The following is a 54,414-nucleotide window of genomic DNA, read 5'->3' on the forward strand; positions in this document are numbered from 1 at the left end:
CGGCCGGCAATTCAGCGCGGCCGGTGGCGAAGTTGATCTGCACCGTGGCGAGGCCGTCCTTGCGGATGCTCTCAGCCAGGGCCGAGGCCGTGACGCTCTGCACCAGGGCGGCTGGCTGGATGATCGTCAGCGAGTACCACTGCGGGCTGTTGATGTAGAGCAGCACGGTGGCGCCGCCTTGGGCCGCCGGTTGCTGGAACACGTGAAAGCCGCCCCGCACATCATTGCCAGACGTGCCATAGCCGCTGTTCAGCTGCACGGCACCAATTTTTTTCAATGCCGTTTGATAGTTCCGGAAGACCGCGAGTTCGCTCGTGGCCTGAGATTCATCGACATATTTCAATACTGAAATATGTCCCTCATATGACACCGAACCCTTTTGGCCTGATATTTTTCCAGCCAGTTCGAAATCGTCAATCTGAACTCGATCAAATGGTTTGTCTTCGCGCTCGGCCAATACAAACCCAGGCATACCCGTGAGCATCGGATGCGGTTTGAGCTCGGCACCTGTTACCAATTGTGAATACACCAATGGCAAAGCCAGCAAAAATGCCTGCAGGCAACGACGCGTCAAACCATTCATGGGTACTTCCTCAGACGGTATTGGCGGCACCCGGTTCAGGGCGCCGCCAATCGATTTCAATTTACTTGGTGCCGGTGCTGTCAGCGAAATTGCTCAGGCCACGGGCGTTGCTGGCATCGGCCTTGGCATCTTGCTCAGCCTTCTTGGAAGCAGCGATGGCCTTCTTGGCATCGCCGTCTTGCCCGGCCAGACCTGCAGCCATGGCGGCGGTCTGGTTGCGGACGGTCTTGCCGAACAGGTTGTAGACGCCGATGGCAGCGATCGAGATCAGCGCCACGATGATGATGTATTCGGTCATGCCTTGGCCACGAGCCGACTGCTTGGATTGCTGGGTCTTGTTCACAATTACACTCCTGTTTGAAACCAATTGTTTCTGCGTTGACTAACTGCACTACACGGCCAGAGCTGGCGCTTGCCGCCTTTGCCGAGCCGGCACCTTATCGACCCATCAAACTATTCCAAGCCCCCAATTTGGGGGGGATCCAGGGTGGTTTCATAGGTAAAACAAGGGCACTTCGCAGTTAGGGGGTTCGTGTTGCTGACGCAAGTCCATAAACTCGCGCCGTCCAAAACCTCCCTAGAGAATTCACGCGCATCCGGCCCGCAGGCTGGGTGGCTCGTGCGTCGACCCCTCCGATGGCAACGCCCAGCCAGATCACGCCCGAAGCGCTTGCTGACGGCACCACCAGTTCATTACTTTTGAACACATTTCGTGCCGTGCGGCTGCCCTTGCTGGGCGCACTGGCAGGCGGGGTGGTGGGGGCATGCACCGGCGGCGGGCTGGGGTGGTCGTGGCTGATGGCGCCTGCAGCCCTGGTGGTGTGGTGCGCGGCGGTGCAGCGCTCAGCCAGCCTGACTGCACGCCATGGCTTGCCCACCCTGACGCTGCTGGCCGGTGTGCTGTGCTGGAGCTGTGCCGCCATGGGCTGGGCCGACGCGGCCATTGCGCCGGAAACCGAGGCGGCCAGCCTCTGGAGCGCCGTGGCCCTGACGCTGGTGGCGCTGCACCACGCGGCCTGCTGTCTGCCGGTGTGGTGGCTCGGCCGCCGGCTCGACCGCGCGGGCCGGGCCACGCCGCTGGTATTTGCGCTGGCCCTGGCCGCTGCCGAAGGGCTGCGCCAATGGGGCTGGGCCGGCCATGGGTATGGCAGCCTGGCGCTGGCGTTTGTGGATGCCCCTGGCGCCGCCGCGTTGCTGAGCCTTGTCGGCCCGAACGGGCTGGTGGCGGCGGTGCTGCTGGCATGCTGCAGCCCTTGGCTGACCACCCCGCGACGCTGGTGGCTGGCGGCCAGCGGACCGCTGGTGCTGGCGCTGGTGTTGTTGCTGACCACGGCCCTGCCCGACGCTGGCGGCGCCCCCATCGACGCGCGCCCGCTGGAGGTGGTGGCGCTGCAATCGAACTTCGACAAGCGCGCCAACTGGGGCCGCCCCCAGCGCGACGAGGCGCTGGCCGCGCTGCAACAGGCGCTGCAAGCCGCGCCGCCCGGCGCGCTGGTGGTGACGGCCGAAACCGTGCTGGCCGAAGCCGCCCCCCGACACGTCATCGGCGTCTGGGAAGACCTGCTGGCCATGCTCGGCCAGCACGGCGTGCGCCTGATGGTCGGACTGCCGCTGGTGCTGGTGCTGGACACCGACGACGGCCCGCAGCTCACCAACGCCGTGCTGCACCTGGGCAGCGGCACACGGGGCGTGTATGCGAAAGAGCGCCTGGTGCCCGTGGGCGAAAACCTGCCACTGGCCGACTGGCTCGGGCCTTTGCAGGTGGCGCTGTTCGGCACCCAGCCCCACCAGCAGGTTCCGGGTGGTGAGGCCTACACCGAGCCGCTGCTGGATGACGGCGTGCCGGTGGGCGTGGCGATCTGCCATGAGCTGTCGCTGACGCTGACCGTGGCCCACCGGGCCGCCCGGGCCGGCTGGCTGCTGAGCCCGGCCGAAGACATGTGGGTGCCGCACGCCGCCTACCGCACCCAGATGCGTGCCATCGCCCGTCTGCGGGCCATGGAAACCGGTCTGCCCGTGGTGCGCGTGGCCAACGCCGGCGACACCTTGCTGGCCCTCCCCTCGGGGCAGGTGCAAGCAGCCAGCGGCGGCAGCGGCCCGCATGTGTTCAAGGTCTGGCCTGCCCTGCAGGCCAGCTTCTACAGCCGCCATGCCGAATGGCTGAGTGCGCTGTCCATGGCCTGGCTGCTGGCGGGCTTCATGTGGGCCATGAAGGCGACCCGCACGGCCGAACCAAGGAAACGCCCATGACCCCCACACTGCCCCGGGCTGCCCGGCCGCCGCGCCAGCGTGGCGTGTCGCTGATCGAATTCACCATCGTGTTTCCGGTGGCGGTGCTGTTCGTGCTGGCCTTGATCCAGACCGGCTTCGTGTTCATGGCGAAGTCGACGCTGAGCCATGCCACCTTCATGGCGGCCCGCGCTGGCGCCATCAACAACGCCCGGGACAGCGTGATCAAGGAGGCCATGATCCGCGGCCTCAGCCCGTTCTACCAGAACGCCACCCACACCGATGACAGCACGCGCCTGGCCCTGGCCTACGCCGAGGCCAAGCTCGATGCGGTGCTGTTCCTGAAGATCCAGAAACTGTCGCCGTCGGCCGCCGCGTTCAAGGACTTCGGCGTGAAGGACCCCGCGACCAAGGTGGTGGCCATCCCGAACGACAACCTCGAATGGCGCAGCAACGTGCTGGGGTCGACCTCGAAGGTCAACATCCGCGACGCCAACCTGCTGCGTATCCGCACGGTGTACGCCTACGAGCTGAAGGTGCCGCTGATGGCCTGGGTGGTGTCGCGCGTGATGTGCGGCGGCAGTGCGGGCGTTGAGGCCTGGGGCAATGTCTCTCTCATCGACTCGGTCTACGGCCTCAAGAAGCCCGTCGACTGCGCGCTGTACTACCAGCAGGGGCGCATGCCCATCGAAAGCGTGGCCACGATCGAAATGCAATCGGCCGCCATCCAGAACTGAAATTCCCGAAACCCAACCTGACCCGCCTTGACCATGACGTCTGTTCACGCCCGATCCCTTCTGCTGCCCGCGCTGTGCGGCGCCTTGTTCACGCTGGCTGGTTGCGGCGGCGGTGGCAATGAGCTCGGCCCGGCCGACAGCCTGCAGGCCTCGCCCGAAGCCTTCACCGTGAACGGCGGCCCCTCGTGCTTCCGCGGCACCGGCCCGACGGTGCATGTTTACGGCGGCCTGCCCCCGTACACCCTGAAGAACTCGCTGCCGTCGGGCATGTCGCTCAACAAGACCACGCTGAACGCGGCGGGCGAAGGCTTCACCGTCACGCTGAGTGGCACCTGCATCCAGTCGCTGCCCATCACCATCGAAGACGACATGGGCCGGGTGATGCAGGTGCTGGTGACCAACGAGCACGATTGATCGCGCCATGCGTTGGTCGCCAATCACCGGCGCCTGGTTGATGGCGCTGTCGGGCAGTGCGCTGGCCGCCCCGACCATCGAGGTGGCCGGACTGGCCAGCCCGCCCCACAGCTGCCGCCAAGGGCAGGTCGAGATTCTGTTTGGCGGCGGCGCAGTCAGCACAACGGCCTGCGCGCAAACGGCCGGCATGCGCACGCCCATGCCCACGCCGGTTGCCCCCAGCGCCACACCACGCGGGGGCGGCAGTGGTGCCATTACCCGCGGGCCCGACACCACCATTTCTCCCCAGGCCCAGGCCCAACGCGATACCGACCGTCAGGGCATTCTTCAGGCCGAACTGCGGCGTGAGCAACTGGCCCTGGCCGCCATCGACCGCCAACCAGCCAGCCTCAACGCAGGCCCCCGCGACGATGCGGCGCGCGCGCGGGTGGTGGCGAACATCGCGGCACTTCAGCGAGAAATGCAGCGCGACCTGCCACGCTGAACGCAGGCATCAAGCCCTGCCGCCAGCGTCACACCTGGTCACGCGCCGTCACACTTTTTTGCCCCTCCAGGCTCAAGCATGGAGATCCAGCGGCACGCCCGGCCGCAAACCGAGGCGCGAGGCCAGGCCGCGGCGCAGCGTGAGGGCCGAGCTGGCCTTGCGGCAGATCACCACTTCCCAGGGCCGCACCTTGGCGCACACCTTGATGACCGTGCCGTCTTCACCGAGGAAGGCGATGTCGACGCTGCGGTGCAGGTTGACCACCGAGTGACAGCGCCTCAGCCAGGTACCGCAGGCGCCGGGTTGGGCGTCCTTGCCCTGGAATGCCAGCGCATGGCCGAGCCAGCCTCGGCGATGCGCGACCTCACGGCGGGTGGGTTGTCCATCGATGCGCAAGGGGATCAGGGAGTGGCGGTGGCGGGTCATGCGGTCACTGTAGGGAAGGATCCTTGTCTGCTTGCAGCGGCTTGGTGAACGGATGTAAATCTGCCGGGTGACAATTCCGCCATGTCGACCTTGTCTGCCCCTCGCCAACGCCTCGCGCTGTACCTTGACCTGATCCGCTGGAACCGCCCGGCCGGCTGGCTGTTGCTGCTGTGGCCGTCACTGACGGCCTTGTGGATCGCGGCCGATGGCTTTCCGGGCTGGCATCTGGTGAGCGTGTTCACGCTGGGCACCATCCTCATGCGCTCGGCCGGCTGCTGCGTGAATGACGTGGCCGACCGCGAGTTCGACCGCCACGTGAAGCGGACCGCCCAGCGCCCGGTCACCAGCGGTGCACTGGGCGTGAAAGAAGCGCTGACGGTAGGCGCCGTGCTGGCCGTGCTGGCCTTTGGCCTGGTGCTCACCACCAACCCGCCCACCATCCTGCTGTCGTTCGCCGCGCTGGCGGTGGCGGTGGTGTACCCGTATGCCAAGCGGCTGGTGTCGATGCCGCAGGCGGTGCTGGGGGTGGCGTTCAGCTTCGGCATTCCGATGGCCTTCAGTGCCGTGCAGGGCGGGCGTGAAGCCAGCCTCGCCGCCGTGGGCGCCGCGGTGCCGCTGACCGCCTGGGCGCTGCTGGTGGCCAACCTGTTCTGGGTGCTGGCCTACGACACCGAATACGCGATGGTCGACCGCGACGACGACCTGAAGATCGGCATCAAGACCTCGGCCATCACGCTGGGCCGCTTTGATGTGGCCGCCATCATGGCCTTCTACGCCACCTACCTGGCGGCCTGGGGCTGGCTGAGCAGCCGCCTGGGCACGCCGCACGGCTGGCTGCTGGCCGGGCTGGCGGGCGCAGGTGCGCAGGCCGCCTGGCACTACACGCTGATCCGCCAGCGCAGCCGCGACGGCTGCTTCAAGGCCTTCCGGCTGAACCACTGGGTGGGTTTTGCCGTGTTCGCAGGCACGGTGCTGGCGTACCTGCGCTGAAGGCCGTCGGGGCCTCAAGGGCTTCAGGCGCCGCCGAACTCCCGGCCCAGCTCCTGCGCCCGCGTGGCCGCGGCGTGCAGCGCCTTCACGAACGCCGGCTTCACGCCTTCAGCCTCCATCGTGGTGATGGCGGCGTGCGTGGTGCCGCCCTTCGAGGTGACGCGCTGGCGCAGCACCTCGGGCGATTCATCCGACTGGCCGCACAGCGCGGCCGCGCCTGAGAACGTGCCCACCGCCAGGCGGCGCGCCTGCTCGGCGCTCAGACCCAGCGCGGTGCCGGCTTCGATCATCGCCTCGACGAAGTAGAAGACATACGCCGGGCCTGAGCCCGACAGCGCCGTCACCGCGTCAAGGTGCGCTTCTTCATTCACCCACAGCGTGGTGCCGGTGGGCGCGAGCAAGGCTTCCACGCGCTGGCGCTCGTCCGCCGACACCGCCGCCGAGGCGAACAGGCCCGTCATGCCCTGCCCGATGAGCGCGGGCGTGTTGGGCATGGTGCGCACGATGCGCTGGCTGCCCGTGGCCGCCGCAATGGCCGCACTTGGAATGCCGGCCATGACTGACAGCTGCAAGGCCTGGCCCACGAACTGCCGGCACGGCAGGGCCGCTTCCTGGAACATCTGCGGCTTGACGGCCCACACCACCACGCCGGCACTCAACAGTTCCGGACCGGCGGCCGCCAGCACCGTGATGCCGAAGCGCTCGCGCAGACGCTGCGCCTGCTCGGCGAAGGGCTCGACCACGGTGATCGACGTTGCCGGCTGGCCGGCCGACAGCAAGCCGCCGATGACAGCGCTGGCCATGTTGCCGCCACCGATGAAGGCCACGCCAGACGCGCGGTCAGGGGAAGGATTTGCAGTGTTCATGCCCGGAGTTTAGGGGGTCATGCAAAGAGGCAATGACGGCATTGGACTGGGGTTATGCAAATCTTGCATGTGCCTCCGTGACAAATTCGGCCTGCCCGGATCTAGAGTCCGCACCCATGCAGACAACGCCGGCTCACGAGGCTTGGCCGGGGCTGCTTGAACCCTTAGGAGACACACATGAACGCACCTTTGTCCTTTGTCCACCCCACCGCTGACAGCCCCTGGGGCACCTACCTGATGCAGGTGGACCGCGTGGCCCCGTACCTCGGCCACCTCGCCCGCTGGATCGACACCCTCAAGCGCCCGAAGCGCGCGCTGATCGTCGACATCCCCATCGAGCTGGACGACGGCACCGTGGCCCACTTCGAGGGCTACCGCGTGCAGCACAACATGTCGCGCGGCCCGGGCAAGGGTGGCGTGCGTTACCACCCCGACGTGACGCTGGAAGAAGTGATGGCCCTGTCGGCCTGGATGAGCGTGAAGAACGCCGCGGTGAACCTGCCGTACGGCGGCGCCAAGGGCGGTATCCGGGTTGATCCGAAGAAGCTGTCGCACAAGGAGCTGGAGCGCATGACGCGCCGCTACACCAGCGAGATCGGCATCATCATCGGCCCGCAGCAAGACATTCCGGCACCGGACGTGAACACCAACCCGCAGATCATGGCGTGGATGATGGACACGTACTCGATGAACACCGGCACCACCGCCACCGGCGTGGTCACCGGCAAGCCGATCCACCTCGGTGGCTCGCTGGGCCGCGTCAAGGCCACCGGCCGCGGCGTGTTCGTCACCGGCCGTGAAGCCGCCCGCCGCATCAACCTGGAACTGAACGGCGCCCGCGTCGCGGTGCAGGGTTTTGGCAACGTGGGCTCGGCTGCGGCAGAGCTGTTCGTGCAGGCCGGCTCGAAGATCGTGGCAGCGCAAGACCACACCGGCACCATCTACAACGACAAGGGCCTGGACCTGGCTGAACTCATCCCGCACGTGAAGGCCACGGGCGGTGTGGGCGGCTTCAAGGGCGCCGACGTGATGAAGTCGGAAGAGTTCTGGGACGTCAACTGCGACATCCTGATCCCGGCTGCCCTGGAAGGCCAGATCACCGCTGACCGCGCGAACCGCGTGAAGGCCAAGCTGGTGCTGGAAGGCGCCAACGGCCCGACCGTGCCGAGCGCCGACGACATACTCGCCGAGCGTGGCGTTCTGGTGGTGCCCGACGTGATCTGCAACGCCGGTGGCGTGACGGTCTCGTACTTCGAATGGGTGCAGGACTTCTCCAGCTTCTTCTGGACCGAAGACGAGATCAATGTCCGCCTGGACAAGATCATGGTCGGCGCCCTGAAGCGCATCTGGGAAGTGGCAGACCAGCACCGCATCACCCTGCGCACCGCCACCTTCGCCGTGGCCTGCGAGCGCATCCTGACGGCGCGTGAAGAGCGCGGTCTGTACCCTTGAGGTGACACCACCTCGTTGCTTGAAGCCGTGATGCAGTGATGCACTGCGGCGTCATCGACAGCAGCCACCCCGCGGGGTGGCTTTTTTCATGCGTCAGCGCAACACGCGATCAAGGTGGGCGCTGAAGTCAGCGGCATTGACGAAGCCCACCACCTGGTGCTGCCGCAGCTCTTGTCCGGCTCCGTCGAAGAAGGCGATGCCGGGCGGGCCGAACAAACCGAGCCGGCGCAGCAGGGCGCGGTCGGCCTCGCTGTGCGCGGTGACGTCGGCCTGCAGCAACTCGAAGCGGGCCATGCGCCGCTGCACCTCGGGCTCGCTGAAGGTGAAGCGCTGCATTTCCTCGCAGGCGGTGCACCAGTCAGCCGACACATCCAGCAGCACCGGCTTGCCGGCCTGGCGCATGCGCTGCTCCAGCTCGGCCAGGGAGGCCACACGCTCGAAGCGCGGATGACCACCGGCAGGCAACGCGCGGGCATCGAGGGCGCCGTTCGCCGTGGCTGCGTTGGCCGCCGAATGCGCCGCCACCAGGTGCGACAAGGGCTGCCACGGATCACGTCCACCGGAGAGCACGCCGAACAGCTGCGCACCGCCCAGCAGCGCCAGCATCACCCCGGCCAGCTTGCCCAGCAGGCGGGGCGCCGCCACGGGGCGCGGCAGGCTCTCGAACGTACCGAGCGCCGTGGCACCGCCCAAGGCCAGTGCCGCCCAACCCACCACCACCACCGGGGGCGGCAGCGCGGGCGACACCATCCACCAGGCCACCGCCAGCAGCAGCATGCCGAATGCATGCTTCACGCCCGTCATCCAGGCGCCGGCACGCGGCAGCAAGGCTCCGGCCGACAGGCCCACCAGCAGCAGCGGCACGCTCATGCCCATGGCCAGGCTGAACAGCGCCACCGAGCCCAGCAGCACATCGCGCGTCTGGCCGATGTAGAGCAGCGCACCGGCCAAAGGCGCTGCCACACACGGCCCCACCATCAGCGCCGACAAGCCGCCCATCACGAACACGCCCGCCCATTGCCCACCGGGCAATCGGTTCGACGCGCCCATCAGTCCGGATTGCCAGCTGGCCGGCAGTTGCAGCTCGTAAAAGCCGAACATCGACAGCGACAGGCCCGCCAGCAACAAGCCGAAGGCGCCCAGCACCCACGGGTTCTGCAGGTAGGCCGCCAGGCCTTCGCCCATCAGCCCGGCCACCACGCCCAAGGCGGTGTAGACCAGCGCCATGCCGAGCGCGTAGGCCATCGACATCGCCAGGCCGCGGCGCCGCGACGGCGTGCCGCCCTGGCCCACGATGATCGACGACAGGATGGGCACCATCGGCAACACGCAGGGCGTGAACGACAGCAGCAAACCCGCCAGCAGGAACAGGCCCGCCACCGTGGGCAGGTGCCCGCCCCGCAAGGCGCCATCGATGCGCGCGGCGGCACCACCGGGGCCGGCGTCGTCAGCCGGTGGCTGGCTCACCGTGGGTGTGGACGTGGACGTGGCGGTGGCTGGCCCGCGGTGCGGGGGCGGTTGCGGCATGTCTTCCGGCTCAGGCACCAGGCTGATGCGCCAGGCGCTGCCGGCTGCATCCGGTGCCTGCAGGCGCCAGCGCTGGGTTTGCGGCGGGTAGCACAGGCCCGCATCGGCACAGCCCTGGCTGGTGACACTGAGCTGCCACACCGGCGCCGTTTGCAGCACCGGCACGCGCATCGCCACCCGGCCCTCCAGCACCTCCACATCGCGCTGCAGGTTGTCGTCGTGCACCCGCTTTCCCTTCGGGGCCACCCAGGTGCCCAGGCGCACGCCAGCATCCACCGTGTCCACGGCGATCTTCTCGCGGTAAAGGTGATAACCGGGCGCCACCTGCCACTGCAGGTCCACCGCACCGTCAGGCCGGGCCAACGCGGTGGCGGCGAAGGCCTGCTCGGGGGGCAGGAAGGTGTCGGTGGCCGCGATGGCCGCGGTGTTGGCTGCCATGGCAACAACCGCAAACGCCAGCCCACCGAACCACTGCCTCAAACCCCGGCTCAAACGTACCGGGCCCAACATCAACACGCCGCACGCAGATCGCATCGTGTGTCCTCCGAAGTAAAGAGGTGGCCGTGCGCATCGCAAGCCACAAAATCAACGCCCTGCTCCCGCAGGAAGTCCGGGGCAGCGGGGCCGCTCAGCATGGCCACGGTGCACAGCGCACCCGCGGCCAGGCAGGCCGGCGCATGCACGCTGATGGACTGCCAGTCAGACACCGGCCAGCCGGTGCGCGGGTCAAGGATGTGGGCATAGCGGCGGCCCGCCACGTCAATGCAGCGCTCGTAGTCACCGCTGGTGGCCAGCGCGCCCTCCAGCAGCGGCCAGCTCACCAGGTTTTCACCGGGCTGGCGCGGATGCGCCACCGCCATCTGCCAGGCTTGCCCGTCGGGGCGCGGGCCCAGCACGCGCAGGTCGCCGCCCAGGTTCACCACGCCGCTGCACTGGCCGGCCTCGATCAGCAAGGTGGCCACACGGTCCACCGCGTACTCCTTGCCCAGACCGCCAAAGTCGATCTCCATGCCCGTGCGCGGCAGGCTGATGAACTCGCCATTCCAGGCGACGTCGGCCCAGCCGATCAGGCCGCAAACCTGCGCCAGACGCGCCGCATCGGGCACGCTGGCCTGCCTGAAATTCCAGGCCCGGCGCAGCACGCCGGAGGTGATGTCGAAACGGCCTTCACTGGCCCGCCAGAGCTGATCGGCAAAGTCGAGCAGGTGCGCGGTTTCCGCGTCCACCGCCACCACCTTGCCGGTGCCGGCCGCGCGGTTGATGCGGCTGACCACGCTGTCGTCCAGGTAGCGCGACCAGGCCTGCTCGATGCGCTGCACTTCCGCCAGCGCCAGCTCGGCCAATGCCTGTGCGCGGGGCAGCGCCACGCCCGCCAGGTGCAGCCGGCAGGGCGAGCCCATGGCCATGAACTCGATCACCCACACCGGACCACCGGGGCCGGGCCGCAGGGTCAGAACTTGTGCGAGAGTCCGATTTGCCATTGCAGTGCCTTCAGCAGGTCAACCCCGGGTGAACCTTGCCCGCCCAGGCGCCAGTCGGCGCGCTGCTCGTAGCGTTCCAGCTTCATGTCGGCGCCCCAGGCGGGGCTCCATTGCCAGGCCAGCTTCAGCCCCAAGCCAAATGCACCAAACGCCGACAGGCGCTGGTCGGTGCTGACATAGGTGGGTGTGCCATTCGGGCCGGGGTAAACGTTGACGTCGTCCACCGGGTCCACATAAAAATCGGCCGCACGCTGCGTGTGATATCTCAGCGACGGCGTCAACGTCCACTGCGCATTCAGCGGCTTTTCAACGTTCAGCTCCACCGTGTGCGCCTGCACGCCAAAGCTGTCGTGGTACAGCCGGTAGCTGCTGCGCACGGCAGCGGCCAGCGCGGGTGACCAGTGGTTCCAGCGCAGCAGCAGCACGCCGCTGTTGCGTTCACGCGGGCGCTCATCAAACAGCTTGTAAGGATCGCTGAAATAGCCCTTGCCCACCGACCAGGTCAGCGTGCCCTGCACCAGGTCGAGCGGGCTCAGCGCATGGGTCACGCCGACCTGCCATTCCACGGTGCGCTTGCGCTCATCCACCACCAGCTCATTCACCGGGTTGATGCGGTCACGCGACAAGCCGATGCCGGCGTTCCAGGTGGTGTTGTTGTCTTCGCTGGCGTGGGTGCCGGTGATCGACAGCGCGTTCGACACATAGTCGTGTTCGCCCGAATGCGAGAGGCCGATGCTCAGGCTCTGGCGCTCGAAGTAGCGGGTCAGTCGCACGTCACCGGCCACCCGGTCGTCGTGCATGCGGCTGGCGCCCGAGACGTCGGTGTAGTAACGCGGCGAAGCGCCCGACACATCGTCATACGTGAGCGAGCCTTCCACCGCCCATTGCCGCCCCAGCGGTGTCAGCAGGTAGAACGACGGCGACTTGACGCTGAGGCGGTCCAGGCCCGGTTGCTTGTCCTGGTAGCCCGACATCTTCACCGCCACCAGGCTGTGCTCGGGGGCTTCCTCGGCCAGGGCCGCGGCCGGCATCACGCCGGGCAGCGCACAGGCGGCCAGCGTGAGTGCGCCAAAGGTGCGGCGGGTGTGGTCAGTTGCAGCCACAGCCGCCTCCCCCCACGCCGGCGCCACCGGCAGCGGCTTCCTTGCTGGCGAAGATGTGCTGGCTGAAACGGCCCTCCAGCGGGTCGCCGTCCATGCGCATCGCCGAGCGGGCCAGGTCGCCCTTTTCCCAGGCTTGCGGCGGCGCAAGCTGGGCGCAGCCGGGCAGCACCAGCAGCGCGGCCAGCGCGGCGGCGGCGGTGGCCGGTCGGGTGAAGGTGGTGATCAATCTCATGGGCACTCCTGCAGATTCACGTGGCGCTGCGGCCGCCGGTGGCGGCCATGCGGTTCAGGGCATCGGTGATGCGGGCTTCGAGCTCGGCCTTGTCGTCCGGGCGGAAGCCGCTGTGGGTCAGCAGCACGCGGCCGTCGGGCCCGATCAGCACCGAGGTCGGCATGCCCTTCACGCCGTAGCGCTTGGGGGTGTCACCTTTGGGGTCGAACGCGACCTGGAAGCGGGCCGGGGTTTCGGCCAGGAACTTGTCTGCATCCGCGCTGCGGGCGTCCAGGTTCACACCCAGCACCTGCAGGCCGCGCGGGCCCAGGCGCGCCTGCACATCGTTCATCCAGGGAAACGATTGGCGGCAGGGGCCGCACCACGAGGCCCAGAAGTCGAGGTAGACCAGCTTGCCTTGCAGCTTCGAGAGCTGCACCCGGCCGGCGGGGCCATCGAGTTCGAAATCAGGGGCAGTTGCGCCAGGCTCGGGCGCTGCCAGCGCAGGGGCTTGGGCAGCCAGATTGGCCACCACGCCGGCCAGGCCGGCACGCATGGTCGAGACGGCCATCGGGGCCAGCAAGGTGGTGCGCAGCCAGGCGCGTCGGGGATGAGGGCGTTGCATTGTGTTCGCTTGTGGGGTGGTGGTGGGGTGGCAGGGTGAAGGCGGTGATCAGGCCGGCCGCTTGCGGCGGGCCCACAGCACGCCAACCGCTGCGGCGAGCATCAGCGCCCAGACCGGATCTAGGAGGGTGTGCGCGCTGCCCAGGGTGCAGCCGCCGCCACCGGTGTTGCTGTTGGCATCCGTGGTGTTGCCGGTGTTGCCGCCCGTGCTGCCACCGGTCGAGCCGCCGGTGGACGCCGCACTGGCCACGCCACTGACGCTGATGACCGCCGGGTTGGTGGCGTTGGACGCCGCCACGGTGACGCTGGCGGTGCGCGTGCCGGCCACCGTGGGCGTGAAGCTGACGATGACGGTGCAGCTGCTGCTGGCCGCCACCTGGCTGCCGGCTGTGCAGGTGCCGCCCAGGCTGTAGTCGGTGGCGTGGCTGCCGCCCAGGGTGACGCTGGTCAGGCTGGCCGCGGCCGTGCCGGTGTTGGCCAGCGTCAGGGTTTGGGCGGCGGCGGTGGTGCCCACGGTGGTGTCGGCAAAGCTCAGGCTGCTGACGTTGCCGCCCCAGCCCAGCAGGGCGGTGGCCGCGGTGGCGCCCGTGCCGGTCAGGGTGATCTTGCCCGGGCTGGTGCTGGCATTGCTGGTGATCGTGACGGTGCCCGTGGCGGCCCCTGCAGCGGCTGGCGCAAAGCCGGCGGTCAGGGTGCAGGCGGAGCCGACGGCGAGGCTGGCCGGGCAGTCGTGGCTCAGGCTGAAGCCCGTGCCCGACACCGTGATGGCACTGAGGGTGAGCGCTGCCGTGCCGCTGTTGGTGAGCGTGGCGGTGCGGCTGGCCGACAGGCCCACCGTGACGCTGCCAAACGCGAGGCTGGTGACGGAGAGCGTGGCCGCCGGCGCCGTGGCCACGGTGATGTAGGTGGCGGCGCGGCCGGTCTGCTGCGAGATGTAGGCCGCGAGGTCATTGAGTTCGCTGTCGCTGAGCTTGCCGCTCAGGAAGGTCATGTCGCCGACGCTCTGGATGCCGAGCTTGATGGTGGGGGCGCTGGCACCCGTGGCGATCTTGTTGCGATTGGCCGAAGGCGCGCTGCCGTGGCAGGCGGCGGCGGCGCAGGTCTGCTTGCCGGTGACGATGACCTTGCCGTAGAGCGTAGCGCCGTTGGTGGCATCTTGGGCCTGCGCGGCGGCCCACGGGGCCATCAGTGCGACCAGCGAGACCAGCGCCGCCAGCAGGCCCGACGGCCGCCCGCGCCGGGGTGGATTCAAGGAGTGAGGCGAAGCGTGCATGGGATCTCCAGGTCAGGCAGGGTGTGCGTGGGGGTGTGCATGAGGGTGTGCGTGTGGGTGGCGGTACCGGCGGTTTGCTGCGTCAAACGCGCCTCAGTGCCAACGGCGCCAGCCACCAGATCAGGTTGAACACGGCGTGCAGCGCGGCGCACGGGGCCACTCGCCGGGTCTTCAGATACAGGCCGCCCAGCACCAGCGCAGGCAGCGCCGTGGCCAGCCCGAACCAGTCGGCCCGCAGCAGCGCATGGGCCAGGCCAAACACCAGCGCGGTGGCCAGCACGGTGGGCCAGGGGCGCCAGCCGCGGTCCAGCAGGCATTGCTGCACGCCCAGGCGAAAGACCACCTCCTCCACCCAGGGCGCCAGCAACACACCAAGGGCCAGCGCCAGCAGGGGCGCCTGGCGCCAAGGCGCGGTCAGGTCGGTCAGCAGGGTGGGCAGGTGGGCCATGGCGGGCTGGCAAACGGGTAGGCGAAAGGACTGTTGAGGCGAACTCGAGGCGCGGTCGGAAGGCTTTTCGGGACCGGATACAGCGTTGGCCCCGTGCCCGTCAGGGGCATTGTGCGCGCAATATGTGCATTAAGCACATTTCAAGTTGTAAGGGTCGTCCGGGCCGGCCCGGCTGGGCGGCTGCCCGGGGGCTGGCTACAGTGGCAGCTGTCACCCAACAAGGAATTCGCCGTGCGTCGTCGCTCCCACCTTCACCTCCTGGCCGCCAGCGTGGCCACCGTCCTGGCATCCCTCGCAGCGCTGCCGGCCATGGCGCAAGCGCCTGCGTGGCCGGGCAAACCGGTGCGCATCGTGGTGCCGGCCCCGGCGGGCAGCTCCCTCGACATCGTGGCGCGGCAGCTGAGCGAGCGCCTGAAGGACCGCTGGGGCCAGCCTGTGGTGGTCGACAACAAGCCCGGCGCGGGCGGCATGCTCGGCACTGACCAAGTGGCCAAGGCCGCGCCGGACGGTCTGACGATCGCGCTGTCCTTCAACGGCCCGATCGCCTTTGCGCCCTACCTTTACAAGAAGGTGCCTTACGACGCCAACCGCGATCTGGTGCCGGTGGTGATGACCACCTCGCAGCCCAATGTGCTGGCCGTGAACGCCGTACTGCCGATCAAGAGCGTCGCCGAGCTCGTGGCCTGGGCCAGAAACAAGCCCGAGGGCCTGAACTACTCATCGCTGGGCAACGGCAGCTCCGCCCACCTGACGATGGCGCTGTTCCTGTCGGAAGCCGGCTTGAGCGGCACGCACATTCCCTTCAACGGCTCACCGCCCGCAGCGCTGGCCGTGGCGCAGGGCGATGTGGACGCCACCTTCATCGTGGCACCGGCGCTGATGGCCCATGTGCGCAACAACCGTGTGCGCCTGCTGGCCGTGAGCAGCGCCCAGCACCCGGGCAGCCTGAAAGACCTGCCCTCGATGGCGAGCGCGGGCTACAAGGCGGTGGAATCGCTCGCCTGGAACGGCTTGTTCGTGCCCACCGGCACGCCGGACGCCGTGATCCAGAAGATCAACACCGATGTGAACGCCGTTCTGGCCGACCCGGCCGTGCGCGCCGCGTTTGACGGCCAGGGCCTGACCCCGGTGGGCGGCACGGCCGCCGAATTCCGCCAGGTGGTGGCCAGCGACAGCAAGCGCTGGGGCGAAGTGATCCGCAAGGTGGGCATCTCGCTCGACTGACATTCATCACGTTTTTCCGGGGTTGAAAAACCTCGGTGCTTGATACCCCCTGGGGGTATGTGACAGAATACCCCAATGGCTATTCTGAACACCCCCCATTCCGGCGCGAGATCCGTCGCCTTGCCCACTGCGTCCCTCGCCTGGCGGGCACCCGCCAAGGTGCGCGCCCTGGCCCTGGCAGCCAGCATGTGGATGGCGGTGGGCGCGGCCACCTCAGCTGCACCGGCCCAGGCCGCGGAAACGCTGCCCGTGACCGTGCCAGTCCTGGTGGTGAAGCAGCGCGGCACCGCCGCCGGCGTCAGCCTCGACGGCGCCGTGCAGGCCCGCCGGCAAGCCACCGTGGCGGCGCAGGTGGGCGGCAATGTGCTCGCCCTGCTGGTGAAGGCCGGTGACCGCGTGAAGGCAGGCCAGCCCCTCGCCCGGCTGGATGACCGCGACGCCAGTGCCGGCCTGCAGCGCACCGACGCCGGGGTGGCCCAGGCCGAGGCCGAACTGCGCAACGCACGACTCGCGGCAGAACGCCAGCGTGAACTGCGCAGCAAGGGCTTCGTCAGCCAGGCCGCGGTGGACACGGCCGAGACCCAACTCAAGGCCGCGCAAGCCGGCCTCGCCCAGGCCAGCGGCGCCCGCAGCCAGGCCGCACTGACCCGCGGCTTTGCCACGCTGGTGGCACCGTTTGACGGTGTGGTGCTGGCCACCCACCTCGACGCCGGCGACCTGGCCAGCCCGGGCCGCCCGGTGCTGACGCTGTACGCCCCCGGCGCCCTGCGGGCCGTGGTGCAGGTGCCGGCCTCGCAAGCCGCCCAGGCCCGCGCCGCACGCCAGGTGCAGGTGAAATTGCCTGATGGCCAGTGGGTAGCCCCGACCGCCGTGCAGGCCCTGCCGGTGACCGACCCGATTTCGCAGACCGTGGAATGGCGCCTGGACCTGGCCGCAGCCGCCGACACCCTCTCGCCCGGCCAGAGCCTGCGGGTGCGCTTTGACGACCCGGCGCCGGATGCGGCTACCAGCACCGCCCCGCTCACCGTGCCACAGGCCGCCGTGCTGCGCCGGGGCGAACTCGACGCCGTGTACGTGCAACGTGAACAGCGCTTCGTGCTGCGCGCCGTTCGCCTCGGCCGCCAGCAAGGCACCGACCGGGTCGAGGTACTGGCCGGCCTGAAGCCCGGCGAGCGCATCGCGACGGACGCCGTGCGCGCCGGCCTGGCCGGTGCCCTGCCAGGAGGTGAGCCATGAGCGCGCCTGAGCACACCCCCGACGCCGCCCACCTCGGCCTGCCCGGCCGCCTGGCCCGCAGCTTCCAGTCGAACGCCCTGACGCCGCTGCTGGCGTTGGTGGCCTTGTTGCTGGGCCTGTTCGCGGTGCTGGTCACGCCACGCGAGGAAGAGCCGCAGATCAACGTGACGATGGCCAATGTGCTGATCGCCTTCCCTGGCGCCAGCAGTGCCGATGTGCAGGCCATGGTGGCGCGGCCGGCTGAGCAGGTGCTCGGCCAGATCGCCGGCATCGAGCACACCTATTCGGTGGCCCGACCTGGCATGGCAGTGCTGACCGTGCAGTTCCAGGTCGGGGTGCCGCGCACCGAAGCCCTGGTGCGGCTGTATGACGTGCTGAACGCCCACCAGGATTGGCTGCCCGCCGGGCTGGGCACCTTGCCCCCGATCGTCAAGCCCAAGGGCATCGACGACGTGCCAGTGCTGGGCATCACCCTGTGGGCCCGTGACGGCCGCAGCGCCAGCGATCTGGAGCCCGTGGCCCACACGCTGGAAGCCGAGTTCAAGCGCGTGCCCGGCACCCGCGAAATCACCACCCTGGGCGGCCCGGGCCGCAGCATCCAGGTGGCGCTGGACCCCTCTCGCCTGCGCGAGCGCGGCGTCGACGTGCTGCGTCTGACCAGCACCCTGCAAGCCGCCAACCAGGGCATGCCGGCTGGCGCCGTGGCCAACCCGCCCGGCGGCATGTTGAGCGTGGAGGCCGGCGACTTCCTGCGCTCGGCCGAAGACGTGGGCGACGTGGTGGTGGGCGTGCAGGCGGGCAAGCCGGTGTACCTGCGCGAGGTGGCCACCATCACGGCCGGTGTGGCGCAGACCGAGCGCCTGGTGTGGCACACGCCCGGCGCGGCTTCGAAGAACGATGCACAGCCTGAGGCGGCGAAAGCAGAGGCCGGCCAACGCTTCCCGGCCCTGACGCTGACCGTGACCAAACAGCCCGGTCGCAATGCCGTGGAGGTGGCCACCGGCGTGCGGGCGCGGCTCGACGAGCTGCGCAACACCGTCTTGCCCGAGGGTGTGGAAGCCAGCATCACCCGCGACTACGGCCAGACCGCCGCTGACAAGGCCAACAAGCTGATCCAGAAGCTGGCCTTTGCCACCGGCTCGGTCATCTTGCTGGTGGGCCTGGCGCTGGGCCGCCGCGAAGCCGTGATCGTCGGCGCTGCCGTGGTGCTCACCCTCACCGCCACGCTGTTTGCCTCGTGGGCCTGGGGCTTCACGCTGAACCGCGTCTCGCTGTTCGCGCTGATCTTCTCGATCGGCATCCTGGTGGACGACGCCATCGTGGTGGTGGAGAACATCCACCGCCATCAGGCACTCACGCCGGCACGGCCTTTGTCAGAAATCATTCCGCTGGCGGTGGATGAAGTGGGCGGGCCCACCATCCTCGCCACGCTCACCGTCATCGCGGCGCTGTTGCCGATGGCCTTCGTGTCGGGCCTGATGGGGCCGTACATGAGCCCGATCCCGATCAACGCCAGCCTCGGCATGGCCCTGTCGCTGATCATCGCCTTCACCGTGACGCCGTGGCTGGCGCTGAAGCTGATGCGCCAGATGGGCCAGGCGGGTCGCACCGATCAGGCCGGCCATGCCGCGAATGACACCCACACACCCGGCGCCCGCCTGGGTGGGCTGCTGGCTCAGGTGCTGAGCCCCTTGCTGCTCAGCACCCGGCGGCGGTGGCTGCTCGCTGCCGGCATCACCGCCGCGCTGCTGCTGTCGATGGCGCTGGCCCTGGTGCCGAACTCGGCCGTCGGCGTGGTGCTGAAGATGCTGCCGTTCGACAACAAGTCGGAGTTCCAGGTGGTGCTCGACATGCCGGCCGGCAGCGCGCTGGAAGACACCGCCGCAGCGCTGCAGGAGCTCAGCCAGTTCCTGGCCGATCAGCCCGAGGTGCAGGACATCCAGGGCTACGCCGGCACCGCCAGCCCCATCACCTTCAACGGCCTGGTGCGGCAGTACTACCTGCGCGCTGACGCCGAGCAGGGTGACCTGCAGGTGAACCTCGTCGACAAGCACCACCGCAGCGACAAGAGCCACGCCATTGCCCAGCGCGTGCGGCCGGAGCTCGACCGCATCGCCCAGCGCCATGGCGCGCGCATCCAGCTCGTGGAAGTGCCGCCCGGCCCGCCTGTGATGAGCCCGCTGGTGGCCGAGGTGTACGGACCGGATGAAGCCGGCCGCCAGCAACTGGCCAAGCGCATCACGGCCGCGTTCGAGGCCACGCCGGACATCGTCGGCGTGCATGACTCGCTGAAGGCCGATGCGCCGCGGGCCTTCCTGCGCATCCAGCGCCAGCGCGCCGAAAGCCTGGGCATTCCGGCAGCCGCCGTGGCCAGCACGGTGCAGGGCGCGCTGTCGGGCGTCGATGTGGCCTGGCTGCGCGATGGCCACAGCAAGTACCCGGTGCCGGTGCGCCTGCAACTGCCGCGCGATGCGCAGGTCGGCCTCGACAGCCTGCTGGCCTTGCCGATGCGCGCGGCCAACGGGCAACTGGTGCCCTTGTCGGAGCTGGTGCGGGTGGAGCGCGGCGTGATCGACAAGCCGCTGTTCACCAAGGACCTGCAAGGCGTGTCGTATGTGTTCGGCGACATGGCCGGCCGGCTCGACTCCCCGCTGTACGGCCTGTTTGCCATCCGCAGCCAGCTGGCCGCAGCCGCCCTGCCGGGCACCGGCGCCCTGGGTGAATGGTGGATCCACCAGCCGTCTGACCCCTTCCGCCAGTACGCGGTGAAGTGGGACGGCGAATGGCAGATCACGTACGACACCTTCCGCGACATGGGCGCGGCCTATGCGGTGGGGCTGGTGCTGATCTACCTGCTGGTGGTGGCGCAGTTCCGCAGCTATGTGACGCCGCTGGTCATCATGGCGCCGATCCCGCTGACGCTGATCGGCGTGATGCCCGGCCACGCGCTGCTCGGTGCACAGTTCACCGCCACCAGCATGATCGGCATGATCGCGCTGGCCGGCATCATCGTGCGCAACTCGATCCTGCTGGTTGACTTCATCGAGCTGCAGACCGGCCAGGGCACGCCACTGGCCGAGGCGGTGGTGAACTCGGTGCGGGTGCGCGCGCAGCCCATCGTGCTGACCGGCCTGGCCGCCATGATCGGCGCCTTCTTCATCCTCGACGACCCGATCTTCAATGGTCTGGCCGTGTCGCTCATCTTCGGCATCCTGGTCTCGACGCTGCTCACGCTGGTGGTGATTCCGGTGCTGTATTTCTCGCTGGCCCTGCGGCGCCAGACACCCGCCTTGCCGCTTTCAACACCCACCCCCATCTGAGGACCCTCACCATGACCGTCGATCGACTCATCCGCATCTTTGCCGGCTCGTTCATCCTGATCTCGCTGCTGCTGGGCGTGGAAGGCAGCCCGCTGTTCGTCAGCCCCTGGGCGCTGGCCTTCACGGCGTTCGTGGGTGCCAACCTGCTGCAGTTCGGCTTCACGAACGTCTGCCCGCTGGGCATCATCCTGAAGCGCCTGGGCGTGCCGGAAAGCCGCCCCGCACGCGTTGTCGGGCCCGAAGCCTGACAATGCGCCGACTGCCTCAACCGCCCCCGACTGAAGACACCGCCATGTCCAACCTGTCCAACGACAAGAGCCGCACCGACATCCTGAACCGCCTCAAGCGCGCCGAAGGGCAGCTGCGCGGCATCCAGCGCATGGTGGAAGAAGGCCAGCCCTGCCTGGACATCGCCAGTCAGATGGCGGCCGTGCGCAAGGCGCTGGACAGCACCTATGTGCGCATGACGGTGTGCTTCATGGAAGAGCAGCTGACCGAGCGCCTGGGCGACAACCCCAAGCAGAAGAAGCATGTCGACGACGTGCTCGAAGACATGCAGGCGCTGCTGGGCAAGGTGCGCTGAACCTGCGGCGCTTCAGTCCCGCCCGCGCGGCAGGCTGAGCTGCGCCACCAGGCCGCCGGCCGGGTGGTTGCTCAAGGTCACATCGCCACCGGCTGATCGGGCCAGCTCTCGGGCAATGCCCAATCCCAGACCACTGCCGCCAGTGGCGCGGTTGCGTGAGGCCTCCAGCCGGAAGAAGGGCTCGAAGACCTGCGCCAGCGCGGCGGGCGGGATGCCCGGGCCTTCGTCGCGGATGCGGATCAGCAGGGCCGACGGGTCATCGGTGACTTCGATGTGCGCCCGCTGGCCATACAGCACCGCGTTGTCCACCAGGTTGCCGATGCAGCGCCGCAACCGGCCCGGATCACCCTCGAAGGGCCCCGCAGCCTCACCGCTCAGCGACACGCTGCGGCCCATCTCCTGCTGATCGGCCTGCACCGCCTGCAGCAGGGCATTCATGTCGATGCTCAGGCGCTGCGCCGGCTCATCCAGGCCGCGCAGCAGGGCCAGGGCGTCGTGCACCATGGCCTCCATGTCGAGCAGGTCCTTGTCGAAGCGCTCTCGCAGCGCGTCGTCATCCAGCAGCTCGGCGCGCAGGCGCATGCGGGTCAGCGGCGTTTTCAGGTCGTGCGAGATGGCCGTCAGCACGCGGGTGCGGCCCTCCAGCGTGGCCACCAGCCGCTGCTGCATGGTGTTCATCGCGCGGGCGGCCTGCTGTACTTCGGCCGGGCCGCTCTCGGGCAGCGGCGGGCGATGCAGGTCGGTGCCCAGTGCCTCGGCCTGCACCGCCAGCACCTGCAGCGGCCGGGTCAGCCAGCGCACCGCCAGCCAAGACAGCAACAGCACGCTGACCAGCAGCACGCCCAGCGTGGCCAGCATGCGCACCGGCAAGCTGGCGGTGTCGGCGGCCATGCGGCTGTCCAGCAGCAGCCAGCGCTGGTTCGCCAGTTGGACCTGCACGTTCAGCACCAGGCCCGGGTGCGGTGGATGGCCATTGGCCGCCTCGCTGCCCGCACCCAGCCGATGCCGGCCCCACCAGCCGCGCTCGGCACGCTCAGCCCCGAGCCCCACCGGGTGCGCCCGCACGATGATCGGGCGGTCCTGACCCAGGCTGGCGCGCAGCAGCGCCATCACCACGCCCGCCTGCGGGCCGGTGTCATCAGCTTCACTGTCAGAAGTTGAAGCGCCGTCCGCGGGCCGACCTGCCTCACGCGACGCAGACGCCAGCCGCACCCGCTGCCCGGGCTGGTTGAGGATGCTGGCCACACGGTCCTGCTCGGCGGGCTCCAGCGAATCGAGCAGGCGCACCACCTCCGCAACCCGCTGGGCCGGATGGGCGCCGGCAGCGCGCAGCATCATGCGGTCGCGCTCGGCCAGGTTGATCCAGGTGCTCAGCAACAAGGCGGCCAGCAGGCCCAGCGACAGCACGCCCATCAGGCGGCCAAAGAGCGAGCGGGGCAGAAAGCGCAGGCGGGGTGCGGCGTGTGCCTTCACCTCTGGCTGCCCGTCGGTTGTCAGATGGCTGCTCATGCCGGCGCCCCGGCTGGCCGCACCGGCACGCTCAGCACATAACCTTCACCACGCACGGTCTTGATCAGACGCGGGTCTTTCGGGTCGTCACCCAGGCGCTGGCGCAGGCGGCTGACCTGCACATCGATGCTGCGGTCGAGCGGGTCGGCCTCGCGGCCTTGGGTCAGGTCAACCAGCTGGTCGCGGTTGAGCACACGGTGCGGGTGGGCCAGAAAGATGCGCAGCAGCTTGTACTCGGCACCGCTGAGCGACACCACCTGCCCGCCTTCCAGCGTTTGCAGGTGGCGCTGCACCGTGTCGAGCACCCACGGGCCGAACTGCAGACGCGCCTGGTCGTCGGGCCGCAGGTTGGGCGGCAGGCTGCGGGTGCGCTTGAGGATGACCTTGATGCGCGCCAGCAGCTCGCGCGGGCTGAAGGGTTTGGGCAGGTAGTCGTCGGCACCCATCTCCAGACCGAGGATGCGGTCCATCTCGTCGCCACGGGCGGTGAGCATCAGCACGGGGGTGTCATTGCCGCGGGCGCGCAGGTCGCGGCACAGCGTCAGGCCGTCTTCGCCGGGCAGCATCAGGTCCAGCACGATGAGGTCGCAGCGCTGCGCCTCCAGCGCGCGCTGCATCGCCCGGCCATCGCCCACGGTGGTGGCACGCAGGCCGTTGCGCTCAAGATACGTGCCCAGCAACTGGCGGATCTCGACGTCGTCGTCAACGATGAGGATGTGGTCTGGCAGGTCCATGGCGCGATTGCATCCGTTCCGGCGCCCGGTGTGGGCCGTGTTTCGTAACGCAGTATGTCAACACCGGCCGCAGATACGCAGTGATGCAAAAAGGCGGGTTCATGACATGCGCGGTTTACACGGGAGGTTTTGAATACGGTTCATGTTGATCACTCCCTCACCGTTCTCGAAAGGAACCTCCATGAACCGCATGCAGAAGATCGCCGTTGCCGCCGCCGCCACCCTGTCCCTGCTGGGTGCCGGCGCGGTGCTGGCCCAGACGACGAACGGCCACGGCCCGTTTGGCCACCACGGCCAGCGCGACGGGGCCGAGATGGCCGCCCAGGCCCAGAAGCGCCTGACCGAAGCCAAGGCGCAGCTGAAGATCACCCCGGCCCAGGAAGCCGCCTGGGGCGCCTTCGCCGCACAGGTGAACAAGCAGGTGGCCGCCCGCCCGGCGCCGCCCACCCCGGAAGAGCACGCCAAGATGGCCAGCGCCCCCGCGCCTGAACGCATGGCACAGCACCTGGCCCGCATGAAGCAGCAACTGGCCGGCATGGAAGCCACGCAGTCGGCGCTGCAATCGTTGTATGGCGTGCTGACGCCGGAGCAACGCGCCACCGCCGACCAGCAATTCCAGCGCCTGATGGCCCGCGGCCCGGAAGGTGGCGGCCATGGCGGCCGTCATGACCACGGCGGCGAACACCGTGGCGGCCCGCGTGACGGCAGCACCGCCCCTGGAGCACCAGCGGCACCGGCAGCCAAGAGCTGACGCTGCAGGCCTGCCAGCCGGGGGCACCGGGCTGGCAGGCCCCATACTGGCGACTCTGGTTTTTTGACCCGGTCGCCCGTCATGTCGTCTGCCGTCCCGCCTTTTTCGACGTCCACGACGTCCTCTTCAGCTGCATCGCCCGCCACGCCCACCCGGGGCCGCGCGCGCCACGCCCTGCCGGCGGACGACCCGCTGCGCGAGGAACTGCACAACGAGATCCACGCGCGCCCCTCGGCCCGCATCCGCCTGCCCGCGCTGGTGGTCTACGTGGCCGTGCTGAACCAGGGCGTGAGCCGCGAAGACGAATGCGCGCACCTGCAGCGCCTGCCTGACAAGGCCGGCCTGACCGTCGCAGACCTGCAACACAACTTCCTGCGCCTGCGCCTGGACGGTGCCACCCTGAAATGGGAGCGCCACAGCGAGTTCACCCGCTACTCGCTGGTGCAGCCGCTGCCCGCCCACGCCGGGCTGGACGCCACGCAGCCCGAACTGCTCAGCCATGTGCAGCTGCCCGACGACTGGCTCGCCAGCATCCCGGGTCAAACCGTGGCCGCCATCAAGCTGGTGATGCTTGAACACCCGATCGACGACCCGCACGCCGCGCTGGCCCTGGGCCAGCAGTGGCTGGGCGGGCGCACCGTGGTCGCATCGTTGCTGGGCCACGGCCACTCGCTGGCGGTGACCAACTTCCGCCTGAGCGCCAGCGGCTTCGAGCGTTTCCTGGTGATCGCCCCGCCGGGGACGGGCGAGACCCGCGCCGGCCGCATCTCGCAGCGCCTGCTGGAGATGGAAACCTACCGGCTGATGGCCTTGCGCGGCCTGCCCGTGGCCAAGGCGCTGGGGCCGGTGCTGGCGGATGCCGAACGGGGTTTGTCAGACATCACGGCAAAGCTGGAGAGCCGCAGCGTGTCTGAGCAAGACCTGCTGGACACGCTGATTCACCAGGCTGCGCGGGTGGAGCGGGCCACGGCCGAACACGGCTACCGCTTCGCCGCCACGCAGGCCTATGACGCGCTGGTGCGCCAGCGCATCACCGAGCTGCGCGAGCAGCCGATTCCCGGCACGCAAACCCTGGGCGAATTCCTGCTGCGCCGCATTTCACCGGCCATGGCGACGGCAGCAGCCACGGCCAACCGGCTGGCGGCGCTGTCGCAGCGCATCGAGCGCGCCAGTGCCTTGCTGCGCACGCGCGTCGACATCGCCACCGAAACCCAGAACCAGCAACTGCTGGCCAAGCTCACCCACGGACAGGAACTGCAGCTCAGCCTGCAGACCACCGTGGAGGGCTTGTCGATCGCGGCCATCTCGTATTACGTGATCAGCCTGCTGCTGTACGGCGGCAAGGCGCTCAAGGCCATGGGCCTGCCGGTGAACCCGGAAATGGCCGCGGGCGCGCTGATTCCGGTGGTGCTGTGGGGCGTGTGGCAAGCCACCCGGCGGGTGCATGCCCGGCTGCACGGCAGCCACGCCCAACAGCCAACGGCCTGAGGCGACATGGACCTGCTGCTGGAAGCCGGTGTGCTTGGCCTGCTGGTGGGCAGCGTGATGGCGCTCACCGGGGCCGGGGGTGGCGTGCTGGCCGCGCCGCTGCTGATGCTGGTGCTGCACCTGAGCCCCTCTGAGGCCACGCCCATCGCGCTGGTGGCCGTGGGCGCTGCGGCCTGGCTGGGCGCGTGGCTGGGCTGGCGCGAGCGCGTGCTGCGTTACCGGGCCGCTGCCCTGATCGGCGGCATTGCGGCGGTGACCGCGCCACTGGGCGTGTGGCTCTCGCACCAGGTACCCGGCCAGTGGCTGAAGGCCGCGCTGGTGGCGGTGCTGGGTTGGACCTGCTTGCGCATGGCCCGCATGGCCTGGCAGCGCACGCCGCCTGACACCCGCGAGCTGGCGTACCGCCCCTGTCAGTTCAACCCGGAAAAGGGCCAGCTCCACTGGACCGCGCCCTGCGCCCGCGCATTGGCTGGAACGGGTGCGAGTGCCGGCTTGCTGTCGGGCCTGCTGGGTGTGGGCGGCGGCTTCATCATCGTGCCCGCGCTGTCGCGCCACAGCACGCTGGACGTGCGCCACATCACCGCCACCTCGCTGGCCGTCACGGCCGTGGCCACGCTCAGCGGCTGGCTGAGTGCACTGCATTTCGGCAGCGTGAATGTGCCGGTGGCGCTGTGTTTTGGTGGCGCGGCCATGGCGGCCATGCTTCTGGGCCAGCGCTTTGCGGCCCAGCTGCCGGCACGCTGGGTGCAAACCGGCCTGGCCGTGCTGGCGGGTGGCCTGGGTGTGCGCCTGCTGGTCAACCTGCTGATGCCTTGATTTCCCTCTACTGACCGAATTGCTCCGATGGCGGCCCACCCCACTCCCCTGAAATTCCTCGTGCCCGGCTGGTATGCCGTTCCGATGGGCCTGTGCGGCCTGGCGCTGGCCTGGCACCGCGCAGCACCCCTGATGGGCGAGATGGCCGACGCCGTGGCACTGGTGGCCGGTGCCGTGGCGGCACTGGTGTTCGGCCTGCTGCTGGTGGCCACCGTGCTGCGCTGGCAACGCCACCCCGAGGCCTGGGCCGAAGACCGCGCGCACCCGGTGCGACACAGCTTCATCGCCACGCTGCCGATTGCAGCGGCCCTGCTGGCCACGGTCGGCATTTCGCTGTTCGGCCCGCACCCGCCGCTGGAGGCCCTGTGGTGGGCCGGCTCGCTCGGGCTGCTGCTGGTCACGCGCTGGGTCTTGACGCGCTGGTGGCTGGGCAACCGCGTGGGCGGGCTGCAGTGGCTCGGCATCACGCCCGCGCTGTTCATTCCGGTGGTGGGCAATGTGCTGGTGCCGCTGGCCGGTGTGCCGCTGGGGCACCCGAACTGGTCAGCGGCGCAGTTCGGCGTGGGCCTGCTGTTCTGGCCGGTCATCACCGTGCTGTTGATGGTGCGCATCGGCACGCAGGGCATGCTGCCCGAGCGCCTGCTGCCCACGATGTTCATCCTGATTGCGCCGCCCACGGTGGCCGGGCTGTCGGCCCTGCAGCTGGGCGCGCCCGAGGTGGTGGGCTGGGTCGCCTGGGGCATGGCCGCGTTCAGCTTCGTGTGGGTGGGCGCGCTGGCCAACCGCATCAAGGCGCTGGCGTTCTCGATGACGCACTGGGCGCTGAGCTTTCCGGTGGCCGCCTTTGCCGCCCTGACGCTGCGCCTGGCCACGCCCGGCAGCCCGATGGCCGTGCTGGGGCCGCTGCTGCTGGCCTTGAGCTCGCTCATCATCCTGGGCCTGGCGGCCGGCACCCTGCGCGGCCTGCGTGAAGGCACGCTGCTGGCGCCTGAGCCGGTAGCCACCATCGTCCCTGCCAGCACGCCGTGACGGCGGCGATGGCAAACTCCCGCGCCATGTCTTCGAGCTCTGCCCCCGTGCCCTCCAACGCCTTGACCGTGGCCTGCCTGTGCGCGGGCTGGTGCAACACCTGCGGCAGCTACCGGCCCTTGATGGCCCAGCTGGCCATGCAGTACCCGGACGTGCGGTTTTTCTGGGTCGACATCGAGGACCATGCCGATGCGCTGGAAGACGATGGCGGTGATGCACCTGACATCGACAACTTCCCCACGCTGCTGGTGATGCAGGGGGACAAGGTCGGCTTCTTCGGCACCGTGCTGCCGCACCTGGGCGTGCTGGAGCGCATGGTGACGCAGGGCGTGCAGGGCCGGCTGCCGGCCCTCAATGACCCGGCCACCACCGGCCTGGCGCAGCGCGTGCTGCGGCTGGCTGAATCAGGCCACGTGCCGGTTTGACACGACCGCGGGCACGCGCTCCGGCCAGCGAGACGCCGCCCAGGCCTGCAGCTCGGAGCCCGGCATGGGCTTGCCGATGTGCCAGCCCTGGCCTTCATCGCAGCCCAGCTCGCGCAGTTGCTCCAGGATGACGGCGTTCTCCACGCCCTCGGCCACCACGCTGAGGTGCCGGTCATGGGCCATGCGGATCAAGGAGCCCACCATCGACGCCTTGTCGGCGTCCTTGTCCATGGTGCGCACGAACAGCATGTCGATCTTCAGCTCATCCACCGGCAGGTCGATCAGCTGCGCCAGCGAGGTGTAGCCCGCGCCGAAGTCGTCGATCGACAGCTTGAAGCCGTGGGCCTTGAGCGCATGCAGGGTTTGCAGCGCACGAACGGGGTCGAGCGCAATCGCGCTCTCGGTGATTTCCAGGCACAGCGCCCGTGGCGGCGCGCCGTGGTGGTCCAGCCGCGCCACCAGCCGGGCCAGCAGATCGGCCTTCATCAGGTCATGGGCCGACAGGTTGACCGACAGGCGCAACTCGAAGCCGTTGGCCGCATGCACCGACCACAGCCGCGCCGCTTCATCGACCACCCAGAGCGTCAGCTCGTGGATGAAGCCGGTCTCTTCGGCGAAGGGAATGAACTGCACCGGCGGCACCAGGCCGCGCACCGGGTGCTGCCAGCGCACCAGCGCTTCGGCGCCCACCAGGTTGGCATCCACCAGACCGAGCTTGGGCTGCAGGTACAAGCGCAGCTCCTGCAGGCGCAGAGCCTGTCGCAACTCGCCCAGCAGCGACAGCGTCTGCGCACTGCCCGCATCGATGGACGGCTGGTAGACCAGCATGCCGGCCATGCGTCGCTTGGCTTCAGACATGGCCAGCAGCGCGTGGGCGAGCAGGGCTTCGGCGCTGTCGCCATGCGCCGGCCCCACCGCCAGGCCGATGCCGGCGGAAAGATCGACCACGCTGTCTTCCAGCGCCACCGGGTGTTCAAACACCTGCTGCAACTGCGTGGCCACCTCGCAGGCGCGGTCCTCGCCGGCACCGGGCAGGAGCAACGCAAATTCATCGCCGCCCAGGCGGGCCACGCACTCATCACCACCCAACGGCAGCTCCGGCAGACGGCGGGCCAGCGCTTGCAGGCGCTCGGCCGCGCAGCGCAGCACGCGGTCGCCCTGCTGGCGGCCCAGCAACTGGTTGACCTTTTCCAGGCGGTCGAGGTTGAGCACCAGCACGGCCACCTGGGCGTGCTGCGCCATGGCGTCGCGCAGCAGCGCCTCAAACCGCACGCGGTTGGGCAGGCCGGTGAGCTTGTCCCAGAAGGCCAGTTGCCGGATCTGCGCCGTTGCATCGGCCAGGTTGCCACGGGCGCCGTCAAACGCCACGGCCAGCTCGCCCAGCTCGTCGCTGCGGCGCAGCGCATCGGGGCTGACCGGGGTGTCGAAGTCGCCATCGCCCAGGCGGCGGCTGGCGGCCACCAGCACCTGCACCGGCCGGGTCAGGTGGCGCGCCATGAACAGGCTGCCCAAGGTGAACACAACCACGCCGATCAGCGTGATCAAACCGAGGAAAGCCTGCAGGCGGCGGTACGGCGCCACGGCTTGATCGATGGAGCGGTACAGCACGGCACGCAGCTCGCCATTGGCCTCACTGGCCAGCACCACGGTGCGGGCCAGCACCGGCTCACCCACACGGCCTTCGGCATCCAGCACGGCCTCGGCGCGACCGGGCGGCAGGGTCATGAGCACCGGCGCGTTCGCGGCCGACATGGAGGTGAGCACCATCGTCGGGCCGGCGTTCGGCCGGCTGGTCACCAACGCTAGCTGGGCGCCCGACAAGGCCTCGACGCCGTCCACCAGTTCCTGGTCCAGCGGGAAGCCCATCACCACCACGTCATTGAACTGCGGCGGCTTGAGCGGCGAGACAACGAACTGGAACGGCCGCCCTTCCACCAGCGTCAGCACGGCGGTGGGCAGTTGCCCGTCCGCGCCGCGCCGCAGCGTGTCCTTCAGGGCCAGCACGGCCTGCTGGCTGGAGTGGCCGGACGCCACGACGTTCAGCGCTGGGTCGAGCAGGGCGGCGAAATTGGCACCGATGCGCCGGGCCTGGTTGTCGAGGGCGTCGCCCACCGTGGCGGCGTCACCGCCCTTCACGGCATCGAGAAAACCGAAGTCGCGCGAGAGCAGCATCAGGCCATCGGACAAGACCTTGGTGTTCTGCAAGAGCAGACGCCGCAAGATGCGCTCGCCCAGCACCATCTGCTCATCGAGTTGCGAGCGGGCATTGGCGTCGATGCTGCGGCCGATGGCCATGAAGCCGATGGCCTGCACCACCAGCAGCAGCACCAGGAACAGCCCGACGATGCGCCGCCCGAGGCTGCGCGTGAAGGGCCGCATCCAGCTCGCGGCGTTCATCGCACCCCCAACTTCACGGCCACGGTCTGGCCGGCAGCGCCAACAATAACGGCCTGCTCGATGCCCGGTGAGCCAGGTGGCAGACCCGCGTGCCAGGTGCGCAGGATGTAGCTGCCGGCCGGCACGTCGGCCAGGTCCAGGTGGCCGTTGGCGGCCGACTTGCCGTACCAGGGCGTGTCGGTGATGACAACCCAGCCGACCATCTGGTCATGGATGTTGCAGCCCAGCACGACCACCCCGGCCTTGTCGAACGAGACCGGCTTTTCCGGCTTGCCAACATACAGCTTGAGTTCAAACTTGCGGGCGTCGGAGAACGAGTAGACGTGGTGCCGCACCGAATCGCGGTTCGGAAACTGCACCTTGGTGCCCACGGTCACCACGGTGACCAGCGGCAGGAAGGCGCGGTTCTCCTGCGCAATGTCGATGCCCTCCAGCGGCTTGACGACTGGCCGGGCACCTTGCGGCTCCAGCATCAGCACGGCGTCAGCCAGGGGCTGGCCTTGCGCGCCACTGACCTGCAGTTTCACCAGGGCGGCCTGGGCAGGCGCCTGCCCCAGCAGGGCGGCCAACAACCCGGCACGCAGCACGACGCCGACCATGCCTGCCAGCGCCGGCGCAGGCTGGCGCTCGCCGGAAACGGGCGCACGGCGACGATAGAAGTTGGACAAACGGCTCATGACGACAAGGGCGGAGGCTGGGTTCGAGGACAGACGCCACCTGACAGTGCGGCGAGTGGCGGTGAAGGGCTCTCACGGGTTTTCGGCAGCGCGACGCGATTCTTGACTGCCCCCCGACGCCTTATGCGCCAAGGGGATAAGGATCGGAGATTTGATTCGTTGGCGATGGCGCCCGCTGGTCTGAAGATGCAAGCACACCAGCCTTCCGGACCATCGCCATGCAGGTCGCCTTCCAAGTTTCCAACGCCGTTCCGTCGCTCTCGGCCACTCTGCTGGCCCGCCGCGCCCTGGTGGCCGGTTTCAGCCGGGCCGAGCTGCGCAGCGACATGGCCGCCGGTGACGCGAGAGGGCTGATGCGCCTGGTCGGGCAATTGCGGGTGGCCGGCTGTCAGGTGCAGCCGCAGCAACTGCGTGAACGCCTGCTGGCCCATGACAGCGCCGAGCTGCTGGACCGCTTCAACCAGCCCGTGCTGGTGCGCCTGCAGCCGGCTGCTGCCGAGCGTTCGGCGGCAGCCGGCAGCCGCCCCTCTGCCGCCGCCACCCGCTCAACCGAAGCTCGCCGCGAAGGCGTGGCCCGTGCCCATCACCCCCTGGAGCTGACATGCGCCTGCTGATCATCCCCGGCCTGTACGGCAGCGAACCCGCCCACTGGCAAAGCTGGCTGCAAGCACGTCACCCGACCTCCGTGCGCGTGAACGTGCTCGACTGGAGCGTCGGCCAGGTCGACGTCTGGGCCGAGCGCATCGCCGCCACCCTGATCGCCGAAGCCCCGGGCCCCTGGCTGGCCGTGGCCCACAGTTTTGGCTGCCTGGCGCTGGCGCGCTACGCGGCGCTGGGCGGGCGCGACATCGACGCCGGCCTGCTGGTGGCGCCGGCCAACCCGCATCGCTTCAACCTGGCACCGGCGCACATTGCCCGGCCGCTGCCCTTCCGCTCCAGCCTGGTAGTCAGCGACAACGACCACTGGATGGCCCGTGAAGATGCGCTGGCCCTCGGCGCGCAGTGGGGCAGCCGGCCGGTGTGCATCGGCCCGGCCGGGCACATCAATGTGGATGCAGGCTTCGGCCCGTGGCCGCTGGCGCAGGCCCTGGTGGATGAGCTGCGCGACGCGGACCGCCATGCCGCAGCCGGCGTGCGGGCCCGCACCACCGGAGCCCGCAATGCCGCGCCGGCCACACGGTACACAGCACTCCAGATCGCGACGCCAGCAGCGGCAGCACAAACGGCCAGCGCCTGACCGGCAGGCCAGAAACGGAAATCGCATAAGCAACACCGTTTTGATTCGTTCCCTGAAGAGGGGCGGCTTTTTAGGATCAGGGCATTGCTTTTCCCTTCGTCCCGAAAGAGCCCCCATGCAGAACCGCCGCCCCGCCCTGAAGACCCTGGCCGCCACCGCCGTGCTGGCCTTGACCACGCTGCACAGCCCGCTGGCCCTGGCCAAGGATGTGACCCTGCTGAACGTGTCCTATGACCCCACGCGGGAGTTCTACCAGGACTACAACAAGGCATTCGCCGCCCACTGGAAGGCCAAGACGGGCGACAACGTCACCGTCAAGCAATCGCACGGTGGCTCGGGCAAGCAGGCCCGCTCGGTGATCGACGGCCTGGAAGCTGACGTGGTCACCCTGGCCCTGGCCTATGACGTGGACGAACTCAGCGACAAGGCCAAGCTGATTCCCGCCGACTGGCAGAAGCGCCTGACGCACAACAGCAGCCCCTACACCTCGACCATCGTGTTCCTGGTGCGCAAGGGCAACCCGAAGGGCGTGAAGGACTGGGACGACCTGGTCAAGCCCGGCATCAGCGTGATCACGCCCAACCCGAAGACCTCCGGCGGCGCACGCTGGAACTACCTGGCCGCCTGGGGCTACGCCCTGAAGAAGCCGGGTGGCAATGAAGCCAAGGCCCGTGATTTCGTGACCGCGCTGTTCAAGAACGTGCCGGTGCTCGATTCCGGCGCCCGCGGCTCGACCACCACCTTCGTCGAGCGCGGCATGGGCGATGTGCTCATCTCCTGGGAAAACGAAGCCTTCCTGGCCGTGAAGGAACTGGGCCCGGACAAGTTCGAGATCGTCGTGCCGTCGGTCAGCATCCTGGCCGAGCCGCCGGTGACGGTGGTCGACAAGGTGGTCGACAAGCGCGGCACCCGTGACGTGGCCAAGGCCTACCTGGAGTACCTGTACTCGCCGGAAGGCCAGCGAATCGCCGGTGAAAACTACTACCGCCCGATCGACCCCAAGGTGGCCACGCAGTTCGCCAAGTTCTTCCCGAAGATCAACCTGTTCACGATCGACGACGTGTTCGGCGGCTGGGCCAAGGCCCAGAAAGCCCACTTCACCGACGGCGGCCAGTTCGACCTGATCTACACGAAGAAGTGATGCGATTGGCGCTTGAACAGCGTCCTTAAACGCTGAACGCATAAGCACAAGCGTTTTTAGTTGTTCCTTGTTCGGTGGGCCGTGACTAGCATCGCGGTCCACCCAGCTCCATGCTGCACGGCGCGCCTGCGCAGCCGGTCAGCAGATTGCCCATCGTGTTCCTCTCCAAGACCCTGTTGAAGCGCCACAGCGTGTTGCCCGGTTTCGACCTGGCACTGGGCTTTGCGTTGCTCTACATCAGCATCATCGTGCTGATCCCGCTTAGTGCGGTGTTCCTCAAAACCTTCACCATGACCTGGGGCGCGTTCTGGGACACGGTCACCTCGCCCCGGGTGATGGCCTCGTACCGGCTGACCTTCGGCGCCTCGCTGGCCGCGGCGGCGCTGAATGCGGTGTTCGGCCTGCTGGTGACCTGGGTGCTGGTGCGCTATGACTTCCCCTTCAAGCGCATCGTCGATGCGCTGGTCGACCTGCCCTTCGCCCTGCCCACCGCGGTGGCGGGCATCGCACTCACAGCCCTGTATGCGCAGAACGGCTGGATCGGCAGCCTGCTGCCCTTCAAGGTGGCGTTCACGCCCATCGGCGTGTTCGTGGCCCTGACCTTCATCGGCCTGCCCTTCGTCGTGCGCACGGTGCAACCCGTGCTGGAAGACATGCAGAAGGAACTGGAAGAAGCCGCTGCCACGCTGGGCGCTACCCGCTGGCAAACCTTCCGCCTGGTCATCCTGCCGACGCTGGCACCCGCCCTGCTGACCGGCTTTGCGCTGGCCTTTGCGCGCGCCCTGGGTGAATACGGCTCGGTGATCTTCATCGCCGGCAACATGCCGATGGTCAGCGAGATCACGCCGCTGCTGATCATCACCAAGCTCGAACAATACGACTACGCCGGCGCCACCGCGATTGCGGTGGTGATGCTGGTGCTGGCCTTCACGCTGCTGCTGGCCATCAACCTGCTGCAGGCCTGGGCCCGCAAGCGCCAAGGACGCTGACCGATGTCTGCCACCCTGCAAACCCGCCAAGGCGCGCGCACCGCGCTCGCCGCCAACCAGGAACCCGTCTGGGTTCGCTGGACGCTGATCACCCTGGCCCTGGCCTTCCTCTCGCTCTTCCTGTTCGTGCCGCTGTACGCGGTGTTCTACGAAGGCCTGAAGAAGGGCTGGGAGGTCTACCTCGCGGCCATCGTCGAGGAAGACGCACTGTCGGCGATGAAGCTCACGCTGATCGCCGCCGTCATCGCCGTGCCCCTGAACCTGGTGTTCGGTGTGGCCGCCGCCTGGGCCATCGCCAAGTTCGAGTTCCGCGGCAAGGACCTGCTGCTCACGCTGATCGACCTGCCCTTCAGCGTCAGCCCGGTGATCGCCGGCCTGATCTACGTGCTGGTCTTCGGCCTGCAGGGCTGGTGGGGCGAATGGCTGCGCGACAACGACCTGAAGGTGATCTTCGCCGTGCCCGGCATCGTGCTGGCCACCGTGTTCGTCACCTTCCCCTTCGTGGCGCGTGAGCTGATCCCGCTGATGCAGGCGCAAGGCCAGGAGCAGGAAGAAGCCGCCCGCGTGCTCGGCGCCTCGGGCTGGCAGATTTTCTGGCGCGTGACGCTGCCGAACGTGAAGTGGGCGCTGCTGTACGGCGTGATCCTGTGCAACGCACGGGCCATGGGGGAGTTCGGCGCGGTCTCGGTGGTGTCGGGCCACATCCGCGGCCAGACCAACACGCTGCCGCTGCACATCGAGATCCTCTACAACGAATACCAGTTCGCCGCCGCCTTCGCCGTGGCCTCGCTGCTGGCCAGTCTGGCGCTGGTGACCCTGGTGCTGAAGTACCTGGTCGAGCAGCGCGTGAAGAAAGAAAAGTTGGCCGCCCGCGCCGACGTTGAATGAGCACGAATCACCATGTCGATTGAAGTTCGCAACCTCGTCAAGCACTACGGCTCACTGGCCGTCTGCAACAACCTCAACCTGACGATCCCGTCGGGCGAGCTGGTGGCGCTGCTGGGCCCGTCGGGCTCGGGCAAGACCACCCTGCTGCGCATGATCGCCGGGCTGGAGCAGCCCGACAGCGGCAGCGTGCTGTTCCACGGCGAAGACGCCACGTTCGACGACGTGCGTGATCGCCATGTGGGCTTCGTGTTCCAGCATTACGCGCTGTTCGGCCACATGTCGATCTTCGAGAACGTGGCGTTCGGCTTGCGCGTGCGAACCAAGGCCACCCGCCCGTCGGAGCGCGAGATCACCGCCAAGGTCACCGAGCTGCTCAAGCTGGTGCAACTGGACTGGCTGGCAGACCGCTTCCCGCACCAGCTCTCGGGCGGTCAGCGCCAGCGCGTGGCCCTGGCCCGCGCCTTGGCCGTGGAGCCCAAGGTGCTGCTGCTCGACGAGCCCTTCGGCGCACTGGACGCCAAGGTGCGCAAAGAGCTGCGCCGCTGGCTGCGTCGCCTGCACGACGAGATGCACGTGACCAGCGTGTTCGTGACGCACGACCAGGAAGAAGCCATGGAAGTGGCTGACCGCATCGTCGTGATGAACGAAGGCCGCATCGAACAGGTGGGCAGCCCGGACGAGGTCTATGACCACCCGGCCACGCCTTTCGTGCTGAAGTTCCTGGGTGATGTGAACCTGTTCCACGGCCGTGGCCAGACCGCCAGCGCCAGCACGGCCGCCAGCGAGGTGAGCTATGTGCGCCCGCACGAGCTTGACATCGTCGCCCATGCCGATGCCGACACCTGGCAGGTGACGCTGGCGCAGGTGCTGACCGTGGGCCCGAACACCCGGCTGGAGTTCCGCCGCGACGCCGATGGCTCGCTGGTGGACGTGGAGCTGCCACGCGCTGCCTGGGTGCAGGTGCGTGACCAGCTGTCGCTGCAGACCGGCAGCGTGGCGCACCTGCGCCCGCGCCGGGTGACGCGCTTCGAAGGCGTGGCGGTCGACCCGGCCTCGGCCATCTGAAGAACACGTCAAACCCGTCAGACCCGGCATAAGCAACCAACAAAACGGTTGTTTGGATTCAGGCAGCAGATCCCTAGACTTTGGGATCTGTTCACCTGAGCCTTGTTCGCCATGACTGTTTCGTTGTTCCGCCCGCGTCGCCTGTTGCTGCTGGCCAGTGCCCTGACCCTGGCGCTGCCCGCCCTGGCCGCCAACACCAGCCTGCTCAACGTCAGCTACGACGTCTCGCGCGAGTTCTACAAGGACTACAACGCCGCCTTCGCCGCCCACTGGAAAAAGACCAAGGGCGACACGCTGACGCTGAACCAGTCGCATGGCGGCTCCAGCAAGCAGGCCCGCAGCGTGGCCGACGGCCTGGAAGCCGACGTCATCACGATGAACCAGGCCAACGACATCGACATCCTGTTCGAGCGTGGCCGTCTGATTCCGCAGGACTGGGCCAAGCGCCTGCCCGACAACGCGGCACCCACCACCTCGATCTCGGTGATCCTGGTGCGCAAGGGCAACCCGAAGAACATCCGCGGCTGGACCGACCTGGGCCGCCAGGGCGTGTCGGTCATCATCCCGAACCCGAAAACCTCGGGCAACGGCCGCTACACCTACCTGGCCGCCTGGGGCGCCGGCATCAAGGCCGGTGTGAGCCCGCAAGCTGCGCGCGCCCTGGTGGAACGCATCTTCGCCAATGTGCCGGTGCTGGACGGCGGCGGCCGCGCGGCCACCACCACCTTCGCGCAGCGCCAGCTGGGCGACGCGCTGGTGACGTTCGAGTCTGAGGTGCCGCTGATCGAGCGGGAGTTTGGCGGTGGCTACGAAGTCATCTACCCCGAGCGCACCATCCTGGCCGAAAACCCGGTGAGCGTGGTCGACAAGGTGGTGGACCGCCGCGGCACCCGCTTGGTGGCCGAGAACTACCTGAAGTGGCTGTGGTCAGACGAAGGCCAGACGATTGCTGCCAAGCACCACCTGCGCCCGCGCAATGCGAAGGTGCTGGCCGCCTACGCGAAGGACTTCCCGAAGGTGCAGACCTTCACCGTGGACGAGGTGTTCGGTGGCTGGACCAAGGCCCAGAAGGAACACTTCGACGACGGCGGCGTCTACGACCAGATCATCGCGCGCAAGCCGGGCCGCTGAGGGCGTCGGCCGGTGAGGCGGTCGCACCATCGGCCGATGCATCGGCCTCCAGTTCCGCCATGAACACCGCCACCGCGTCAGCCACCTGGCGCGCGTGGCGGCGCAGCTCAGGCACCGCCACCGCCTCCCACCACTGGGCCTTGAGCATCGGCCCCACGTAATACAGGCCTGCTCGACCGTGGCCCGCCGTGTCCAGCGGCCGGTGCTGCTCATCAACCAGCACGCCCAGGTCCAGCGCGTCCGGCGTGAGCACGCCCTGCTGCCGCAGCCGCGCCAGCAAACCCGTGCTGGCGCGCGACAGGCCGGTGGTGGCGCCGGTGCAGTTCACCAGCAGCGCCACGCGCGCCTCCACCACCGGGCCACCCCGGCGCTGCCAGCGCACGCTCAAGGCGCCGTCGGCCGAGCGATCAACAGACAGCAAGCGCCCGGCCTGCAGCGCCACCTGCCCCGCCGCCATCGCGCCTTGCAGGCGGCGGTGGATGCCGGGTGCCAGGCGGTGGCGGTGGGTGTCCCACCAGGGTTGCAGGTGCCGCAGGAACTGACGGCGATCACGCAGTGACAGCCGCTGCCACAGGCTGGGCGTGCAGCCACGCAGGCTGGCCATCACGTCACGCCAGTCGCGCTGGTCAGCCGCGGCTTCGCTCATCCACCGGCGCACCGCCCGCAGCATCGGCCGCAGGCGCGACTCGTCGCCGAGTTCAGCCACCGGCGACAGCCCCGGCCGGGGACGCGCTTCCAGGCTGCGGTGTGGTTGCGGCAACAAGCCGCGCCGCGACAACAAGGTGATGCGGCCCTGGTGGCCCTGGTCCTGGAGCACGGTGACCATGTCGATGGCCGTCAGCCCGCTGCCCAGCACCAGCACCTCGGCGTCCTCATCCAGGCCATCGAGCAATTCCAGCTGCCAGGGGTTGGCCATCAGGCCGGGGGCGCCCCAGGTGAGATGGGGAGCGTCATTTTCAACTGCGTCAGGCCCTGAAACCGGTCGAGGCAATGCCGGCGGCGAAGGCGGCAGGTGGCCGGTGGCCAGCACCACCGCCCGGGCCTGCAGCACCCGGCCGTCAGACAGCATCACAGTAGCCGCCTGCCCGGCTGCAGCAGGCAGCCAATCCACGGCGGTGGCCATCTCGTGGGTCACTGTCAGGCCGCGTTGCTGGGCCAGTTCGGTGGCGGCTTGCAGGCTGGCGCAGAGGTAATCGCCCAGCCACATACGCGGCACGAAGGCGTTGGCTGCATGGCCGGGGTGCACCTGCTGCAGCCAGTCGTGAAAGCCGGCTTCGTGGTCAGGATCGAGGCCGAGCCGTCCGGCCGGCACATTCAGCCAGTGGCTGCTGCTGCGGGTGCCGTAGGCCAGGCCGCGGCCCCAGCGCGGGCCTTGCTCCAGCACGGTCAGGTGGGTGCCGGGCGGGCATTGCGTCGCCAGCCTGGCCACCACCGCCACACCGCAAAAGCCGGCACCGATGACGATCACACCAGGTGGCACGGGCGGGTCTTGGGCTGTGGGCATGGTGGGGGGCGAGGCGACTCGAACGCTAGGAAGCGTTGATGGTCGCCCCGCACCAGCCCCACCGCAAGCGGCGCCAGCGCATAAGCTTATGCGTCTGGCGAATATTGACGCACGATCAGAAGGACCAGGCGCCTTCGGCAGCCAGTTGCGCCAGCGGCAGGCGGTCGTTCGGCAGTTCGCGGGCTTGCAGGCCTTCAGGCAGCGACGCCTTGTCGCCCTGCTTGCCCACGGCCACCACGGCGTGGATCGCCACATCGGCCGGCACGTTCAGCGCAGCGCGCAGCTTGTCGCCGTCGAAGCCGCCCATGGCGTGGGTGATGTAGCCCTTCAGGTGGGCTTGCAGCGCCAGGCTCATCCACGCCGCGCCGGCGTCGAAGGCATGCCACACATTGGCCTTGGCCTCGGTCTGGCCCGGGGCCACCGAACTGGTCTTCGACAACACCACCACCAGCGCCGAGGCTTTGCCGGCCCAGCCCTGGTTGAACGGCACTAGGCCGTCGAGGATGGTGGCGAAGGCCGGCGTGCCGGCGTGGCCGAACAGGAAACGCGCCGGCTGGATGTTGGACGCCGACGGCGCCCAGCGGGCGGCTTCAAGCAGGCCCAGCAGGGCGTCGGCAGCGATGGCCTCGCCGGTGAAGGCGCGGGGCGACCAGCGGTCGGTGAATTGCGGATCGATCGGGTGGGCAGCTTGGCGTTGGCTCATGGTGTTCAGGAATGAAGTTGAAGGGCTCGCCGGATTCTGCACCGGCGAGCCGGCTCGTGCAGGCGATGAGTGCCGATCAAACCGCCACTCAAGCCGCAGCCGGCCAGTGCGCTGCTTTCCCGGTGGTGTGCGCCGCGGCCTCCACCGCCGGCTGGCCCAGCACCCGGCGCAGCACCGTGTCTTCCAGCGCGGCGAAGCCCGGGCCGCGGGTGCGCGGGCGCGGCAGGTTCACGGCCTCGTCGAAGGCGATGCGCTGCTCCTCGATCAGCACCACGCGGTCGGCCAGCGCCACAGCCTCGGCCACGTCGTGGGTGACAAGCAGCGCGGTGAAGCGGTGTTGCGTCCACAGCTGCTCGATGAGCTGCTGCATCTCGATGCGGGTCAGGGCGTCGAGCGCGCCCAGCGGCTCGTCCAGCAGCAGCAGGCGCGGCCGGTGCACCAGCGCACGGGCCAGCGCCACGCGCTGCCGCTGGCCGCCGGAGAGCACCGCCGGCCATTCATGGGCACGGTCCGCCAGGCCCACAGCCGCCAGCGCCTCACGGGCACGGGGCAGCGCATCCGCGCCTTCCAGCCCCAGCGCCACGTTCTCGAGCACCCGCTTCCACGGCAGCAGGCGCGCATCCTGGAACATGATGCGCACGTCGTCCCGAAGCCGCTCACCGGCCGGCTGGCCGTCCAGCAGCAGGGCGCCGCGGTCTGCCCGCTCCAGGCCCGCCACATGGCGCAGCAGCGTGCTCTTGCCGCAACCGCTGCGGCCGACGATGGCCACGAACTCGCCCGGCGCCAACGCCAGGTCCACGTCTGCCAGCACGCTGCGCTGGCCATACGCCTTGTGCAGCCCCTGCACCTGCACATGCAGGCCGGGCTGCACCGTGGCCAGGCGGGCCGTGGTGGTGGCATCCGCCTGCCGGGTGGCAACGGAATCCACCGCCACCGCGCCCAGGCTCCAGGTATCAATGTCACTCATGATCATGCTTCTCCCTTTCATGCGGCCACCGCTTGATAGCCGGGGTGCCAGCGCAACCACCAGCGCTCGAGGCTGCGTGCCACCACGTCCGCCAGCTTGCCCAGCAGCGCGTACAACAGGATGCCGACCAGCACCACATCGGTCTGCAGGAACTCGCGGGCATTCATCGTCAGATAGCCGATGCCGGCCTGCGCGGAAATCGTCTCGGCCACGATCAGCAGCACCCACATCAGGCCCAGCGAAAACCGCAGGCCGACCAGGATGGATGGCAGCGCGCCCGGCAGGATGACCTGCGCATACAGCTGCCAGCCCGACAGCCCGTAGCTGCGCGCCATCTCGATCAGGCCCTTGTCCACCGAGCGGATGCCGTGGAAGGTGTTCAGGTAGATCGGGAAGAACACACCCACCGCCACCAGAAACAGCTTGGCCGATTCATCGATGCCGAACCACAGGATGACCAGCGGGATCAGCGCCAGCGCCGGGATGTTGCGCAGCATCTGCAGCGACGAATCGAGCAGGGTTTCGGCCAGCCGGAAGGTGCCGGTGATCAGACCCAGCGCCAGGCCCAGGCCACCGCCAATGGCCAGACCCAGCAAGGCCCGGCCGGTGCTGATGGCCACGTGGTGCGCCAGCTCACCCGATTGCAGCAAGCCCCAGAACGCGGTGAACACGGCCGCCGGCTCGGGCAGCACGCGGGTCGACAACCAGCCCAGCCGGGACGACAGCTCCCAGGCCAGCAGCGTCAGCACCGGCACCAGCCAGGGCAGCAGCCGCTGGCCGATGCGGGAGGCGGAATTCGGGGAAGCACGCTCAGACATGCCGCCCTCCGTCAGCTGGCCGCACGGGCCAGCGTCGGCACGTGGTTGTTGGCCACCACTTCACCAAACGGGCCGCTCAGGCGCGGCTGGCTGATCTTCTCGCGCAGCGACAGCGGCAGCAGCGGGAACACCAGCTCGGCGAAGCGATAAGCCTCTTCCAGGTGCGGATAGCCCGACAGCACGAAGTACTCCAGGCCCAGCGCCGCGTATTCCTTGATGCGGTCGGCCACCTGCTGCGGATTGCCCACCAGCGCCGTGCCCGCACCCCCACGCACCAGGCCTACGCCGGCCCACAGGTTCGGCGACACCTCCAGCCCTTCGCGGATGTTGTCGCGGTTGAACTTGCCGCCGTGCAGCGCGGCCATGCGGCGCTGGCCCACCGAATCCATCTTCGAAAAGGTGGCCTGTGCGCGGGCCACGGTGGCTTCGTCGAGGTGTTGCACCAGCTCGGCCGCGGCGTTCCATGCCGCGTCCTCGGTCTCTCGGACGATCACATGCAGGCGAATGCCGAAGCTCAGCGTGCGGCCGTACTTGGCAGCGCGCGCGCTCACGTCAGCCACCTTGGCGGCCACGGCGGCCGGCGGCTCACCCCAGGTCAGGTAGGTGTCCAGCTGCTGTGCAGCCAGGTCATGCGCCTCGGGCGACGAGCCGCCGAAGAACAACTGCGGATACGGCTTCTGAAGCGGCGGGTACAGCAGCTTGGCACCTTCCACGCGCAGGTACTTGCCGTCGAAGTCGAGCGACTCACCGGTGTGGCTGCGGGCCAGGATTTCGCGCCAGATGGTCAGGAACTCGGTGGCTTCGGCATAACGCTCGCCGTGCGGCAGGAACTGGCCGTCACCGGCCAGCTCTGCGGCGTCACCGCCGGTGACCAGGTTGATCAGCAGGCGGCCTCCGGACAGGCGGTCGAAGGTGGACGCGATGCGGGCGTACTGGCTCGGCGTGATCAGGCCCGGGCGCAGCGCGACCAGGAATTTCAGATGGCGCGTGGCATCGATCAGGCTGGAGGCCACGGTCCACGGGTCTTCGCAGGAGCGGCCCGTGGGAATCAGCACACCTTCGTAACCCAGCGTGTCGGCGGCCACGGCCACCTGCTTGAAGTAGTTGAAGTCGGCGACACGGCCGCCGGTGGCGGTGCCGAGGTAGCGGCTGTCACCGTGCGTGGGGATGAACCAGAGGATCTTCATGGGGGGGCCTTTGAAGCTTGGAGGATCGGAAGACGGGCGCCAGCGTGGTCGCGACCCGCTCGTTCAGGAACAGTCGCGGTGACTGCGCATGCGACTGCACATGCGCAGCCACACGGTGCGGCCACCAGCTGGCCGCCGTGATGGCCATGACACGCACCACCGTCTCGCGCGGGCTGAGCCGCGGTTGAATCTGCTCGGGGGCGGTGGCGACGGTCATGGCGGGTTGGCTTTCAGCGTGCGGCGACGGCCTTGCGCGCACCCGGCAGGGCGTCGGCAATGCGGACGGGTTTGGGGATGAGCTTCAGGTCAGCGAAGGTGTCGGCGATCTTCTGCTGCTCGGCGGCAATGGCGGCGGTGATGGGCTGCACATTGAACTGGGCACGGTGCAGGCTGAGCTTGACGATCTCCACGTCCAGGCCCTGCAGCGGCGCGATCAGCGTGGCGGCTTCATCAAGGTGGGTCTTGAGCCAGCGGCCCTGGGCCACGGTGTCTTCAAACAGCGCGTCGATGACCTGCGGGTACTTCTGCGCATAACCGCGCTCGGCCAGGTAGTAGGCGTGGTTGCTCACCACACCGCGGCCGTCGGCCAGAAGGCGGGCGCCCGACTGCTTTTCAACAGCGGCCAGGAACGGATCCCAGATCACCCAGGCGTCCACCGCACCGCGCTCGAAGGCGGCGCGGGCATCGGCCGGCGGCAGGAACACGGGCTGGATGTCGCTGTACTTCAGGCCGGCCTTCTCCAGCGCCTTGACCAGCAGGTAGTGCACGTTCGAGCCCTTGTTCAAGGCCACCTTGCGGCCCTTGAGTTCGGCCACGCTCTTGATGGGCGAGTCCTTGGGCACGACGATGGCCTCGGCTTCTGGCGAGGCCGGGTCGTTGCCGATGTAGACGAAGTTGGCGCCAGCGGCCTGGGCAAAGATCGGGGGCGCTTCACCGACGAAGCCGACATCCACCGAGCCCACGTTCAAGCCTTCCAGCAATTGCGGGCCGGCCGGGAATTCCACCCACTGCACCGGCACGCCCAGCACCTGCAGGCGCTTTTCCAGCGTGCCCTGGGCCTTCTGCAGCGTCAGCAGGCTGGCCGACTTCTGGAAACCGATGCGCAGCGACGCAGGCTTGGCAGCCTGGGCCAGAGCGGACGAGCCGGCCGCCAGCGCCAGGACCGTGCCAACGGCGGCGGCGGTGATCTGTCGGCGGGTGAAATCAAGCGAGGCGAATTTCATGGGGGCACCTTGGAGTCAATGGAGGGAGCAGAAAGAAGAACCAGCCCGGCTGAAAAACTCCCCCGACGCGACACACCAACCCAGGCTCAAGCCCGGTGATGCAGACACGCCGGGGGATCAACGGTGCCCATCTGCACACCGGAGTCACCAGGCAAAGGAAAGGGGGGCGCGGAGACGGCGAGCGTCTACCGGCTCAATGCGTGGTCAACACGACATTCGCTCAAGCACACCATGGCTCACGGAATGAGCCTGTGGTGCCGTGACGGCTTCATCGAAGTCATCTGACTTGAGCAACAGCGGCGACAGGGCACGGTCCAGGCGCGCCAGCACCTCGGGCTGCGGCACGCGGCCCAGTCGCTCGTCCACGTCGAAGTGGGCATCGGTGGCGAAGACGGCGTCCAGCAGCTGGCGCGCGCCCAGTGCACCCAGCACCGGCTTGAGGGCGTAATCAAGCGCCAGCAGGTGGGCCAGGCTGCCGCCGGTGGCCAGCGGCACGATGCGCTTGCCGCGCAGGCCTTCTTCAGGCAGCAGGTCGAGGAAGGACTTCAGCAGCCCGCTGTAGGCGGCCTTGTAGATGGGCGTGGCGACCAGCACCACATCGGCTTCGGCCACCTTGGCCAGCGCCGCGACGATCTCGGGATTTTTCCAGTCGGCACCCAGCAGCGCCTGGGCGGGCAGGTCGCGCACCTCGATGTCGGCAACGCTGGCACCGGCCGCCGTGAGGCGCTGGAGCGCGGCACGCAGAAGCGCGGTGGAGCGCGACGGATGCGTCGGGCTGCCGGAGATGCCAACCACCTTCAAGGTGCCGGGACGTAGGGGGGATGCTGCACGGGACATGTTTCACATGTTGGCCCGGCGCCTCCCGCCCGACAACGAAGCTTTTGCTTGGTGCTTATGCTGTTTTCTTGCGGGGCGCGAGTGCAGACCGATCAGAGCGGCGCCTGGGCCACATCAGCGGGCGCCGCCTGCGCCTGCTGCACCACATCACGCGCCAGGTGCGGTGCAAAGGTGCTGATGAACTCGTAGGCATACGAGCGCAGCAGGCCGCCGCGACGCACACCCACGCTGGTGGTGTTCACCTGGAACAGGTGGCGGGCGTCGAGTGCGCGCAGGTGGTTGTCGCGTTCATCGTCAAAGGCGATGGCGGCGATGATGCCCACGCCCATGCCGAGCTCGACGTAGGTCTTGATCACGTCCGCGTCCATGGCGGTGAGCACCACCTTGGGTGCCAGGCCGGCGCGCTTGAAGGCGTCGTCGATGCTGCCGCGGCCGGTGAAGCCGGTGTCGTAGGTGATGACCGGGTGCTCGGCCAGGCGCTCGATGGTGAGCTCACCGTCCAGCAGCGCATGGCCCGGTGGCACCACCACCACGTGCGTCCAGCGGTAGCAGGGCAGCGCCACCAGGCCGCTGTCATCAGCCAGCGCGTGCGAGGCGATGCCGATGTCGGCGGCGCCGCTGCGCAGCATCTGGGCGATCTGCGTCGGCGAGCCCTGGTGCAGCTGCAACTGCACCTTGGGGTGGTGGGCCCGGAACTCATGGACCGCTGCCGGCAGCGCGTAGCGGGCCTGCGAGTGGGTGGCGGCGATGCTAAGCGTGCCGCTGTCACCGAAGCGGAAATCATCGGCCGCACGCTGCAGGTTCTCGGCGTCCAGCAGCAGCTCTTCAACCCAGGGCAGCACGCGCTCGCCGGGTGGCGTGAGGCCGGTCAGGCGCTTGCCGGCGCGCACGAAGATGTCCACGCCCAGCTCGTCTTCCAGCTCGCGGATCTGGCGGCTGATGCCGGGCTGCGAGGTGTGCAGCACGCCCGCCACCTCGGTCAGGTTGAAACCACGGCGCACGGTCTCACGCACGGAGCGCAACTGTTGGAAATTCATCGGAATGCCTGCTGACCGGCGTTGGAAGCAGGTCGTTATGAGATTTCCGCATTATCAAAAGCCGGCGCCCAAGGTTCAACCACCCATTTCATTGATGCATGGATGGAAAACGCATAAGCGACGCGACACCGGCGTGCAGAACCAGCCCTTGGATGAGGGGGCGGCGTGGCCGGGGTGCGTCACCCGGCTGGTGTACCGTGGCGCCCTCGATGCACTGTGCAACCGCCCTTCACCGCCCCATGGCCCCGCTGCTCACCCGCGGCCGGGTGAGTGCGGCGCTGCTGGCGAGTCTGGCATTGACGCTGCTGGTGGCGTTGCTGGTGACGCTCGGCCAGTCGTTCGCTGCGCCAGATACCCGCCAACCCGCGCCCCCGGCAGCGCGCCTGAAAGAACACCCCGCCCTGCGCGCCCTGCCGCCCCGGCTGGCCTGGGCCTGGGAGCGACCGGAAGACCTGCGCTGGCTGCCCGCCGATGCGGGCGTCGCCTGGCTGCACAGCCGCATCCTGCTGCAAGGCGAGCAAGCGCTGGTGATGCCGCGCGCGCAGCCGATGCAGGTGCGGCCCGAGACGGTGCTGGTGCCCGTCGTGCACGTGGATGCCTCGGTGCGCCAGCCGCCCGCGCTGACGGCCCCGCAGCGCCAGCGCATCGTGGCGCAGCTGCTGCGTGCCGCCGCACAGGCACCGTCGCGGGTGGTGCAACTCGATTTCGAGGTGCGCCTGTCGCAACGCGCCTTCCTGGCCGACGTGGTGCGTGCCGCGCGGCAAGCCCTGCCCGCCGATGTGGCGCTGTCCATCACGGCGCTGGCCTCCTGGTGCGCCAGCGACACCTGGCTGCAGGGCCTGCCGGCGGACGAGATCGTGCCGATGGCCTTCCGCATGTCACGCGACAGCGCGGTGCTGCGTGCCCGCCTGCAGACACAAGACGGCCGCTTCACCGCTGAGGGCTGCGGCCGCGCCATCGGCAGTGCCACCGACGAGCCCCTGGCCGGGCTGCGTGCACCGCGCCACTACGTGTTTTCTCCGCGCCCATGGACCCCCGCCGCCTGGGCCGCGCACCCGTTTGACACGGCACCTGTTGCCGCCGACTGAAAGCCTGACCATGCGCTTCACCTCTTCCCGACTGGCCCTGCTCGCGGCCTTCGCCACGACACTCGCCACCTCGCTTGCCGTGCTGCCTCAGGCGGCGTTCGCCAGTGGCGCCGACGGCATGATGGAAAACCCCTTCGTGCCCGAGAACCATGTGCCGTTTCCCGAGATGCCGGCCTATGCCGCGGGCCGCATCGGCGTGCTGCAAGGCGACTGGTGGCGGCTGCACCATGTGCTGGCCTGGCGAGCCCTGCACGGCCAGACCCTGACGCCAGCGCAGTACGCCGCCCTGAACCAGCAACGCTGGCAGGTGGGTGAGCCCCAGATGGGCTACGGCTATTTCTGGAGCGACACCGAGAACGGCGTCGAGGCCTGGAAGAAGGTGCGCAACACGGTGCAACCGCCGCTGTCCGAGAAGACCCGCATCGACCCGTCCAAGTCGACACCGAGCTACGTCACCTATGTGAACTGCCATGCCGACGCCTTCACCACGGCCGCCCGGACGCTGACGGACCGCAAGCAGCGCGGCGATGCCCCAGCACTGCAAGCCTGGGTGGCGGGCCAGGACGCGGTGTTCGCCAACTGCGGAGAAACGCCCACGCGCAACGCCAACGGCCAGATGCAGCCGGCCGGCGTGATCTGGCCGCCGGCCCTGCCGGCCAAGGCACCGCTGTGGCTGCAGCAGGACCATGCCTATCAAACCGCCGCCGCGCTGTTCTACGCCGGCCAGTTCGACCACGCCCGCGAAGCCTTCAAGGCCATCGGCCGCGACAAGGCCTCGCCGTGGCAACCGCTGGGCGACTACCTTGCCAGCCGCTGCCTGATCCGCGCTGCCACGCTGATGCCGGTGGCCGACGGCAGCACCGACAAGATCGCGCCCGCCGGCCGCAATCTGCTGCTGACCGCCCGCAAGGAATTGCAGGCTCAGGTGGTGAGCTACCCGCCTGCGGCGCGGCTGGTCGGCTGGATCGAGGCCCGGCTGAACCCGACGGAGCGTGTGCTGGAACTCGGCCGCCAGCTGGCCACCGGCCCGCTCGACACCGCCGCCCGCCGGCAAGGCCTCACCGATTACCTCTGGCTGCTCGACGGCCAGGCCGAGACCGGCCCGATGGCGCTCTCGCTGTCGCCCGACCCCATGACCAGCTGGATCGGCCTGGTGCAAAGCCCGGTCGATGACGACAAGCAGCGCGCGTCCACCCTGCAGTCGGCGCGCGGCCGCTTCGAGAAGACCGGCGACCTCGCCTGGCTGCTGCCGCTGCTGATGCAGACCCGCACGCTGGCCGACTTGCAACCCGCCGAGCTCAAGGCCGTGCAAGCCGTGCCGACCACGTCGCCGGCCTGGCAAACGCTGAACTTCCACCTCGCCCGGCTTCAGCTGGACGCCGGCCAGGGCGTGGCCGCCGATGCACTGGCCGATCGCGCGCTCGCCGGCCAGGCCGGTGCGCTGTCGATCAGCGGACGCAACCAGTGGCTGCGCCTGAAGCTGGTGAGTGCACGCACGCTCGACGCCTTTCTCGCCGCCGCGGCGCGCACGCCCGCCCCCGACGCCGAGACCGCCACGCCCATCCCCGATGAAGTCAAGCCGGCGGCTGCGGCCAGCGCGCCGGTGGCCCCGTTCATCCCGGAAGCCAACGGCGTCGACACCGACTTCCCGCGGCGGCTCTACCACTACATGCCGCTGGCCTTGCTGAAGCAGATGCACGCCCGCAAGGACCTGCCGGCCAGCATTCGAGGTCAGCTCGGCGAGAGCATCTTCACCCGCGCCCTGGTGCTGGAGGACTGGCCCACCGCGCTCGGCCTGATCGACGAGATGGCGTCCAGCCGCGCCACCACCCGCCACCTTTATGACCGCCTGCGCAACGCGAAGACGCTGGAGGCCCAGCGTGTGGCCGCCACGCTGCTGCTGGTCAACACACCCGAGCTGAGCCCCCGCGCCGTGCAGCCCGGCGGGCAATCGCTGTACTGGGGCTGCCGGGATTACGGCGGCCCATGGGATGTGGACCAGCTGGGCATGTTGGCACCGCAGTTCCTCAGCCCCGCACAGCTGCAGCAGGCCCGGCGCGAACAGGAGCGACTGACGGCCCTGCCCATCCGCACCGAGTGGCTGGCCGATCGACTGCTGCCCTGGGCCGCCAGCAACCAGGCCGATGCCGAAGCGCCCAAGGCGCTGCACTTCCTGGTGGCCAGCACGCGCATGGAATGCCCCGGTGGCCCGGCGCAGGAGCGGCGTGCGGGCACGCCCGAGCCCACCCATTCACGCGACGCTTTCCGCCTGTTGCACAAGCGCTGGCCCGGCAGTGAATGGGCCGCCAAGACCAAGTACTGGTTTTGAAACTGGGGGGCAATTTCAGGGCTGTCACGGGAACGAGGTATAAACCACCCTCGACACCCGCGTGCGTTCGGCACGTGGACGGCTGGTTCACAAGGCCAGCCGCAGTTCGAAGGGAATGTCAGGCCCGTGTCCTGACTGGAGTCCAAATGCGAGATCGCAGTGTTCCCCTGGCCATCATGCTGGCGGGTCTGGCAGGTTGCCAGTCCATGCCGGAAGATGCGCCCGCCGCCTCGTCCGAGGTGGTGTCCGTTTATGCATCGCCCTTCGATGCAGCCACGGTGGCCGCCGGCCGCTTCGGCGCGGTGCCTGTGGCGTCCGCCAGCAAGCGTGACCTCGAAGCCGCCACCCAATGCCCTGACGCCGCGTCCAGCCACAACCAGGCGGCCACCTGCGTGCGCACCCGCACCGGGACGATGGGCTGGGTGCCTTCGCAGGTGCACCGCCTGAACCTGCCGGTGCTGCACCAGGCCAGCTCGGGCAGCTGAAGCACCACCCGGCCGGCCGAGTTCCCTCGGCGGCCGTCAAAGGGCGACCTACGCCCCACCCTCCGGCAGCCGCATCAGCGCCTGCCCCGCCCGCACCGTCACCCCCGTGGCCACACCCGGCGCCAGCGTGAAGCCCTTGGGCGCGAACACGATGATGGTCGAGCCGTGCTGGAACCAACCCAGCTCCTGCCCCTTGGTCATCGGCACCTCGCACGGCAACTCGTTCGGCCCGCCGTAGCGGTGGTGCAGCAACAGGTCGGGCGCATGCAGGCGCAGGCTGGCCACCAGGATGGCCGCCACCGGCACCAGTGCCACCGGATGCCCGCTGCCCGCCAGTTGCAGATGCAGGCTGGCGCGCTCGTTGCGGCAGAACAGGCGCTCCACCCGTTTCAGCGCAATCGGATTGACGTTCCAGGTGTCGCCCGCGATGTGGGTGACATGCCGCAGCACCGCATCATGCGGCGCATGGAAGCGGTGGTACATCGACGCTGTGAGCCGCAGCGTCACGTAACAACCGTCTTCATAGGGGCGCGCGGCCGCCTCGCTGCCGAACAGGTCTGACAAGCTGTACGGAAAACCCTTGGCCTGCCAGAGCCGCTGGCCCTCCACCGCGCCGCACTCCCCGACGATGCCGTCGCTGGGGCTGGCCAGTACCTCGGCGCTCTGATCAACCGGGCGGGCACCGGGTTTCAACTCGCGCACGAAGCAATCGTGCAGGCTCTCGAAGCGGGTCTTGCGGGCCTCGCTCAGATCGAGGTCGGAAAACATCCGCCATGCGCCGATCGAGACACGCGCCACCCAGGGATGGCGGATCTGGCTGAAGCGCCCGACGAAGCGGGTCACGGCCAGACGCGGAATGCGGTTGGTGAGCAGGAAGTTGAGGTCTTCCTGGAGCAGCAGGCGATCACGCCATTTTTTCAATGTCATCAGCATGTCAAAGGCCTGACGCAAAGATGCGGTTTGTTGTCACAGCCACGAAGGCACCTTTCCCATGGACGAGACCCTGGCCCTGTTTGCCCTGGCCGGTACGGCACTGGTGGCAAGCCTGCCCCGAATCACGCAACGCCTGGCGCTGTCGCGCGCCAAGCACCCTTCTCTCACCGGCCATTCGCGCATGGCCAAGCGGGTGGCAGGCCTGCTGCCCGGTTATGCCTACGACGACGCCGCGTTCTTCAACGCCGATGGCGCGCCGGCCAACATCGCCGCGCAACGCCGCGCCGCGCTGGAAGCACTGGGCGCCCGGCTGACGCAGCGCTGCCCACGCACACTGGCGCTCACCGCCCAGGCCCGCGCCGGTCTGCCGGACCTGCAGTTCACCGGCAGCTACCGCGTGCCTTACCAGTTCAGCCCGCTGCTGCGCCAGCATGTGCAGATCGGCGCCTTCCTGGAAAGCGCCGAAGGCAACACGGTGACCGACCTGGACGGCAACCGCTACATCGACGTGGCGGGCTCGTACGGCGTCAACCTGTTCGGGGTGGATGTGTACCGCCGCCTGATCGCCGAAGGCAGCGCGCGGGTCGCGCAGCTCGGTACCGTGCTGGGCAGCTACCACCCGGTGGTCGCCAGCAATGTCGAGCGTCTGAAGGCCTTGTCGGGCCAGGACGCCGTGTCCTTCCACATGAGTGGCACCGAAGCCGTGATGCAGGCCGTGCGCCTGGCCCGGTACCACACGCGCAAGACGCACCTGGTGCGCTTCTGCGGCGCGTACCACGGCTGGTGGGAAGACGTGCAGCCCGGCCCCGGCAACCCGCTGCCCCCGCGTGAAACCTACACGCTGAACGACATGAGCGAGCGCAGCCTGCAGGTCATCGGCAGCCGCAAGGACATCGCCTGCGTGCTGATCAACCCGCTGCAGGCGCTGCACCCGAACAGCGCGGCCCCCGGCGACTCGTCGCTGGTCGACAGCTCGCGCCGCGCGGCCTATGACCGCGAGGCCTACACCGCCTGGCTGAAGCGCCTGCGCGAGGTCTGCACCCAGCGCGGCATTCCGCTGATCTTCGACGAGGTGTTCATGGGCTTCCGCCTGGCCCCGGGCGGCGCCCAGGCCTACTTCGGCGTGAAGGCCGACTTCGTGGTGTGGGGCAAGACGCTGGGTGGCGGCCTGCCGGTGGGCGTGGTGTGCGGCCGGGCCGACCTGATGAAGCGCTTCCGCGAAGACCGGCCGGCCGACATCTGCTTTGCCCGCGGCACCTTCAATGCGCACCCGCATGTGATGGGCGCGATGAGCGCTTTCCTCGACCACCTGGAGCAGCCCGCCGTTCAAGCCCAGTACGAGCAGCTCGACGCCATTCAGGACGCCCGCGCGGCGCGCCTGAACGCCCGTCTGCAGGCGGCCGGGCTGTCGCCGCGGGTGGCCAACATGTCGACGGTGTGGACGGTGTTCTACGAAGAACCCTCGCGCTACAACTGGATGCTGCAGTTCTACCTGCGCGACCAGGGCCTGGCGCTGTCGTGGGTGGGCACGGGCCGGATGATCTTCAGCCTGAACTTCAGCGAAGCCGATTTCGACGACGTGGCCGACCGCTTCGTGGCCGCCGCGCAGGCCATGCGGGACGACGGCTGGGGTTGGCAGGACGGGCACACCGGCAACAAGCAGATCCGCCGCAACCTGCTGCGCGAGATGCTGAGCCACCGGTTCTGAGCACCCACCGGCCCCGGCAACAAAAAGGGGCCGGCTGGCCCCTTTTCCATCAGCGCCAGCACACCGGCTGGCGCGTTGTTCAGTGGCGGGGCTGGTGCACATGCGTCATCGGGTCGATGAGCTCGCCGCGCAGCAGGGCCAGCGGTGCGTCGCGGTACTGCAGGAAGTCGTTGAACGGGTCGGTGAGGATCTTGCACATCCAGGCCAGGCCGGTTTGCACACCCCGGATGAAGAACAGGTGCACGGTGCGGAACAGCAAGCCCGCCACGCCCAGCCAGAACCAGACATAACCGACGTGGTGTGCGTACTCGGACGGCTGCGTCCAGGCGGGCAGCAGGCCGAACAGCGTGGGCTGCAGCCACACCAGCAGCGGTGCGCCGGCCCACAGGCCCATCAGCACCACCTTGCGGCGCAGGTTGTAGCCGACCTTGATGGCTTCCTTGTGTTCCTGCGTGGCCTGGTTGACCTCGTCGTAGCCCAGCGGCTCGAAGAAGAAGTGGCCCGCCTGGCGCGTCGTCATCGACACCAGCCAGGCCAGCAGGGCGGACCAGGCAGGGTCCACGAACAGCAGCGCATAGGCCACCATGAAACTGATGGCGCTGATGAAATGCAGCGTCTGGTTGATGCGGCTGTGGTGGTAGTAGCGGTGGTCATCCCAGCGCTGCTCCCGCAGTTCCTTCATGAACGAATCGAGCATGGGCTTGCGTCCTTGTTGAGGCAGAGTCGTGTGACCGGATAGTGACCTCCGGATATGAAAACGCGGTGACAGTCGAGAAGGTCGAGACCGTCACAAAACCGTTGCGAAGCGCAGGCAGCATGGGCACATGACACCTCTGCCATCCAGCGACCTGGTCATTGATGACTTCCCTGCGCAGGGCCGCTGGCTGCGCATCAGCATGGTCACCGAGACCTACCCGCCGGAGGTCAACGGCGTGGCGCGCACGGTGGCCAGCGTGGTGGACGGCCTGCGGGCACGCGGCCATGAGCTGCAGCTCATCCGCCCCAACCAGCACCGCGGTGACGAGGCCAGCAGCGACGGCCGCTTCCACGAGGTGCTGATGCGGGGTCTGCCGATTCCGCGCTACCCGCAGCTGCGGCTGGGCGTGGCCACGCGGCAATCCTTCCTGCGGATCTGGTCGCGGCGCCGGCCCGACGTGGTGCACATCGCGACCGAAGGCCCGATGGGCTGGGCCGCGTTGCAGGCGGCGCGCCAGTTGCGCATCCCGGTGTGCTCGGACTTCCGCACCAACTTTCACGCCTACAGCCAGCATTACGGCATCGGCTGGCTGCACAAGCCGATCATGGCGTACCTGCGCAAGTTCCATAACCAGACCGGCTGCACCACCACGCCCGACGCCGGCCTGCGCCAGACGCTGACCGACCTCGGCATGCGCAACGTCATCGTGGTGGCGCGTGGCGTGGACAGCCAGCTGTTCAACCCGCAGCGCCGCAGCCCGGAGCTGCGCGCCGAATGGGGCGTCGGCCCGCAGGACATCGCCGTGGTGCACGTGGGCCGCATGGCGCCGGAAAAGAACCTGGATGCGCTGGTCGTGGCCTTCGAAGCGATCGAGCGCGCGCAGCCTTCCGCGCGGCTGGTGCTGGTCGGCGACGGCCCATCCTCGCGCGAGTTGCAGCGCCGCCTGCCGCGCGCCATCTTTGCCGGCATGCGGCATGGCACCGATCTGGCCGCGCACTACGCGTCGGGTGATCTGTTCCTGTTCCCGAGCCTGTCGGAAACCTACGGCAACGTCACGGCCGAGGCCCTGGCCAGCGGCCTGCCGGTGGCGGCGTTCAACTACGCGGCTGCGGGCCAGCTGGTGCGCAACGGCGTGAACGGTGCGGTGGTGCCGATGGCCGACACCCCGGCTTTCGTGCATGCCGCCAGCCAGCTCACCAGCGATGTGAACGCCCTGCGGCAGATGGGCCAGGCGGCGCGGCAAGGTGCCGAGCAACTGGGATGGGACCGCATCATCGACCAGATCGAAGGCGTGTATCACAAGCTCATCGCCGGGCGCGCGGTGGAAGAAGCCGCGCAGCCGGCCTTCACGGCTGGCACGCTGGCGGTCGACTGAGCGGCGTGGCGGCGCGCCAGCGCCACACCCAGCCC

The 54,414-nt window shown here is 68.7% G+C and carries 55 protein-coding genes (2 of these 55 cut by a window edge); 28 read left to right on the top strand and 27 right to left on the bottom strand.

Annotated features, from left to right (window positions below; all coding sequences use genetic code 11):
* Together AACH00_RS09575 and AACH00_RS09580 are read right to left on the bottom strand one after the other, a co-directional pair.
* Positions 1–259, bottom strand: the start of a protein-coding gene (locus AACH00_RS09575; protein ID WP_341398892.1) for an OmpA family protein. It extends 287 nt beyond the left edge of the window; only the first 259 of its 546 coding nucleotides appear in the window; it begins with the start codon at positions 257–259; its stop codon lies beyond the left edge, outside the window.
* A gap of 385 nt (positions 260–644) precedes the next feature.
* Positions 645–881 (bottom strand): pilus assembly protein, encoded by a 237-nt coding sequence (locus AACH00_RS09580; RefSeq protein ID WP_341399185.1) that lies wholly within the window; start codon positions 879–881, stop codon positions 645–647.
* 338 nt (positions 882–1,219) lie between these two features.
* Between AACH00_RS09580 and lnt the strand changes: the two genes are divergently transcribed.
* The 4 genes from lnt to AACH00_RS09600 are packed head-to-tail and all read left to right on the top strand — an operon-like array spanning position 1,220 to position 4,447.
* Positions 1,220–2,833 carry an apolipoprotein N-acyltransferase gene (gene lnt, locus AACH00_RS09585; protein ID WP_341398893.1) on the top strand — a complete coding sequence of 538 codons (1,614 nt, stop codon included), beginning with the start codon at positions 1,220–1,222 and terminating at the stop codon, positions 2,831–2,833.
* Positions 2,830–3,549, top strand: a complete 720-nt coding sequence (locus AACH00_RS09590) for a TadE/TadG family type IV pilus assembly protein (RefSeq protein ID WP_341398894.1) — start codon at positions 2,830–2,832, stop codon at positions 3,547–3,549. Before lnt ends, AACH00_RS09590 begins: the two co-directional genes overlap by 4 nt.
* Positions 3,550–3,582: 33 nt before the next feature.
* Positions 3,583–3,963: a hypothetical protein gene (locus AACH00_RS09595; protein ID WP_341398895.1), complete on the top strand. Its 381-nt coding sequence runs from the start codon at positions 3,583–3,585 to the stop codon at positions 3,961–3,963.
* 7 nt (positions 3,964–3,970) lie between these two features.
* The gene (locus AACH00_RS09600; protein WP_341398896.1) at positions 3,971–4,447 is read left to right on the top strand and encodes a hypothetical protein; all 477 of its coding nucleotides are present in this window, start codon (positions 3,971–3,973) and stop codon (positions 4,445–4,447) included.
* 72 nt (positions 4,448–4,519) lie between these two features.
* Here AACH00_RS09600 and AACH00_RS09605 read toward each other — a convergent pair whose 3' ends face one another.
* Entirely contained in the window at positions 4,520–4,873 is a 354-nt protein-coding gene (locus AACH00_RS09605; protein WP_341398897.1) for a DUF192 domain-containing protein, read from the bottom strand.
* 81 nt (positions 4,874–4,954) lie between these two features.
* On the opposite strand from AACH00_RS09605, the gene ubiA reads away from it, so the two are divergent.
* On the top strand, positions 4,955–5,863 hold the full coding sequence (gene ubiA, locus AACH00_RS09610) for a 4-hydroxybenzoate octaprenyltransferase (protein ID WP_341398898.1): 909 nt from the start codon (positions 4,955–4,957) through the stop codon (positions 5,861–5,863).
* Between the two features lie 23 nt (positions 5,864–5,886).
* Here the strand turns inward: ubiA and proC are convergent, their stop codons facing one another.
* On the bottom strand, positions 5,887–6,729 hold the full coding sequence (gene proC / locus AACH00_RS09615) for a pyrroline-5-carboxylate reductase (RefSeq protein ID WP_341398899.1): 843 nt from the start codon (positions 6,727–6,729) through the stop codon (positions 5,887–5,889).
* Between the two features lie 177 nt (positions 6,730–6,906).
* Between proC and AACH00_RS09620 the strand changes: the two genes are divergently transcribed.
* Positions 6,907–8,181, top strand: coding sequence for a Glu/Leu/Phe/Val family dehydrogenase (locus AACH00_RS09620; RefSeq protein WP_341398900.1), 1,275 nt, complete (start codon positions 6,907–6,909; stop codon positions 8,179–8,181).
* A 93-nt stretch (positions 8,182–8,274) separates the two neighbouring features.
* On the opposite strand, the gene dsbD is transcribed toward AACH00_RS09620, so the two are convergent.
* The 7 genes from dsbD to AACH00_RS09655 all read right to left on the bottom strand — a co-directional run bounded on the left by dsbD (position 8,275) and on the right by AACH00_RS09655 (position 14,848).
* Positions 8,275–10,218, bottom strand: coding sequence for a protein-disulfide reductase DsbD (gene dsbD / locus AACH00_RS09625; RefSeq protein ID WP_423221923.1), 1,944 nt, complete (start codon positions 10,216–10,218; stop codon positions 8,275–8,277).
* On the bottom strand, positions 10,218–11,189 hold the full coding sequence (locus AACH00_RS09630; RefSeq protein WP_341398902.1) for an FAD:protein FMN transferase: 972 nt from the start codon (positions 11,187–11,189) through the stop codon (positions 10,218–10,220). Before AACH00_RS09630 ends, dsbD begins: the two co-directional genes overlap by 1 nt.
* The gene (locus tag AACH00_RS09635) at positions 11,159–12,292 is read right to left on the bottom strand and encodes a DUF3570 domain-containing protein (protein ID WP_341398903.1); all 1,134 of its coding nucleotides are present in this window, start codon (positions 12,290–12,292) and stop codon (positions 11,159–11,161) included. The genes AACH00_RS09630 and AACH00_RS09635 overlap by 31 nt, the downstream gene beginning before the upstream one ends.
* Positions 12,279–12,524, bottom strand: coding sequence for a DUF4266 domain-containing protein (locus tag AACH00_RS09640; RefSeq protein ID WP_341398904.1), 246 nt, complete (start codon positions 12,522–12,524; stop codon positions 12,279–12,281). The genes AACH00_RS09635 and AACH00_RS09640 overlap by 14 nt, the downstream gene beginning before the upstream one ends.
* Positions 12,525–12,540: 16 nt before the next feature.
* Entirely contained in the window at positions 12,541–13,128 is a 588-nt protein-coding gene (locus AACH00_RS09645) for a TlpA family protein disulfide reductase (protein WP_341398905.1), read from the bottom strand.
* A 48-nt stretch (positions 13,129–13,176) separates the two neighbouring features.
* Positions 13,177–14,400, bottom strand: a complete 1,224-nt coding sequence (locus AACH00_RS09650; RefSeq protein ID WP_341398906.1) for a choice-of-anchor D domain-containing protein — start codon at positions 14,398–14,400, stop codon at positions 13,177–13,179.
* Positions 14,401–14,482: 82 nt separating this feature from the next.
* Positions 14,483–14,848 (bottom strand): JDVT-CTERM system glutamic-type intramembrane protease, encoded by a 366-nt coding sequence (locus AACH00_RS09655; RefSeq protein WP_341398907.1) that lies wholly within the window; start codon positions 14,846–14,848, stop codon positions 14,483–14,485.
* A 231-nt stretch (positions 14,849–15,079) separates the two neighbouring features.
* Between AACH00_RS09655 and AACH00_RS09660 the strand changes: the two genes are divergently transcribed.
* From AACH00_RS09660 to AACH00_RS09680, 5 genes are all read left to right on the top strand, one after another.
* Positions 15,080–16,072 (top strand): Bug family tripartite tricarboxylate transporter substrate binding protein, encoded by a 993-nt coding sequence (locus AACH00_RS09660; RefSeq protein ID WP_341398908.1) that lies wholly within the window; start codon positions 15,080–15,082, stop codon positions 16,070–16,072.
* 120 nt (positions 16,073–16,192) lie between these two features.
* Positions 16,193–17,308, top strand: a complete 1,116-nt coding sequence (locus AACH00_RS09665; protein WP_341398909.1) for an efflux RND transporter periplasmic adaptor subunit — start codon at positions 16,193–16,195, stop codon at positions 17,306–17,308.
* Positions 17,305–20,628: an efflux RND transporter permease subunit gene (locus tag AACH00_RS09670; protein WP_341398910.1), complete on the top strand. Its 3,324-nt coding sequence runs from the start codon at positions 17,305–17,307 to the stop codon at positions 20,626–20,628. The genes AACH00_RS09665 and AACH00_RS09670 overlap by 4 nt, the downstream gene beginning before the upstream one ends.
* A gap of 11 nt (positions 20,629–20,639) precedes the next feature.
* Positions 20,640–20,876 carry a YgaP family membrane protein gene (locus AACH00_RS09675; RefSeq protein WP_341398911.1) on the top strand — a complete coding sequence of 79 codons (237 nt, stop codon included), beginning with the start codon at positions 20,640–20,642 and terminating at the stop codon, positions 20,874–20,876.
* Positions 20,877–20,920: 44 nt separating this feature from the next.
* A complete protein-coding gene (locus tag AACH00_RS09680; protein ID WP_341398912.1) occupies positions 20,921–21,211 on the top strand; it encodes a metal-sensing transcriptional repressor in 291 nt (96 codons plus the stop codon).
* A gap of 12 nt (positions 21,212–21,223) precedes the next feature.
* Here the strand turns inward: AACH00_RS09680 and AACH00_RS09685 are convergent, their stop codons facing one another.
* Together AACH00_RS09685 and AACH00_RS09690 are read right to left on the bottom strand one after the other, a co-directional pair.
* Complete coding sequence (locus AACH00_RS09685; RefSeq protein WP_341398913.1) at positions 21,224–22,720, bottom strand: ATP-binding protein; 1,497 nt, start codon at positions 22,718–22,720, stop codon at positions 21,224–21,226.
* The gene (locus AACH00_RS09690; protein WP_341398914.1) at positions 22,717–23,454 is read right to left on the bottom strand and encodes a response regulator; all 738 of its coding nucleotides are present in this window, start codon (positions 23,452–23,454) and stop codon (positions 22,717–22,719) included. The genes AACH00_RS09685 and AACH00_RS09690 overlap by 4 nt, the downstream gene beginning before the upstream one ends.
* A gap of 181 nt (positions 23,455–23,635) precedes the next feature.
* Here AACH00_RS09690 and AACH00_RS09695 point away from each other — a divergent pair, with 181 nt between their 5' ends.
* The 5 genes from AACH00_RS09695 to AACH00_RS09715 all read left to right on the top strand — a co-directional run bounded on the left by AACH00_RS09695 (position 23,636) and on the right by AACH00_RS09715 (position 27,963).
* Entirely contained in the window at positions 23,636–24,205 is a 570-nt protein-coding gene (locus AACH00_RS09695) for a Spy/CpxP family protein refolding chaperone (protein WP_341398915.1), read from the top strand.
* 81 nt (positions 24,206–24,286) lie between these two features.
* Positions 24,287–25,693, top strand: coding sequence for a DUF3422 family protein (locus AACH00_RS09700; RefSeq protein ID WP_341398916.1), 1,407 nt, complete (start codon positions 24,287–24,289; stop codon positions 25,691–25,693).
* Between the two features lie 6 nt (positions 25,694–25,699).
* Positions 25,700–26,509 (top strand): sulfite exporter TauE/SafE family protein, encoded by an 810-nt coding sequence (locus tag AACH00_RS09705; protein ID WP_341398917.1) that lies wholly within the window; start codon positions 25,700–25,702, stop codon positions 26,507–26,509.
* Between the two features lie 27 nt (positions 26,510–26,536).
* On the top strand, positions 26,537–27,538 hold the full coding sequence (locus tag AACH00_RS09710) for an SLAC1 anion channel family protein (protein ID WP_341398918.1): 1,002 nt from the start codon (positions 26,537–26,539) through the stop codon (positions 27,536–27,538).
* A 26-nt stretch (positions 27,539–27,564) separates the two neighbouring features.
* Entirely contained in the window at positions 27,565–27,963 is a 399-nt protein-coding gene (locus AACH00_RS09715; protein WP_341398919.1) for a thioredoxin family protein, read from the top strand.
* Here AACH00_RS09715 and AACH00_RS09720 read toward each other — a convergent pair.
* The gene (locus tag AACH00_RS09720) at positions 27,943–30,360 is read right to left on the bottom strand and encodes a bifunctional diguanylate cyclase/phosphodiesterase (RefSeq protein WP_341398920.1); all 2,418 of its coding nucleotides are present in this window, start codon (positions 30,358–30,360) and stop codon (positions 27,943–27,945) included. The two genes, AACH00_RS09715 and AACH00_RS09720, sit on opposite strands and share 21 nt — an antisense overlap.
* Positions 30,357–31,037: a methylamine utilization protein gene (locus tag AACH00_RS09725; RefSeq protein WP_341398921.1), complete on the bottom strand. Its 681-nt coding sequence runs from the start codon at positions 31,035–31,037 to the stop codon at positions 30,357–30,359. The genes AACH00_RS09720 and AACH00_RS09725 overlap by 4 nt, the downstream gene beginning before the upstream one ends.
* A 218-nt stretch (positions 31,038–31,255) precedes the next feature.
* On the opposite strand from AACH00_RS09725, the gene AACH00_RS09730 reads away from it, so the two are divergent.
* The 7 genes from AACH00_RS09730 (at position 31,256) to AACH00_RS09760 (ending at position 37,488) form a co-directional block, all read left to right on the top strand.
* Positions 31,256–31,651 carry a hypothetical protein gene (locus tag AACH00_RS09730; protein WP_341398922.1) on the top strand — a complete coding sequence of 132 codons (396 nt, stop codon included), beginning with the start codon at positions 31,256–31,258 and terminating at the stop codon, positions 31,649–31,651.
* Entirely contained in the window at positions 31,639–32,274 is a 636-nt protein-coding gene (locus AACH00_RS09735; RefSeq protein WP_341398923.1) for an RBBP9/YdeN family alpha/beta hydrolase, read from the top strand. The genes AACH00_RS09730 and AACH00_RS09735 overlap by 13 nt, the downstream gene beginning before the upstream one ends.
* A 115-nt stretch (positions 32,275–32,389) precedes the next feature.
* Complete coding sequence (locus tag AACH00_RS09740; RefSeq protein ID WP_341398924.1) at positions 32,390–33,415, top strand: sulfate ABC transporter substrate-binding protein; 1,026 nt, start codon at positions 32,390–32,392, stop codon at positions 33,413–33,415.
* 110 nt (positions 33,416–33,525) lie between these two features.
* Complete coding sequence (cysT, locus tag AACH00_RS09745) at positions 33,526–34,404, top strand: sulfate ABC transporter permease subunit CysT (protein WP_423221918.1); 879 nt, start codon at positions 33,526–33,528, stop codon at positions 34,402–34,404.
* Positions 34,405–34,407: 3 nt separating this feature from the next.
* Entirely contained in the window at positions 34,408–35,292 is an 885-nt protein-coding gene (gene cysW / locus AACH00_RS09750; protein WP_341398926.1) for a sulfate ABC transporter permease subunit CysW, read from the top strand.
* Positions 35,293–35,304: 12 nt separating this feature from the next.
* Positions 35,305–36,357 carry a sulfate/molybdate ABC transporter ATP-binding protein gene (locus tag AACH00_RS09755; RefSeq protein WP_341398927.1) on the top strand — a complete coding sequence of 351 codons (1,053 nt, stop codon included), beginning with the start codon at positions 35,305–35,307 and terminating at the stop codon, positions 36,355–36,357.
* A gap of 111 nt (positions 36,358–36,468) precedes the next feature.
* Complete coding sequence (locus AACH00_RS09760; RefSeq protein ID WP_341398928.1) at positions 36,469–37,488, top strand: sulfate ABC transporter substrate-binding protein; 1,020 nt, start codon at positions 36,469–36,471, stop codon at positions 37,486–37,488.
* Here AACH00_RS09760 and AACH00_RS09765 read toward each other — a convergent pair.
* The 9 genes from AACH00_RS09765 to AACH00_RS09805 all read right to left on the bottom strand — a co-directional run bounded on the left by AACH00_RS09765 (position 37,463) and on the right by AACH00_RS09805 (position 45,764).
* On the bottom strand, positions 37,463–38,992 hold the full coding sequence (locus tag AACH00_RS09765) for an FAD/NAD(P)-binding protein (protein WP_341398929.1): 1,530 nt from the start codon (positions 38,990–38,992) through the stop codon (positions 37,463–37,465). The two genes, AACH00_RS09760 and AACH00_RS09765, sit on opposite strands and share 26 nt — an antisense overlap.
* A 115-nt stretch (positions 38,993–39,107) precedes the next feature.
* A complete protein-coding gene (locus tag AACH00_RS09770; RefSeq protein WP_341398930.1) occupies positions 39,108–39,695 on the bottom strand; it encodes a nitroreductase family protein in 588 nt (195 codons plus the stop codon).
* An 88-nt stretch (positions 39,696–39,783) separates the two neighbouring features.
* Positions 39,784–40,668, bottom strand: a complete 885-nt coding sequence (locus AACH00_RS09775; protein WP_341398931.1) for an ATP-binding cassette domain-containing protein — start codon at positions 40,666–40,668, stop codon at positions 39,784–39,786.
* 11 nt (positions 40,669–40,679) lie between these two features.
* Entirely contained in the window at positions 40,680–41,480 is an 801-nt protein-coding gene (ssuC, locus tag AACH00_RS09780) for an aliphatic sulfonate ABC transporter permease SsuC (protein ID WP_341398932.1), read from the bottom strand.
* Between the two features lie 11 nt (positions 41,481–41,491).
* Entirely contained in the window at positions 41,492–42,667 is a 1,176-nt protein-coding gene (gene ssuD, locus AACH00_RS09785; RefSeq protein ID WP_341398933.1) for an FMNH2-dependent alkanesulfonate monooxygenase, read from the bottom strand.
* Positions 42,633–42,884 (bottom strand): hypothetical protein, encoded by a 252-nt coding sequence (locus AACH00_RS09790; protein ID WP_341398934.1) that lies wholly within the window; start codon positions 42,882–42,884, stop codon positions 42,633–42,635. Before AACH00_RS09790 ends, ssuD begins: the two co-directional genes overlap by 35 nt.
* A 13-nt stretch (positions 42,885–42,897) precedes the next feature.
* Entirely contained in the window at positions 42,898–43,890 is a 993-nt protein-coding gene (locus AACH00_RS09795) for a sulfonate ABC transporter substrate-binding protein (protein WP_341398935.1), read from the bottom strand.
* Between the two features lie 204 nt (positions 43,891–44,094).
* Positions 44,095–44,727 carry an NADPH-dependent FMN reductase gene (ssuE, locus tag AACH00_RS09800; RefSeq protein ID WP_341398936.1) on the bottom strand — a complete coding sequence of 211 codons (633 nt, stop codon included), beginning with the start codon at positions 44,725–44,727 and terminating at the stop codon, positions 44,095–44,097.
* Between the two features lie 92 nt (positions 44,728–44,819).
* On the bottom strand, positions 44,820–45,764 hold the full coding sequence (locus AACH00_RS09805) for a CysB family HTH-type transcriptional regulator (RefSeq protein WP_341398937.1): 945 nt from the start codon (positions 45,762–45,764) through the stop codon (positions 44,820–44,822).
* Positions 45,765–46,003: 239 nt separating this feature from the next.
* On the opposite strand from AACH00_RS09805, the gene AACH00_RS09810 reads away from it, so the two are divergent.
* The 3 genes from AACH00_RS09810 to AACH00_RS09820 all read left to right on the top strand — a co-directional run bounded on the left by AACH00_RS09810 (position 46,004) and on the right by AACH00_RS09820 (position 49,666).
* Positions 46,004–46,852, top strand: coding sequence for a hypothetical protein (locus tag AACH00_RS09810; RefSeq protein ID WP_341398938.1), 849 nt, complete (start codon positions 46,004–46,006; stop codon positions 46,850–46,852).
* Positions 46,853–46,862: 10 nt separating this feature from the next.
* Positions 46,863–49,181, top strand: a complete 2,319-nt coding sequence (locus AACH00_RS09815) for a hypothetical protein (RefSeq protein WP_341398939.1) — start codon at positions 46,863–46,865, stop codon at positions 49,179–49,181.
* A gap of 146 nt (positions 49,182–49,327) precedes the next feature.
* Complete coding sequence (locus tag AACH00_RS09820) at positions 49,328–49,666, top strand: hypothetical protein (RefSeq protein WP_341398940.1); 339 nt, start codon at positions 49,328–49,330, stop codon at positions 49,664–49,666.
* A 48-nt stretch (positions 49,667–49,714) separates the two neighbouring features.
* On the opposite strand, the gene asd is transcribed toward AACH00_RS09820, so the two are convergent.
* Positions 49,715–50,593, bottom strand: coding sequence for an archaetidylserine decarboxylase (asd, locus tag AACH00_RS09825; protein WP_341398941.1), 879 nt, complete (start codon positions 50,591–50,593; stop codon positions 49,715–49,717).
* A gap of 64 nt (positions 50,594–50,657) precedes the next feature.
* On the opposite strand from asd, the gene AACH00_RS09830 reads away from it, so the two are divergent.
* Entirely contained in the window at positions 50,658–52,307 is a 1,650-nt protein-coding gene (locus AACH00_RS09830) for an aminotransferase class III-fold pyridoxal phosphate-dependent enzyme (protein WP_341398942.1), read from the top strand.
* Positions 52,308–52,386: 79 nt separating this feature from the next.
* On the opposite strand, the gene AACH00_RS09835 is transcribed toward AACH00_RS09830, so the two are convergent.
* Positions 52,387–53,004: an Mpo1-like protein gene (locus AACH00_RS09835; protein WP_341398943.1), complete on the bottom strand. Its 618-nt coding sequence runs from the start codon at positions 53,002–53,004 to the stop codon at positions 52,387–52,389.
* A 127-nt stretch (positions 53,005–53,131) separates the two neighbouring features.
* On the opposite strand from AACH00_RS09835, the gene AACH00_RS09840 reads away from it, so the two are divergent.
* Positions 53,132–54,379, top strand: coding sequence for a glycosyltransferase family 4 protein (locus tag AACH00_RS09840; protein ID WP_341398944.1), 1,248 nt, complete (start codon positions 53,132–53,134; stop codon positions 54,377–54,379).
* Here AACH00_RS09840 and lplT read toward each other — a convergent pair.
* Positions 54,351–54,414, bottom strand: the end of a protein-coding gene (lplT, locus tag AACH00_RS09845) for a lysophospholipid transporter LplT (RefSeq protein ID WP_341398945.1). 1,154 nt of this gene lie beyond the right edge of the window; only the last 64 of its 1,218 coding nucleotides appear in the window; the start codon falls outside the window, past its right edge; its stop codon occupies positions 54,351–54,353. The two genes, AACH00_RS09840 and lplT, sit on opposite strands and share 29 nt — an antisense overlap.

The organism is Ideonella margarita (assembly GCF_038066635.1).
Lineage (GTDB): Bacteria > Pseudomonadota > Gammaproteobacteria > Burkholderiales > Burkholderiaceae_C > Ideonella > Ideonella margarita.

What these genes read in the sequence shown, in the direction of transcription:
- AACH00_RS09580 (WP_341399185.1), bottom strand. Translation starts at nt 881, where the DNA reads ATGACCGAATACATCATCATCGTGGCGCTGATCTCGATCGCTGCCATC.
- lnt (WP_341398893.1), top strand. Translation starts at nt 1,220, where the DNA reads ATGGCAACGCCCAGCCAGATCACGCCCGAAGCGCTTGCTGACGGCACC.
- AACH00_RS09590 (WP_341398894.1), top strand. Translation starts at nt 2,830, where the DNA reads ATGACCCCCACACTGCCCCGGGCTGCCCGGCCGCCGCGCCAGCGTGGC.
- AACH00_RS09595 (WP_341398895.1), top strand. Translation starts at nt 3,583, where the DNA reads ATGACGTCTGTTCACGCCCGATCCCTTCTGCTGCCCGCGCTGTGCGGC.
- AACH00_RS09600 (WP_341398896.1), top strand. Translation starts at nt 3,971, where the DNA reads ATGCGTTGGTCGCCAATCACCGGCGCCTGGTTGATGGCGCTGTCGGGC.
- AACH00_RS09605 (WP_341398897.1), bottom strand. Translation starts at nt 4,873, where the DNA reads ATGACCCGCCACCGCCACTCCCTGATCCCCTTGCGCATCGATGGACAA.
- ubiA (WP_341398898.1), top strand. Translation starts at nt 4,955, where the DNA reads ATGTCGACCTTGTCTGCCCCTCGCCAACGCCTCGCGCTGTACCTTGAC.
- proC (WP_341398899.1), bottom strand. Translation starts at nt 6,729, where the DNA reads ATGAACACTGCAAATCCTTCCCCTGACCGCGCGTCTGGCGTGGCCTTC.
- AACH00_RS09620 (WP_341398900.1), top strand. Translation starts at nt 6,907, where the DNA reads ATGAACGCACCTTTGTCCTTTGTCCACCCCACCGCTGACAGCCCCTGG.
- dsbD (WP_423221923.1), bottom strand. Translation starts at nt 10,218, where the DNA reads ATGTTGGGCCCGGTACGTTTGAGCCGGGGTTTGAGGCAGTGGTTCGGT.
- AACH00_RS09630 (WP_341398902.1), bottom strand. Translation starts at nt 11,189, where the DNA reads ATGGCAAATCGGACTCTCGCACAAGTTCTGACCCTGCGGCCCGGCCCC.
- AACH00_RS09640 (WP_341398904.1), bottom strand. Translation starts at nt 12,524, where the DNA reads ATGAGATTGATCACCACCTTCACCCGACCGGCCACCGCCGCCGCCGCG.
- AACH00_RS09645 (WP_341398905.1), bottom strand. Translation starts at nt 13,128, where the DNA reads ATGCAACGCCCTCATCCCCGACGCGCCTGGCTGCGCACCACCTTGCTG.
- AACH00_RS09650 (WP_341398906.1), bottom strand. Translation starts at nt 14,400, where the DNA reads ATGCACGCTTCGCCTCACTCCTTGAATCCACCCCGGCGCGGGCGGCCG.
- AACH00_RS09655 (WP_341398907.1), bottom strand. Translation starts at nt 14,848, where the DNA reads ATGGCCCACCTGCCCACCCTGCTGACCGACCTGACCGCGCCTTGGCGC.
- AACH00_RS09670 (WP_341398910.1), top strand. Translation starts at nt 17,305, where the DNA reads ATGAGCGCGCCTGAGCACACCCCCGACGCCGCCCACCTCGGCCTGCCC.
- AACH00_RS09675 (WP_341398911.1), top strand. Translation starts at nt 20,640, where the DNA reads ATGACCGTCGATCGACTCATCCGCATCTTTGCCGGCTCGTTCATCCTG.
- AACH00_RS09680 (WP_341398912.1), top strand. Translation starts at nt 20,921, where the DNA reads ATGTCCAACCTGTCCAACGACAAGAGCCGCACCGACATCCTGAACCGC.
- AACH00_RS09685 (WP_341398913.1), bottom strand. Translation starts at nt 22,720, where the DNA reads ATGAGCAGCCATCTGACAACCGACGGGCAGCCAGAGGTGAAGGCACAC.
- AACH00_RS09690 (WP_341398914.1), bottom strand. Translation starts at nt 23,454, where the DNA reads ATGGACCTGCCAGACCACATCCTCATCGTTGACGACGACGTCGAGATC.
- AACH00_RS09695 (WP_341398915.1), top strand. Translation starts at nt 23,636, where the DNA reads ATGAACCGCATGCAGAAGATCGCCGTTGCCGCCGCCGCCACCCTGTCC.
- AACH00_RS09700 (WP_341398916.1), top strand. Translation starts at nt 24,287, where the DNA reads ATGTCGTCTGCCGTCCCGCCTTTTTCGACGTCCACGACGTCCTCTTCA.
- AACH00_RS09705 (WP_341398917.1), top strand. Translation starts at nt 25,700, where the DNA reads ATGGACCTGCTGCTGGAAGCCGGTGTGCTTGGCCTGCTGGTGGGCAGC.
- AACH00_RS09710 (WP_341398918.1), top strand. Translation starts at nt 26,537, where the DNA reads ATGGCGGCCCACCCCACTCCCCTGAAATTCCTCGTGCCCGGCTGGTAT.
- AACH00_RS09715 (WP_341398919.1), top strand. Translation starts at nt 27,565, where the DNA reads ATGTCTTCGAGCTCTGCCCCCGTGCCCTCCAACGCCTTGACCGTGGCC.
- AACH00_RS09720 (WP_341398920.1), bottom strand. Translation starts at nt 30,360, where the DNA reads ATGAACGCCGCGAGCTGGATGCGGCCCTTCACGCGCAGCCTCGGGCGG.
- AACH00_RS09725 (WP_341398921.1), bottom strand. Translation starts at nt 31,037, where the DNA reads ATGAGCCGTTTGTCCAACTTCTATCGTCGCCGTGCGCCCGTTTCCGGC.
- AACH00_RS09730 (WP_341398922.1), top strand. Translation starts at nt 31,256, where the DNA reads ATGCAGGTCGCCTTCCAAGTTTCCAACGCCGTTCCGTCGCTCTCGGCC.
- AACH00_RS09735 (WP_341398923.1), top strand. Translation starts at nt 31,639, where the DNA reads ATGCGCCTGCTGATCATCCCCGGCCTGTACGGCAGCGAACCCGCCCAC.
- AACH00_RS09740 (WP_341398924.1), top strand. Translation starts at nt 32,390, where the DNA reads ATGCAGAACCGCCGCCCCGCCCTGAAGACCCTGGCCGCCACCGCCGTG.
- cysT (WP_423221918.1), top strand. Translation starts at nt 33,526, where the DNA reads ATGCTGCACGGCGCGCCTGCGCAGCCGGTCAGCAGATTGCCCATCGTG.
- cysW (WP_341398926.1), top strand. Translation starts at nt 34,408, where the DNA reads ATGTCTGCCACCCTGCAAACCCGCCAAGGCGCGCGCACCGCGCTCGCC.
- AACH00_RS09755 (WP_341398927.1), top strand. Translation starts at nt 35,305, where the DNA reads ATGTCGATTGAAGTTCGCAACCTCGTCAAGCACTACGGCTCACTGGCC.
- AACH00_RS09760 (WP_341398928.1), top strand. Translation starts at nt 36,469, where the DNA reads ATGACTGTTTCGTTGTTCCGCCCGCGTCGCCTGTTGCTGCTGGCCAGT.
- AACH00_RS09765 (WP_341398929.1), bottom strand. Translation starts at nt 38,992, where the DNA reads ATGCCCACAGCCCAAGACCCGCCCGTGCCACCTGGTGTGATCGTCATC.
- AACH00_RS09770 (WP_341398930.1), bottom strand. Translation starts at nt 39,695, where the DNA reads ATGAGCCAACGCCAAGCTGCCCACCCGATCGATCCGCAATTCACCGAC.
- AACH00_RS09775 (WP_341398931.1), bottom strand. Translation starts at nt 40,668, where the DNA reads ATGATCATGAGTGACATTGATACCTGGAGCCTGGGCGCGGTGGCGGTG.
- ssuC (WP_341398932.1), bottom strand. Translation starts at nt 41,480, where the DNA reads ATGTCTGAGCGTGCTTCCCCGAATTCCGCCTCCCGCATCGGCCAGCGG.
- ssuD (WP_341398933.1), bottom strand. Translation starts at nt 42,667, where the DNA reads ATGAAGATCCTCTGGTTCATCCCCACGCACGGTGACAGCCGCTACCTC.
- AACH00_RS09790 (WP_341398934.1), bottom strand. Translation starts at nt 42,884, where the DNA reads ATGACCGTCGCCACCGCCCCCGAGCAGATTCAACCGCGGCTCAGCCCG.
- AACH00_RS09795 (WP_341398935.1), bottom strand. Translation starts at nt 43,890, where the DNA reads ATGAAATTCGCCTCGCTTGATTTCACCCGCCGACAGATCACCGCCGCC.
- ssuE (WP_341398936.1), bottom strand. Translation starts at nt 44,727, where the DNA reads ATGTCCCGTGCAGCATCCCCCCTACGTCCCGGCACCTTGAAGGTGGTT.
- AACH00_RS09805 (WP_341398937.1), bottom strand. Translation starts at nt 45,764, where the DNA reads ATGAATTTCCAACAGTTGCGCTCCGTGCGTGAGACCGTGCGCCGTGGT.
- AACH00_RS09810 (WP_341398938.1), top strand. Translation starts at nt 46,004, where the DNA reads ATGGCCCCGCTGCTCACCCGCGGCCGGGTGAGTGCGGCGCTGCTGGCG.
- AACH00_RS09815 (WP_341398939.1), top strand. Translation starts at nt 46,863, where the DNA reads ATGCGCTTCACCTCTTCCCGACTGGCCCTGCTCGCGGCCTTCGCCACG.
- AACH00_RS09820 (WP_341398940.1), top strand. Translation starts at nt 49,328, where the DNA reads ATGCGAGATCGCAGTGTTCCCCTGGCCATCATGCTGGCGGGTCTGGCA.
- asd (WP_341398941.1), bottom strand. Translation starts at nt 50,593, where the DNA reads ATGACATTGAAAAAATGGCGTGATCGCCTGCTGCTCCAGGAAGACCTC.
- AACH00_RS09830 (WP_341398942.1), top strand. Translation starts at nt 50,658, where the DNA reads ATGGACGAGACCCTGGCCCTGTTTGCCCTGGCCGGTACGGCACTGGTG.
- AACH00_RS09835 (WP_341398943.1), bottom strand. Translation starts at nt 53,004, where the DNA reads ATGCTCGATTCGTTCATGAAGGAACTGCGGGAGCAGCGCTGGGATGAC.
- AACH00_RS09840 (WP_341398944.1), top strand. Translation starts at nt 53,132, where the DNA reads ATGACACCTCTGCCATCCAGCGACCTGGTCATTGATGACTTCCCTGCG.